The 57,671-nt window shown below is 35.7% G+C and carries 53 protein-coding genes, 1 pseudogene and 1 riboswitch; of the genes and pseudogenes, 6 read left to right on the forward strand and 48 right to left on the reverse strand.

The features are described 5' to 3' along the window. The 24 genes from ACE199_RS14915 to ACE199_RS15030 form a co-directional block, all read right to left on the reverse strand. The coding region (locus tag ACE199_RS14915; protein WP_375350478.1) for an HTH domain-containing protein at positions 1–315 on the reverse strand (315 nt) is incomplete at its 3' end. Between the two features lie 144 nt (positions 316–459). Further along, on the reverse strand, positions 460–1,320 hold the full coding sequence (locus ACE199_RS14920) for a hypothetical protein (protein ID WP_375350479.1): 861 nt from the start codon (positions 1,318–1,320) through the stop codon (positions 460–462). Beyond that, positions 1,317–3,758, reverse strand: coding sequence for a heavy metal translocating P-type ATPase (locus tag ACE199_RS14925; RefSeq protein ID WP_375350480.1), 2,442 nt, complete (start codon positions 3,756–3,758; stop codon positions 1,317–1,319). The genes ACE199_RS14920 and ACE199_RS14925 overlap by 4 nt, the downstream gene beginning before the upstream one ends. A 91-nt stretch (positions 3,759–3,849) precedes the next feature. Then, positions 3,850–4,056 carry a copper chaperone CopZ gene (gene copZ / locus ACE199_RS14930; RefSeq protein WP_375350481.1) on the reverse strand — a complete coding sequence of 69 codons (207 nt, stop codon included), beginning with the start codon at positions 4,054–4,056 and terminating at the stop codon, positions 3,850–3,852. A 14-nt stretch (positions 4,057–4,070) separates the two neighbouring features. Next, positions 4,071–4,412 carry a metal-sensing transcriptional repressor gene (locus ACE199_RS14935; protein ID WP_127760148.1) on the reverse strand — a complete coding sequence of 114 codons (342 nt, stop codon included), beginning with the start codon at positions 4,410–4,412 and terminating at the stop codon, positions 4,071–4,073. A gap of 121 nt (positions 4,413–4,533) precedes the next feature. Continuing rightward, positions 4,534–5,301 (reverse strand): CPBP family glutamic-type intramembrane protease, encoded by a 768-nt coding sequence (locus ACE199_RS14940; RefSeq protein ID WP_375350483.1) that lies wholly within the window; start codon positions 5,299–5,301, stop codon positions 4,534–4,536. 120 nt (positions 5,302–5,421) lie between these two features. After that, positions 5,422–6,207, reverse strand: a complete 786-nt coding sequence (locus ACE199_RS14945; protein ID WP_375350484.1) for a CPBP family glutamic-type intramembrane protease — start codon at positions 6,205–6,207, stop codon at positions 5,422–5,424. 192 nt (positions 6,208–6,399) lie between these two features. Beyond that, positions 6,400–7,338 carry an NAD(P)/FAD-dependent oxidoreductase gene (locus ACE199_RS14950; RefSeq protein WP_375350485.1) on the reverse strand — a complete coding sequence of 313 codons (939 nt, stop codon included), beginning with the start codon at positions 7,336–7,338 and terminating at the stop codon, positions 6,400–6,402. Further along, positions 7,335–7,883: a 5' nucleotidase, NT5C type gene (locus ACE199_RS14955; protein ID WP_375350486.1), complete on the reverse strand. Its 549-nt coding sequence runs from the start codon at positions 7,881–7,883 to the stop codon at positions 7,335–7,337. The genes ACE199_RS14950 and ACE199_RS14955 overlap by 4 nt, the downstream gene beginning before the upstream one ends. Positions 7,884–7,953: 70 nt before the next feature. Next, positions 7,954–8,607 carry a GTP cyclohydrolase I FolE gene (gene folE / locus ACE199_RS14960; protein WP_375350487.1) on the reverse strand — a complete coding sequence of 218 codons (654 nt, stop codon included), beginning with the start codon at positions 8,605–8,607 and terminating at the stop codon, positions 7,954–7,956. 211 nt (positions 8,608–8,818) lie between these two features. Continuing rightward, a complete protein-coding gene (locus ACE199_RS14965; protein WP_375350489.1) occupies positions 8,819–11,350 on the reverse strand; it encodes a bifunctional diguanylate cyclase/phosphodiesterase in 2,532 nt (843 codons plus the stop codon). 251 nt (positions 11,351–11,601) lie between these two features. After that, a complete protein-coding gene (locus ACE199_RS14970) occupies positions 11,602–12,369 on the reverse strand; it encodes an alpha/beta fold hydrolase (RefSeq protein WP_375350490.1) in 768 nt (255 codons plus the stop codon). Positions 12,370–13,443: 1,074 nt separating this feature from the next. Then, on the reverse strand, positions 13,444–14,319 hold the full coding sequence (locus tag ACE199_RS14975) for a R2-like ligand-binding oxidase (RefSeq protein WP_375350491.1): 876 nt from the start codon (positions 14,317–14,319) through the stop codon (positions 13,444–13,446). A gap of 389 nt (positions 14,320–14,708) precedes the next feature. Then, a complete protein-coding gene (locus ACE199_RS14980) occupies positions 14,709–14,990 on the reverse strand; it encodes a hypothetical protein (RefSeq protein ID WP_375350492.1) in 282 nt (93 codons plus the stop codon). Positions 14,991–15,000: 10 nt separating this feature from the next. Further along, positions 15,001–15,390: an SHOCT-like domain-containing protein gene (locus ACE199_RS14985; protein WP_127760132.1), complete on the reverse strand. Its 390-nt coding sequence runs from the start codon at positions 15,388–15,390 to the stop codon at positions 15,001–15,003. A gap of 13 nt (positions 15,391–15,403) precedes the next feature. Beyond that, on the reverse strand, positions 15,404–15,769 hold the full coding sequence (locus tag ACE199_RS14990; RefSeq protein WP_375350493.1) for a DUF2089 domain-containing protein: 366 nt from the start codon (positions 15,767–15,769) through the stop codon (positions 15,404–15,406). Positions 15,770–16,164: 395 nt separating this feature from the next. After that, positions 16,165–17,514 (reverse strand): branched-chain amino acid transport system II carrier protein, encoded by a 1,350-nt coding sequence (gene brnQ, locus ACE199_RS14995; RefSeq protein ID WP_375350495.1) that lies wholly within the window; start codon positions 17,512–17,514, stop codon positions 16,165–16,167. Between the two features lie 518 nt (positions 17,515–18,032). Next, positions 18,033–18,314 (reverse strand): ImmA/IrrE family metallo-endopeptidase, encoded by a 282-nt coding sequence (locus ACE199_RS15000; RefSeq protein WP_252295015.1) that lies wholly within the window; start codon positions 18,312–18,314, stop codon positions 18,033–18,035. Positions 18,315–18,364: 50 nt separating this feature from the next. Then, positions 18,365–18,559 (reverse strand): hypothetical protein, encoded by a 195-nt coding sequence (locus ACE199_RS15005; RefSeq protein ID WP_127760128.1) that lies wholly within the window; start codon positions 18,557–18,559, stop codon positions 18,365–18,367. A gap of 381 nt (positions 18,560–18,940) precedes the next feature. Further along, positions 18,941–19,090 (reverse strand): hypothetical protein, encoded by a 150-nt coding sequence (locus ACE199_RS15010; protein ID WP_164853181.1) that lies wholly within the window; start codon positions 19,088–19,090, stop codon positions 18,941–18,943. A 48-nt stretch (positions 19,091–19,138) separates the two neighbouring features. Continuing rightward, the gene (locus ACE199_RS15015) at positions 19,139–19,567 is read right to left on the reverse strand and encodes a transcriptional regulator (RefSeq protein WP_375350496.1); all 429 of its coding nucleotides are present in this window, start codon (positions 19,565–19,567) and stop codon (positions 19,139–19,141) included. A gap of 127 nt (positions 19,568–19,694) precedes the next feature. Then, positions 19,695–20,162, reverse strand: coding sequence for an SIR2 family protein (locus ACE199_RS15020; RefSeq protein ID WP_375350603.1), 468 nt, complete (start codon positions 20,160–20,162; stop codon positions 19,695–19,697). Then, on the reverse strand, positions 20,143–20,343 hold the full coding sequence (locus tag ACE199_RS15025; protein ID WP_375350497.1) for an XtrA/YqaO family protein: 201 nt from the start codon (positions 20,341–20,343) through the stop codon (positions 20,143–20,145). Before ACE199_RS15025 ends, ACE199_RS15020 begins: the two co-directional genes overlap by 20 nt. 187 nt (positions 20,344–20,530) lie before the next feature. Beyond that, positions 20,531–20,692 (reverse strand): hypothetical protein, encoded by a 162-nt coding sequence (locus ACE199_RS15030; protein WP_375350498.1) that lies wholly within the window; start codon positions 20,690–20,692, stop codon positions 20,531–20,533. A 231-nt stretch (positions 20,693–20,923) separates the two neighbouring features. Here ACE199_RS15030 and ACE199_RS15035 point away from each other — a divergent pair, with 231 nt between their 5' ends. Beyond that, positions 20,924–21,091: a hypothetical protein gene (locus ACE199_RS15035; RefSeq protein WP_252290792.1), complete on the forward strand. Its 168-nt coding sequence runs from the start codon at positions 20,924–20,926 to the stop codon at positions 21,089–21,091. A gap of 339 nt (positions 21,092–21,430) precedes the next feature. Next, entirely contained in the window at positions 21,431–21,625 is a 195-nt protein-coding gene (locus ACE199_RS15040; RefSeq protein WP_375350499.1) for a hypothetical protein, read from the forward strand. A gap of 600 nt (positions 21,626–22,225) precedes the next feature. Here ACE199_RS15040 and ACE199_RS15045 read toward each other — a convergent pair. Beyond that, entirely contained in the window at positions 22,226–23,149 is a 924-nt protein-coding gene (locus ACE199_RS15045) for a hypothetical protein (RefSeq protein WP_375350500.1), read from the reverse strand. A 521-nt stretch (positions 23,150–23,670) separates the two neighbouring features. Between ACE199_RS15045 and ACE199_RS15050 the strand changes: the two genes are divergently transcribed. Further along, positions 23,671–24,843, forward strand: coding sequence for a tyrosine-type recombinase/integrase (locus tag ACE199_RS15050; RefSeq protein WP_375350501.1), 1,173 nt, complete (start codon positions 23,671–23,673; stop codon positions 24,841–24,843). Positions 24,844–25,119: 276 nt separating this feature from the next. Here ACE199_RS15050 and ACE199_RS15055 read toward each other — a convergent pair whose 3' ends face one another. The 4 genes from ACE199_RS15055 to ACE199_RS15070 all read right to left on the reverse strand — a co-directional run bounded on the left by ACE199_RS15055 (position 25,120) and on the right by ACE199_RS15070 (position 31,706). Continuing rightward, positions 25,120–26,388 carry an MFS transporter gene (locus tag ACE199_RS15055; RefSeq protein WP_375350502.1) on the reverse strand — a complete coding sequence of 423 codons (1,269 nt, stop codon included), beginning with the start codon at positions 26,386–26,388 and terminating at the stop codon, positions 25,120–25,122. Positions 26,389–26,457: 69 nt separating this feature from the next. Further along, on the reverse strand, positions 26,458–27,642 hold the full coding sequence (locus ACE199_RS15060) for a CaiB/BaiF CoA transferase family protein (RefSeq protein ID WP_375350503.1): 1,185 nt from the start codon (positions 27,640–27,642) through the stop codon (positions 26,458–26,460). A 161-nt stretch (positions 27,643–27,803) separates the two neighbouring features. Further along, a complete protein-coding gene (locus ACE199_RS15065) occupies positions 27,804–29,165 on the reverse strand; it encodes a CoA-binding protein (protein WP_375350504.1) in 1,362 nt (453 codons plus the stop codon). Positions 29,166–29,627: 462 nt separating this feature from the next. Continuing rightward, a complete protein-coding gene (locus ACE199_RS15070; protein WP_375350505.1) occupies positions 29,628–31,706 on the reverse strand; it encodes a sigma 54-interacting transcriptional regulator in 2,079 nt (692 codons plus the stop codon). Between the two features lie 677 nt (positions 31,707–32,383). On the opposite strand from ACE199_RS15070, the gene ACE199_RS15075 reads away from it, so the two are divergent. Continuing rightward, positions 32,384–33,730, forward strand: a complete 1,347-nt coding sequence (locus tag ACE199_RS15075; RefSeq protein ID WP_375350506.1) for a S1C family serine protease — start codon at positions 32,384–32,386, stop codon at positions 33,728–33,730. Between the two features lie 118 nt (positions 33,731–33,848). On the opposite strand, the gene ACE199_RS15080 is transcribed toward ACE199_RS15075, so the two are convergent. From ACE199_RS15080 to ACE199_RS15120, 9 genes are all read right to left on the reverse strand, one after another. Further along, positions 33,849–35,399, reverse strand: a complete 1,551-nt coding sequence (locus ACE199_RS15080) for a phosphodiester glycosidase family protein (RefSeq protein WP_375350507.1) — start codon at positions 35,397–35,399, stop codon at positions 33,849–33,851. A gap of 166 nt (positions 35,400–35,565) precedes the next feature. Further along, entirely contained in the window at positions 35,566–37,032 is a 1,467-nt protein-coding gene (locus ACE199_RS15085; protein WP_375350508.1) for a glycosyltransferase family protein, read from the reverse strand. A 245-nt stretch (positions 37,033–37,277) separates the two neighbouring features. Next, complete coding sequence (locus ACE199_RS15090; protein ID WP_375350509.1) at positions 37,278–38,180, reverse strand: FTR1 family iron permease; 903 nt, start codon at positions 38,178–38,180, stop codon at positions 37,278–37,280. Positions 38,181–38,225: 45 nt separating this feature from the next. Continuing rightward, positions 38,226–38,981, reverse strand: coding sequence for a hypothetical protein (locus tag ACE199_RS15095; protein WP_375350511.1), 756 nt, complete (start codon positions 38,979–38,981; stop codon positions 38,226–38,228). Positions 38,982–39,020: 39 nt separating this feature from the next. Further along, entirely contained in the window at positions 39,021–39,818 is a 798-nt protein-coding gene (locus ACE199_RS15100) for a glycosyltransferase family 2 protein (RefSeq protein WP_375350512.1), read from the reverse strand. A 5-nt stretch (positions 39,819–39,823) separates the two neighbouring features. Beyond that, entirely contained in the window at positions 39,824–41,284 is a 1,461-nt protein-coding gene (locus ACE199_RS15105) for an alkaline phosphatase family protein (protein ID WP_375350513.1), read from the reverse strand. Then, a complete protein-coding gene (locus ACE199_RS15110) occupies positions 41,281–42,222 on the reverse strand; it encodes a lysylphosphatidylglycerol synthase transmembrane domain-containing protein (protein WP_375350514.1) in 942 nt (313 codons plus the stop codon). Before ACE199_RS15110 ends, ACE199_RS15105 begins: the two co-directional genes overlap by 4 nt. Next, positions 42,206–43,153: an SDR family NAD(P)-dependent oxidoreductase gene (locus tag ACE199_RS15115; protein WP_375350515.1), complete on the reverse strand. Its 948-nt coding sequence runs from the start codon at positions 43,151–43,153 to the stop codon at positions 42,206–42,208. The genes ACE199_RS15110 and ACE199_RS15115 overlap by 17 nt, the downstream gene beginning before the upstream one ends. A gap of 124 nt (positions 43,154–43,277) precedes the next feature. Continuing rightward, positions 43,278–44,471 (reverse strand): hypothetical protein, encoded by a 1,194-nt coding sequence (locus ACE199_RS15120; protein ID WP_375350604.1) that lies wholly within the window; start codon positions 44,469–44,471, stop codon positions 43,278–43,280. Between the two features lie 288 nt (positions 44,472–44,759). Between ACE199_RS15120 and ACE199_RS15125 the strand changes: the two genes are divergently transcribed. Beyond that, a complete protein-coding gene (locus ACE199_RS15125; protein ID WP_375350516.1) occupies positions 44,760–46,082 on the forward strand; it encodes a UDP-glucose dehydrogenase family protein in 1,323 nt (440 codons plus the stop codon). Between the two features lie 82 nt (positions 46,083–46,164). On the opposite strand, the gene ACE199_RS15130 is transcribed toward ACE199_RS15125, so the two are convergent. From ACE199_RS15130 to ACE199_RS15160, 8 genes and pseudogenes are all read right to left on the reverse strand, one after another. Then, on the reverse strand, positions 46,165–47,049 hold the full coding sequence (locus ACE199_RS15130; RefSeq protein ID WP_375350518.1) for a fumarylacetoacetate hydrolase family protein: 885 nt from the start codon (positions 47,047–47,049) through the stop codon (positions 46,165–46,167). Between the two features lie 171 nt (positions 47,050–47,220). Then, positions 47,221–47,817 (reverse strand): DedA family protein, encoded by a 597-nt coding sequence (locus ACE199_RS15135; RefSeq protein ID WP_375350519.1) that lies wholly within the window; start codon positions 47,815–47,817, stop codon positions 47,221–47,223. Between the two features lie 204 nt (positions 47,818–48,021). After that, positions 48,022–48,900 (reverse strand): transposase, encoded by an 879-nt coding sequence (locus tag ACE199_RS15140; RefSeq protein ID WP_375350520.1) that lies wholly within the window; start codon positions 48,898–48,900, stop codon positions 48,022–48,024. After that, a pseudogene (locus ACE199_RS23515) lies at positions 48,877–49,069 on the reverse strand (transposase); the annotation flags it as partial. The pseudogene ACE199_RS23515 and the gene ACE199_RS15140, both read right to left, overlap by 24 nt. Before the next feature lie 321 nt (positions 49,070–49,390). Beyond that, positions 49,391–50,950, reverse strand: coding sequence for a fatty acid--CoA ligase (locus ACE199_RS15145; RefSeq protein ID WP_375350521.1), 1,560 nt, complete (start codon positions 50,948–50,950; stop codon positions 49,391–49,393). Between the two features lie 32 nt (positions 50,951–50,982). After that, positions 50,983–52,134 carry a thiolase family protein gene (locus tag ACE199_RS15150; RefSeq protein WP_375350522.1) on the reverse strand — a complete coding sequence of 384 codons (1,152 nt, stop codon included), beginning with the start codon at positions 52,132–52,134 and terminating at the stop codon, positions 50,983–50,985. A gap of 21 nt (positions 52,135–52,155) precedes the next feature. Continuing rightward, positions 52,156–53,301: an acyl-CoA dehydrogenase family protein gene (locus ACE199_RS15155; RefSeq protein ID WP_375350523.1), complete on the reverse strand. Its 1,146-nt coding sequence runs from the start codon at positions 53,299–53,301 to the stop codon at positions 52,156–52,158. Between the two features lie 37 nt (positions 53,302–53,338). After that, positions 53,339–54,103, reverse strand: coding sequence for a 3-hydroxyacyl-CoA dehydrogenase (locus ACE199_RS15160; protein WP_375350525.1), 765 nt, complete (start codon positions 54,101–54,103; stop codon positions 53,339–53,341). A 180-nt stretch (positions 54,104–54,283) separates the two neighbouring features. Here ACE199_RS15160 and ACE199_RS15165 point away from each other — a divergent pair, with 180 nt between their 5' ends. After that, positions 54,284–54,982 (forward strand): DUF421 domain-containing protein, encoded by a 699-nt coding sequence (locus ACE199_RS15165; protein WP_375350605.1) that lies wholly within the window; start codon positions 54,284–54,286, stop codon positions 54,980–54,982. Between the two features lie 209 nt (positions 54,983–55,191). Here ACE199_RS15165 and bluB read toward each other — a convergent pair whose 3' ends face one another. After that, positions 55,192–55,848, reverse strand: a complete 657-nt coding sequence (gene bluB, locus ACE199_RS15170) for a 5,6-dimethylbenzimidazole synthase (protein WP_375350526.1) — start codon at positions 55,846–55,848, stop codon at positions 55,192–55,194. A gap of 69 nt (positions 55,849–55,917) precedes the next feature. Further along, positions 55,918–56,095: riboswitch (cobalamin riboswitch) on the reverse strand. Positions 56,096–56,157: 62 nt separating this feature from the next. Next, positions 56,158–57,381 carry an MFS transporter gene (locus ACE199_RS15175; protein WP_375350527.1) on the reverse strand — a complete coding sequence of 408 codons (1,224 nt, stop codon included), beginning with the start codon at positions 57,379–57,381 and terminating at the stop codon, positions 56,158–56,160. Positions 57,382–57,671 lie beyond the last annotated feature (290 nt).

Genomic DNA, 57,671 nt, shown 5'->3' on the forward strand with positions numbered 1-57,671 from the left:
CTCTAGGGTAAGTTCCTTTTCTCTGGGGCGTCCTGAGTTTTCTGCCCTAGTGTCACGTAAACCAATTATCCCGTTATTTTTGTATGCTTTTTGCCATCTTTTTCTCGCTGAATAAATTCTCTCCATCCCCAAAACCTCTGCATCAAACCCACATTGTTCAAATATTTCTCTCGCTAACTTTCCTTTCTCTTTTTCAGAAATAAAAATATGTTTAAATTCATCTGTATAAGTGATTCCTTTTGAACTTACTGCTTTAACGTATTTATTAGTTGATAGCTGCTTGATCTCTTTCTCTGTGAAACTCTTTTTACTCATTATTTTCCCCGTCTCCATGTTATCTCTAGTTGTGTTTCTTAATTATACAAAAAGTACCCTATAGGTAGACTTTTTTTGATGTCTACTCTATAGGGTACACTCTATTAAGCATCCTGGGTTTTATAATAGCTCTCTTAAAATCAACTATTTAACTTTCACCACAAACGGATACACAGTTACTTTTCCATCTTGTTGAAATTCTGCCCAGATTTTATAAATACCAGGATGCGGAAATTGAGTTTCAAAGATTGGATCATGTTCATTTAGTGGATGAACATGTAAGTATTCTTCCGCTTGTTCATCTAAAATTACAACGTGACCGATTGCTCCTAAATAAGGCTCAAGTACAGCTTCATAAACATCGAATGTTAATGTCATAGGTTCATTAGCCGTCAAATCCGTTGTCATAAGAGATACTTTGTTTTCATCAACTGTTTTAGTTAATTCTTTATCGACTTGCAATGAACCATGTGCATGTTCACTCGTTGCAGGATTGCCAACTATAAAAGGAATTGGTTGAACTTCGTATTGCAAGCTCGTTGATTTGATGTCTACAAAAGCCTTATAAGTTCCTTCTTCCAATTCGCTCGTCACTTTAAATTGACCTGGTGCTATTTCTTCAGGGTGTAAATGATGATACTGTTCTAAATGTTCATCAACGACAATAAGATGAAGAAGCTTCTCATGATTTATTTCTAAATCTGTTACAGGATTTCCTAAATCATCTTTTAGTGTTAGAAATAGTTGCTTGTTTCCTCCTTCAATTGTTACCTGTATTTCATTCTCTTTACTAATTGTTTCGCCATGTTCGTGATTGTCTTCTTCATGCTGTTGTTCTGTTCCAACATTAGCATGGGAATTATGTTCTTCGATTTTTTGCTCGGCTACATTTTTCGAAGCATCGTGCTCTGCGCCCTTATTTACACCAAACACTGCCTCATAAACAGCATACCCTGCAACAACAACGACTAGATATAAAACAGCTGAAAACATCCACTTTTTCATCGGTTTGTTTCCCCTTTATCTGAAAGTTTCACCCTTTGCAAACGCAATGCATTTAATACTACCGACACAGAACTAAAAGCCATCGCAGCTCCTGCTAACCATGGAGCTAAGAAACCAAATGCGGCAATCGGAATTCCTAATACATTGTAGGCAAACGCCCAAAATAAGTTTTGTTTAATATTTCGCATTGTCTTTTTACTGATGTAAATGGCATCTGCAATACTACCGAGATCTCCTCTAATAAGTGTAATATCAGCTGCTTCCATCGCTACATCTGTGCCTGTTCCGATCGCCATTCCAATATGCGCCGTCGCTAATGCTGGAGCATCATTAATTCCATCTCCAACCATTGCGACTACTTTCCCTTGAGCTTGAAGTTGTTTCACTGCTTCTGCTTTTCCTTCTGGTAAAACTTCCGCCACAATATGATCAATGCCTGCCTCTTTTGCAATTGCCTCGGCTGTGCGTTTGTTATCTCCTGTAATCATGACCACTTCAAGGCCCATATCTTTAAGTCGTTGGACTGCTTCTTTTGAAGTATCTTTTATTGTATCCGCAACAGCTACTAAACCGGCATATTGATTGTTGATGGCAATAAGCATTGCCGTTTTCCCTTTTCCCTCCAACTCCTCCATCGTCTTAAGCATATGTTCAATATGAATGTTGTGCTTGTTCATTAACTTTCTCGTTCCTGCAGCAATAACATAGCCATCTATTTTTGCCTCAATTCCATAGCCCGGTATTGCTTTAAAATCCTCTACATCTACCAATTCAATGTTTTTCTCTTTTACCCCAGCAACAATTGCTTGAGCTAGCGGATGTTCAGATTGCTTTTCGGCAGCAGCGACTAACGTTAAAAACTGCTTCTCTTCAAAGACTTCTTCAATCAAAATATCCGTTAAAACGGGCGTACCATTTGTTACTGTTCCTGTTTTATCTAACAGGATCGTCGTTAACTGATGGGTCCTTTCTAAATGCTCTCCACCTTTAAAAAGAATACCAAACTCAGCCGCTCTTCCTGTACCTGCCATAATCGAAGTAGGAGTTGCTAATCCTAAGGCACATGGACAAGCAATCACCAAAACAGCAATTAATTTCTCTAATGCCTCGGCAAAGTTACCCGGAGCCACCCAGATGAACCACACTAAAAAGGTAAGAAAAGCAACTCCTACTACGATTGGAACAAAGATTCCTGAAATGTGATCCGCTAATCGCTGAATAGGTGCTTTTGAACCTTGAGCCTCTTCTACCACTTTAATAATTTGAGCAAGTGCTGTATCACGACCTACTTTTTTCGCTTTTACTTTTAAGAATCCATTTTTATTGATCGTTGCTCCAATCACAGAGTCGCCTACTGTTTTATCAATAGGAACACTCTCACCTGTTAACATTGATTCATCTAAAGCTGAACTTCCTTCTACGATTTCTCCATCTACCGGTACTTTTTCACCCGGCTTTACATAAACAATGTCACCTACTAATACATCCTCTAGCGGAATCTCTCGTTCAACTCCAGCTCTCAACACGGTCGCTGTTTTTGCTTGGAGACCCATTAGTTTTTTTATGGCCTCTGATGAACGGCCTTTTGCTCTAACTTCAAACAATTTTCCTAAAATGATTAATGTAATTAAAACGGCACTTGTTTCATAATAAAGCTCAATCATATGCTCATTGCTGCCAATAGACGCTATAGACAAATACAAACTATAGAAATAGGCAGCCGATGTGCCTAAAGCAACTAACACATCCATGTTAGCACTTTTATTTCGAAGTGCTTTAAAAGCCCCTATATAAAACTGCTTCCCAACAATAAACTGAACAGGTGTCGCAAGTGCTAATTGCACCCAAGGATTTAAAAACATTTCTGGTACATACATAAATGATGTAAAGCTAAAGTGACTAGCCATCGCCCATAATAATGGTAAAGATAAGAAAGCCGAAAAAATAAACTTCCCTTTTTGAGTTTCTAGCTCTTTTGCTTTAAGATCTTTAATGTTCTCGTTTTGTTCCTCTTTCAAAGTCGCTTGATACCCTAACTTTTCAATCCGCTTTACCATATCCGATGTTCCAATTTGTGATGAGTTATACTCGATAGAGGCGCTTTCTAACGCTAAATTGACCGATGCTTTCGTTACACCTTCTAGTTTAGTTAACCCTTTTTCAATTCTAGTCGCACAAGCTGCGCAAGTCATGCCGATAATATCCAGCTCAGCTTTTTCCTCTATCACTTCATATCCCAAGTCATGGATTTTCTTTTTAAATTCCTCTATATGAGCTACATTAGGATTGTACGTAATAGAAGTTTTCTCCAAAGCAAAATTGACCGTCGCCTCTTCTACACCTTCTATTTTCTTGATTCCCTTTTCAATTCGCACAGCACAAGCGGCACAAGTCATCCCTGTTATCGGAAGTACAGTTTCTTTTAACTCTTGTGTCATTTCCACCCCTCCTAAATACCCCTGTAAGGTATATTTTTTTCGAAAAGAATACGTGCATTTTTTTACTTTATGCACGTATTTACAATTCAAATTATGCTACATCATAGCCTTGATCATCAATTGTTTCTTTTATAGTCTCTAATGAAACCGCTGATGAATCAAACTCTACATCTACTTTCCCTTCACTTAAATGAACGTTTACACTGGATACTCCGTTTAGTTTACCGACAGCACCCTCAACCGCATTAACACAGTGGCCACAAGACATTCCGCTTACAAGCAACGTTACTTTTTCCATATTATGTTCGCTCCTTATTTTTTCATTAATCTTTGAATAGTAACCAACAGTTCATCTACTACTTCTAAATCCCCTTCTTGAATTCGCTCTGTTACACAGCTCTTCAAGTGATTTTCTAATAAAACTTTGGAAAAACTATTTAGTGCAGATTGTATCGCTGAAACTTGAGTAATTACATCATCACAATAAGTATCTTTTTCAATGAGGCCTTTCACCCCGCGAATTTGACCTTCTATTCTATTTAGACGATTAATTAAACTCTTCTTTACCTTTTCAGAATGATGACTCACCCTCTCAGAGTGACTCGAGCAACATGGTTCAATTTCTAATAGGTCCTCTTGGTTTTCACAATCCACCTATAGCACCCCCTCACTTATAATATACTATACCCCCCTAATGTATGATACATATTTTTAAAAAAAGTATCCATTTTTTTCTACTTTTAAAATGGATACACGTATTTTAGATGTCACTAATCTACATCATCAAGGCTAATTGGATGACTAATTGCAGATCCATTAAGTAATGTGCCAACATAATAGGAATTAGTCTCTTTGTTTTCATGTATATAAGTCCTAATGCAAGGGCAAGTGGAATGAACGATAAAAATCTCCATAACATATAAGGTATATCAAATACTAAAGGCAAGGCAACATGTTGAAAGGCAAGTGCCAAACCAGCAAGAATAATGGCTAGCCACTGTTTTCCTGTAATTGCATGGAGACGAGGAAGCGCATATCCAATATAAGTAGGTGTTTCAACAAGACCATTTGTTAAAGGGAATAGAATTAATGCAAGGACTAGTGCCCATACAGGGATTTCTTGAAACATCGTCGTAGGTAGACTAAATATGCCAAATAACAGATAGGCAGCTGCATATAATGATACACCTCCCAAAACAAATCCTACTAACACTAACCATAATGTTTCTACAGCATATTTTCGTTGACTTCCCTTTTTATAGTTGAACATACTCTTATATGGAATTCCTTCTTTTCTTAAAAAAGACCTTAAAATAAAATACGTTGCGACGTTAGCTAATATCGCTTGGAAAGGCCACCACTTCTCCGCAGCTTTTAAAGGTGTTTCACTTCCTAATACGGAGAATAGACCAACAAAAACAGCTCCAACTACAATAAATAATAATGTACGCATCATTAATGAAAAGAAAACTCGATAATTCCCATTGGGATCTGTTGGTCGTGTCAAATGAAGGCCATTTTTCTGTAAATCGATATTGTCCATAACTCCACCTCATTTATATAGGTTTACACATAGTACGTACTTCAAAATGGGTATAAAAGATTAAACAGTTTAGACTAATTCTTCATCATTTATTTAAGATAGAAGAAACTATTTGAATCATCATAATAAAAACCAAATATTCGTTATAATTGTTGTAGTAATGTGTAAGCCAGCATGTGAAACCATTGCAATCTCGAGACCTTTTTTCCAATATAACCAGCCAAATACAATTCCGCCAATTCCATTAAGAAGCAGCATTCGAGTTAAAATAAGCGGTGTTAATGGAGCAGCTAACATCGTAGCTCCTAAGTGACCTAATGCAAACAAAATGGAACTGATGATAATGCTAATCCAGAATATTGCTGGAGAAGGGGCTGATTTTGACCGTTGAAAAACTTTCCACATAATCCAAATAAGCAAGGACATAAGTCCCCATCTGAGTAATAGCTCCTCGACTATCCCACCGTAGAATATTCCATTTAACGTATTTACAAGATTCCTTGATTCTACACTCATTTTTAAAGCTTCCGGTAGATATGGTTGAAATATCAGTTCAAAGATAAAGAAAATAGCAGATACAATAACCCCTAGAATAATTCCAATAGGCAGATTCGATTTAAACGTTTTCCATATACTTTTATTCCCTTGCATGTGGTGGTATAAATATGAGTCCAACTTTAATTTTGGAGCTGTCAGCTGGCCAATTATAATGGCAATAATTAAAAGAATCAGTGGATTGATCAAAGAACTAATCACAAGCACTTCAAAAGGAAGGTCAGGTACATTCGGAAGTGATTGTAACTGTTCCTCCAATAACGGAATCATAGCGGGTACTAAAAACCCGATTCCTACAAGACCTATAAATAAAAAGGCCAAAAACGTTTTCCAAAACGTCCGATTTTTCACATCTCATTCCTCCTCTAACTTTATTACTATGACGTTTAGCACCACCCATTCGTTCACTACAAAGATATTTTTCTAAAAACATCTTTATTTATCTTGTATGAAGAAGCTTTTGAGCAATTAAAATCTGAACAAATAAAATAACCTCAGCTCCATAAAATATAGAGCTAAGGTTTGAATTTAGAAACAAACTTATTAATTCAAATGTTTCTTTGTTAATAATAACGATAAATACTTAGCAACGATTGCTGCCTGTCCACTTGATGAAGCTATACTCGAAAATAAAGGATTTGTACAAATATCTCCAATAGCATAAATAGCACTGTTGCTTGTTTGACCTATACGGTCGGTCACAATCAATCCATCCTCCGCTACTTTAACAAGACCTTTCACAAGCTCACTGTTTGGTTTACTTCCTATCCTTAGGAAAACAGCATCCACCTTCAAAGCAAACGCTTTCTCTTTGTTATTTAGCAAATCGATTGAAGTCACGCACTGTTCTCCGTGGATAGAAGTCACTCGAGTATTTGTGATTATTTTTATATTCTCTTTCTCGGTTACGATATCCATATATTGACTTCTTGCCTTGAAGTTTTCAGATCGGTGAATCAAGTAAACTGCAGCGTCCGCATCCGCTAAAAGAATAGCCCCCTCTAAAGCTCGGTCTCCTCCTCCTACAACGGCTACGACTTTATTTTTAAATCGCCATCTATCTGCTGTCGCAGAGTAAACTTCTCCTCTAGCAATCATCTCCCTTTCTCCCGGAACTTCCAGCAACTTTGGTCCTGACCCCATTGCTAAAACTAAATAATGAAAGTGAAGTTCTTCTATCTTATTCTCCTGTTGAATTTTAAGAGTTTTTGATAAAACATCGATGGATAAAATCTTTGTATGTAATCTATATAGACATCCTGCATTATGAAAATAAGCGGCAAATTCCTGTTGCATTTCCTTTCCGTTTTTAGCATATAGACCTGGATAATCTATAATTTCATTATGAATTTTGGTTAATTGTCCACCTAACTTCTCTTCTTTTTCGAGAAGAAGATGATCAATCCCCAGCCTCTTACACCATATTGCTGCTGACATTCCTGCTGACCCTCCGCCAATAATGATAACATCAATATGTTTCATGAAATCTCCACCCAAGCTTCTGTTTGTAAGAACCTTTCAAACTCTAACCAATTTCCAATTCTCGGAACTTCAACTTCTCTGTTGTAAGGATAATCCATAGCAACAGCAAGCCTTCCAGTAGCAGCAAATTCCTTTAAATTATGGGGGGCATCATCAAATAACAAGTCACCAACAATCATGTTTTTTCGATGAGTAAAAATCATGTTGTGCTTCCCTATAAAAGGAAGATGTTTTTCCACCCATATTTCCTTCTCGGCAAAGGCACTCGAAATACTGCTCGTTACGATTAAAATTTCATAATCCTTGTATAATCTTTTTAAAACTTCTACTGCATGCGGAAGCGGCTTTAAACGACTAAATAAACCTGGTTCTTTCAAATAATCATATATTTTTATTCCACATTCAGGCTTTACATATTTCTCAGAATTCCAGCACTTTAGCCGATCAACCGTTAAATTATCATCATAGTCTTTATTATATCGATGATGCCACTCTGACATTAAATCACATATGACAGAATCCATATCAATTAGTAACGTTCGCATGAAACTACTCCCCTCTTTTACTAATAAAAAGGCGTACCCCAATTTAATTTAGGTTACGCCTTTTCTGTTCCTATAAAACACTAGGTCTTTGAAGAATCGATAAAAACTCTGCACGTGTCTCGGATTTATCAGCAAATATTCCGCGAACAGATGATGTTGCAGTAGAAGCATTCGACTTTTTGATTCCTCTGCCACACATACACATATGCTTGGCTTCAATTACTACCATCGTGCCTTTAGGTTGTAAAATTTCTTCAATGGCCTCTGCAATTTCAGTTGTTAATCGTTCTTGAACCTGAAATCTCTTCGCATATCCTTCCACCATACGAGCAATCTTCGACAACCCAGTAATTTTTTCATTAGGGATATATCCTACATGGGCTACACCAAAAAAAGGAGCAAAGTGATGTTCACACATCGAATAAAATTCAATATCTCTTACTAAAACCAACTCCTGATGATTTACATCAAAAGTCTTTAACAAATGAGCTTTAGGATCTTCTCTATAACCCTCTGTATATTCTAAAAATGCTTTTAATACTCTATATGGAGTTTCTATAAGACCATCACGATTAGGATCATCGCCGCAGAGCTCAATTAAGCCTTTAACAGCTTCCATAAAATGTTGAGATTGATCAATTTTTCTATGTATTTCAGCAGCATCGTCTTGCTCAAATATATCCGGAAATTTTTGAGCAATTAATTTTTGTTCATTGAAAGACATTTTCTTAAGTACCTCTCTTTTATTCTGGCTATGTTATATAACCTCGTTGATCCGAAATCAACAGCGTCATATAACATAGCCTTTATTTGAAATATATACAAGGAATCGATATCCTCGCTATCTACTAACATTAGCTAATCATAAATAATTAAAAGAAGAATGTAAAGGTAGTATGCATTGATTCTTTCTATATTAATTAGTATTAATTAAGTTAATAGTTCTCTTTCAGGAATATTTCCAACTCCTGTTTACTAAGTGGCTTACTAAACAAATAGCCTTGCATATGATAGCATCCATTCTTTAATAAAAATTCTTTTTGATGCTCTTCCTCAACCCCTTCTGCTATTACATGTAACCGTAAGCCACGTGCCATCGTTATAATAGCTTCAGAGATTTCAGAATTGCTATGATCTTCCTGAATATCTTGAATAAATGTTCGATCAATCTTAAGGTTATCAATGGGTAATGTTTTTAAATAACTGAATGAAGAGTACCCGGTTCCAAAATCATCCACTGAAACAGAAACTCCATAGTTTCGTAACTTTTCCAAAGCTTCTATAGTTTCTGTTGAATGATCAAATAAAATATTTTCTGTAATTTCCACTTCGAAATAGGCAGGTGACAATTTTGACTCTGAAAGAATGTCTACAACCTGTTTTATTAGTCGATTAGAATCTTGAAATTGCTTTGGTGAAAAGTTTACGGCAAGATTTAACGGCTCTAAACGACCTTCATTCCACTTACTTACCTGGAAACAAGCTTTCTTCATCACTAATTCCCATAAAGAATGAATCAATCCTGTGCTCTCTGCGACAGAAATAAACTTATCTGGCGACACAAATCCAAGTTCCTCATCTGTCCACCTTACCAATGCTTCTACTCCAGTCACGATATTTTCCTTAGCATTTATTTTCGGCTGATAATAGACTTCAATTTTTTCTTCTTTAATAGCCTTTCTCAATCGGGTTTCTATACGAAGCTTCTCTTTATTTTTTATATTGATTGTATCGTTATATACAACGACTTTACTGCCCCCTTGTTTCTTAGCCTCATACATCGCTATATCAGCATATACCATCAGAGTATCTTGATTCTCCGTATGCATTGGATATAAACTTAAACCACAACTCGCACCTACATGTATTTCATTTCCTTCAATAATAAAAGGTTGTTTAATAACTGTGACAATCGTTTCAGCTGCCGCTTTTACCTTCTCTAATTCAAGGTTTTTAAACAAAATAACAAACTCATCGCCGCCCTGTCTGGTCACAAAACTATTTGTACTAGAGAGACAGCTCTTTAGTCGATTTGATACAAGCTTGATTAATTCATCACCGAGCGCATGTCCTAATGAGTCATTAATATCTTTAAATCGGTCTATGTCAATAAATAACACCGCTACCGAACTATCTGTTTGTTTTGTATTTGCAATCATCTTATTTAGCTCTTCTTGAAGATACCTTCTGTTAGGCAGTCCAGTAAGAGAATCATGATACGCTTGAAACTCAATGACCTCTTGACTCTGCTTTAAATCCGCTACATAGACTTGTAAAAAATCCGATAATGCATTTACATTTTGTGTAAGAAGCCCCAATTCATCTTTTCGTTTTAAAATCAAATTTTTCCCGAATTTCCCTTGGGCAATCTCGTTGACTTGTCCAACTATATAACCAATCGGTTTTGTAATCGAGCGAGAGAACACAAAACTTGTAATTAACACAATAAGTATAAACGGAATCAATAATAAAATATGATTCAACAATTCACGGTTTAGTTCTTTCTCAATTAATCCATAGTCGTATGTTACACCAATAACATATGGTGCCTCTACATCGGTATTAATAGGAACAAATGTCTTCCTAACATTTTTTTCGTTTATCGTTTCAGTGTAGTGCTGTGTCTCTCCTGTCTTTATAGCTTTTTGAATCATCTCTGCATCTAATTTTTGATTGCTATATTTATACGTACCATACCAAATCGGTTTATCAGCAATTCGAATATAATTGTATCCATTTTTATTAATGATTTGGTCTTTTTGACCAAAATTCTCCGGATTAAAAACGGTCAGTTCCACAACACCATCAAGTTCCTTCGTAAAGCGTTCCATAACATTACTTGGACCAAACCGCTTTTCATACTCTAATACTTGATTGTCACGAAAATAGGGATTAATAATAAAATTAGTAGAGCCATCATAAAAGTAGCCCCATTTATCTATATGATCAGGATTGCTAGAAGCAATCTCAATTGGACCTGTCCAGTAGTTCGGCAGGGCTACCCCTTCTTGTACAGTAACCGGTGATAAAGAGAAAAGCTGTTGAAAGGCATCATACCAGTATTCCCATTCTTTTGTTGACATATTGATTTCATGTGGGTCTGATGATTTTACACCGATAATATCGTTTTCTTTTTGAGCTAATAAAGTAATATGTGAAATCATCAACTCATCAGCCAAAGCTTTTAATTGTTCATTAGTTATCTCTTCGTGTTTAGAAGGTAACGAGTTTTGTATAGCAATAGAAGCCGTTCTTAATTCTCTCCCAAGAATATTTTCTACAAATAAAGACCCTTCTTTTGCACTTTCCACCTGATACGATACTTCCTGAGTAATTAACGCTATTTCTTTTTCGTTAAAATTTATTAATTGCTGTTTAGACCGTAAATAATGTAAAGCATTATTCGCTATTAAAATACATAATACCAACAAGGTGAAAATTAATGGAAGTTTCTTCTTGATGGACACTATCGATCTACCTCCTGCTGACATTTAACCGTTGATTATCGTTTAGTTCATGGGTATTGTGAGTAGCATAGTTAAAAATCAACATAATTTTTAGCAAAAACTCTCTTCTGCAAGAAAATCATTACACAACGAGACGAAATTTGACAAAAAGACAGTTTTAATCACAAGATTAAAAGCAGCTCACCAAAATGTATCTTTAACTTAACAAAGCCTAATTTAAAGATAGGTAGATGACACTACCTCGTTGTTATTTATATCTCTATAGGTTCTAAAGCTAAGCTTCTTTGATTGCTCACTTTTTTAAGAAAAGGTTGGAATATAGACATGAATTGGTCAGGCTGGTGAATATGGGCTACATGTCCAGCATTTCGCAGCTCATGATATTCAACATGCGGGACATATTGTTCTAAGTCCGCTAATGTTTCTTTATATAATTCATCATATTCGCCCATTACCCATAAAATTGGACTTTTTGCATTCATTAAATCCATTCTCGAATCATATTCAAATTGTACCCTAACGGCTTTTTCAAAAACATTCGGATGAAGTAAAAGAGCATTCTTTACAAAAATAGCCTCGGAGTTTTCTTGTATTTGCTTTTTGTTTGGATTCATAGCGGCTGCATATCGTTTCAGCCATGCTTTATAATCATATTGTGGTTTTTCATTTAACAATTGAATTTGGATTGTGTTCAATTTTGAGAGAGCATTACAAAAATATCCGCCTACAAAAGTCAAACTCATTACCATTTCAGGATATTTTTTATTAAAAGCCATAGCAACTATACACCCAAAACTTAATGTGCATAAATGAGCCTTTTGAATTCCGTTTCTTTTGTATTGATCATAAAGCTGTTGAAGTAATAGCTCCAAAGAAAAAGGACAATCTGCTCCTAAGCTTTCGGAATTATAATAGTCGTAAGCTATACAATTATATTTATCTTTTAATGTATCTATTTCTGTCTTAAATGCACTTTTATTTCCCACTACCCCATGCAAAAATATTATAGCTTCCTTCAATTTTATAAAACCTCTTTTTAATGAACTCTTTATTTTTATATACTTGCACGCGTACCTTTGAAAGTATTCCTACATAATAATACATTATCGATTACGTTTAGAAAATAGTCATTCATCAATGATTTAGTAAATTTTTAGTATAAACATCATTATTAAGTGATTAATAGTTCTTTAGAACTATTAATATAGACCCTAACAAAATTTCCCAACACAAAATAAAAAGGATATGTCTATTAAACATATATGATTTTGGAAATGAGCAATGTAGCAGAATGCGAGAATCTTATATGATAGGAGTTGCAAGCACTTCTTCATATTGAACTAGCAATAAGAAATATATAAATATGGACAGTTTTTGGTCGAGCATACAAAGGTATCGTTTACGGCAGTATGTTTTTTCACATGGAAAATAAGGCATTATATACAAGTTATGCATAAAATCTTGTATATAATGCCTTATTTAGAGTATATGCTTATTGCATTAACGCGCCCTTTTCTGGAATAACTAAAATAAGATCTCAGTCCTAAAATCAATAAATTCTTCTTAAACTAATGTTCCCAGTTAGCGAAATAAAGGAGCAGCGATTATCATAAAAATTGAAAAACAAATCAAAGATACACTAATTCTCTTTGGGAGTTTTTTATTTCCTTCCTCATTATAAAATTCTGGAAATTGAAGACGATTTCTATACAATACAAAAAGTAATATTAAAATTGTTATACCAACAAACCATCCATCAGTAGTATTATCTACGTTTATTTCTATACTTACATAGACTATGCTTAACTAAGGCTCTCATTAAACTACCAAGAATAAAAATAATAGATGTGATACAGAATAATTCCAAGATTGCCCTAATCATATTACATCTCTTTCCAAAACACTATCAGGAAAATTATACCTTATTAATTTTGATCTCTTGTGTAATTAAACTGCTGCCCCTTTAGCTGATTAAAGAACAAGAAAAATGGACTGCTGAAACAGTCCATCGTTATTCAATTCTTGCGCCAGATTAATAATATTATATATCCAAAGAAACTGTTTTGGAGTGGCTTTTTCACCTTGATTTTTAATTATTCAAAAATAATTTCCGTACGGTAAATCTCGTCTAAGCTTTTACCTCGAGCTCTCTTCAACACCTCTATCCTTGCATTCATTTGTTTGGCCATAAAAGCTTGACTATCTGATTTTTTTACACCAAATGGACTTACTTCTTCAAATCGCATCGTTTCACTCAATTCGATTGCAATTGGCATTAATCCTTGGAGTTTATTTAAAATATGGTCTAATAAATGTGGATTCTCAGAAATAAGACGTTGTAATAGGAAGGTTCCAAATCCAATATGCCTTGACTCGTCTCTTTTAATATAGGTAATCCCTTCTAGGAGGCCAGGCATTTTTTTAATTTTAGCTAAACTCTCATAAAAATCCCAATACCCGGTTTCAGCAAGTACTCCTTCTGCAAACATATTATAAACAACGGAGGCATCCGCAATGGCTTCAGGAGATTGGTCATGTAATAGGCGGCCCATCGTTTCTGGCAATATTTCATCAAATACCTTTCTATAAACAGGTGAAAGAAAAGAATTTAAATCTCGTTTAATACCGATGTTTTGTAACAGAAGACTAAAAAAGTCTGCATGTTTCGCTTCCTCGAATAAAAAGGTTGTTAAATACATTTCTTCCTCATATTGTCCTGTTTTTGAAATTGCATAAATAAGTGGAAGAATGTCATGGGTTACGGCCTCCTCAGCACCGTAAAAAAAGGAAATTAGTTGGAGAAGTGTATCTTGCTGGTCCGCATTTAATGATTCCCAATCAGCTTTATCTTTACTAAAATCAATGTTGTTAGGATCCCAAGTTCCAAATTTTTTAGCCTTCTCATATAGTTTAAATGGCAGTGAGTCCCGATTAATTCCTTTTTGACTAGTAGACACATAATGACGCATCAACATTCCTCCTAAATTGGTTATGATTTTAACGTGAAATGGGACGATACTATGATAAGCTTTTGAAGTTTAAATCTAGAGAGGGAGAAAATTTACAATTAGGATGTGACATAGAAGAAAGTATGAGTGTTCATCCCATCTTATTATATTTTTCCCGTTGTAATTGTCAATTTATTTTTTTGAATAATTTGAATTTTACACTTTTTTTAAAAAAATAAAATTTGATTATTTTAAAGCTCTTAAAGCTTATAAACGAAAAAATAATAGAGGGTAGCGGCGGATTTACAAAGTTAAGGAAATTCCAATATTAAAAGCCCAATTTCTCAGCATGAACTGCACCCCAATTATTAGACACAACATCTAATAATTGGGGTGTATTCTATAATAAATTATAATCTAACCTTAACCTCAGTACCGTCCTTAGCTTTGACATCTACTAACACAATCCCCTTATAATTTTTCAGTTCCTTGACAATAGGCTTTAGCGCTTTTTTGTCTATTAGTGGAAAGGTAAAGTCCAGTTTTTGTCTTTCGAAGTGCTCTTTTGTCCATTTGTTTGCATTTTGCTGAAAAAGTTTTGAAGACAAAATGGAAATAGCAATGTTTAAAATAGCATATGGAATGGGGATGGTGAACCGAACGTCTTTTGCTTTCACTTTTACATGCATCATAAGCAAATCACTAATCAATGATGACCGAAACGGTATCCCCGTTTGCCGATTTAATATCAACAATTTGGCCATCTAATTCATTTTCGATTGCTTCAATAATAAGGTTTATATCTATATCTTTAACGTATTTTTCCGATTGAGGAATACTCGCTGCGATGCTGTGTCCAGCCATTAATACTACCTTGACAAGTTTTATAGGCAAATTGACCGTGACGTTATCATTTTCGGCTGATACAACACGAATTTTTAATGTTTTATCTAAATATTTAGTCGGTTTTTCAAAAAGCTTATTACCTGTTTCTTCTTTCTCTCTTAATACTTGAATCAGTTCTGACCCCTTATCTGCATCAATCTTCCCTTCTTGAACCATTGTTAACACTCTTGTAATTTCCTCTTTCATGATAAATTCCTCCCTATTCGTCTTTTAAGAGCTTAATGGCTTCTTCTGGTGTGATTTCGCCATTTTCCAACATGGTGACAACTTTTTTCTCGTCTACTTCATTTTTCTTCTTCTGCACATATCCAAGGGATGAAATGATGTCTGTTAGCTTGCCTCGAACCGTTGGATACGAAATCCCCAGTTCCTTTTCAACTTCTTTGATATTCCCTCTGCATGTTAAAAATACTTCCACAAAATGAAGCTGATCCTTTGATAATGATGCCAACTTAGATAATTCAAACTCGTTTTCAATCGTAGTGTGACAATGAGAGCACTGCAACTTTGTAATTTTCAATGTTTTACTGCAGACAGGACAATTTGTGATTACTTTATAGGCCATAATGAAATTCCTTCCTTTTAGTTGATTCGATTATACAACAAGGAATCGAAAATATAAATAATAAAATTTAATTTTTACCAATCAAAAAATTAATAACGTTAATTCGTTATTTAATATTATTAATTTTCCATTTTGTTTATTCATTCAATTATTATATTTACCATAATGGTTGAACTTGTAGACATCCCTCTCTTGGTTAAAATACCCCCAGTTGCATAATGAGCACGATTCCTTAGACTTTGAGATGCTGATTAATAATCTATAGTCTAACTGATGATGATTCAGCAATTATTAGCATTGATGTATTATTTAATGATTCAGAACTTAAAAATAAAGGCGCTCATAAAGTATTATACTTTTATGAACGCCTTTTCTTTGAGAATATTCGAATATGGTTATTTCTGTTTAATATCTTCTAATACTGTATACTTTTTATGTTTTAATTTACTAATAAAATATCCTAATAGGCCTCCAATGATAGCTGGAAGTACCCAACCTAGACCGATACTATATAACGGTACATATCGATTAAAGAAATCGTCAACACTATGAAATTGAAAACCAGCTACAGTAAGTCCGTCAAATAGACTAATAATAAATGTGAATAGCAAACTGATTTGATAGACCTCCCGCTGACCATTAAATAATGAATGTAAGAAGGTTAAGGCAATCAGCACGATAGCAAGTGGATAAATCACCGTTAAGACAGGCTCTGAAATAGTGATAAGCTGTGTTAAACCAATATTAGCAACCATCGCACTAAAAATTGATAAAACAATCGTAATGACTTTATAAGAGATTTTAGGAAATAGACTATGAAAGAATGACGAACAAGCTGTCACTAGGCCAACGCTTGTTGTTAAACAAGCCACTGTTATAAGAAGGCCTAAAAGTACATTACCATATGAACCAAAGTAATAGTGGGAAACACCAGCTAGAACTTCTCCCCCATTATCTAAATATCCAAGTTCTCCTACGCTTGATGCTCCCATATAAGCAATAGCTGTATAAAAAAGAACGAGTATGATTGCAGCGATTCCTGTCGCTTTAATACAAACGCTCATAATTTGTTTCTTGGTCGTAGCACCTTTCTCTTTAATCGCATTAATTATAATAATACCAAAAACAAAAGAAGCTAAGGTATCCATTGTCAAATATCCTTGTTGAAATCCTTTAAAAAATGGATAAACTTGATAATCAGGTATAGGTGCTTGAAAATGAGCGATAGGAAAAATAAAAGCAATTATTACTAGGATACCTATAAAAGTTAATTTGATTGGCGTTAAGAATTTTCCAACAATATCAACAATTTTAGATGGGTTTAAAGACAAAATACACGTTATTCCAAAAAAAATAACGGTAAAAATTAACAAAGGCACAGAATCTCCATTTTGTGATAAGAATGGTTTAATGCCAATTTCAAATGATACGGTCCCTGCCCTAGGAATTGCAAAAAAAGGACCAATAGATAAATATAAAATTATTGTAAAAACAATACCATATATCGGATGAACACGACTAGCTAACGACTGTAAATCATCTTTACCCGCAAATCCAAAAGCCAGAATACCAATCAATGGTAAACCGACACCCGTAACTAGAAATCCAGCATTGGCGACCCAGATATTTTCCCCGGCAGATTGACCAAGCATAGCAGGAAAAATGAGATTACCTGCCCCAAAAAATAATGCAAACAGCATTAAACCGATAACAATAATATAAGAAGTTGGAAATTTTCCCGACATAGTTGTCCCCCACACGTTCACTTTAAGTAATTAAATTTTTTCGAATTTTCTATACCGAAATATTATATTATCAAACCTAAAACAAAACAACCTTTAAATACTGATTACGTCTTAGATTAGATAAATATTCCAAAATTTAAAGAGTATGAGATTAGTCTTCTTAATTATTAAAAAATCTACAAATACAATTTTTGACCAATTTAATTCATATTTTGGTCACACTCCTCCACTCTCTCCGATATCACTCTTATGGCCAAAACACCAAAAACCGCTGACGCTTAGAGCGTCAACAGTTTCAAACTATTAATACATTGTCATGTATTGATGGGTGAACTTGTCTATTAAACATATATGATGTTGGAAATGAGCAATGTAGCAGAATGAGAAACTCTTATATGATAGAGGTTTCAAGCACTTCTACATATTGAACTAGCAATAAGAAATGTATAAATATGGAAAAGAAAAAATAATTGAGTTTCATGAGCATCTATCTTTCGGGGAGATAGGTGCTTTTTAAGTTAAAAACTCAATTTATTATCTTTCAACACCTGATACAGAACAATCCCCACTCGATTAATCACATCTTCATCTTGTTCATGAAATCCAGCCTCATTAAAACATGCATGCAGCATTTCATGAACCAATGTTTGTTCTTTCTTATTCTCAGACATGCCGATTTTAATCTTAATAGTTGATTTCTGATATACGCACGCACCCATTACACTAGGATCATCATCTATTTCTTCAACCTCTTGTATTTGATAATCGATACGGGCTACTTTAATTTTATTTGGAAGCATTTCGTCCTCTCTTTTTAGACAAAACAAAAGCACCCTCGAAAGGACGCTTTTTAAATATTACCCGCTTCTTTATTGTTGTCGTATTCAACGAGAAGTCGAGCTGTTACTGCTGCATTAATAATAATAATAGTTTCGGCTAGTTTTTCTATTTTATCATCACCTAAACCTCGTACATATTTTTCTATTTGTTCGTTAGCTATTTCGATAGCCCTGCTCTGGATAAGTTCTAATTTTTCCGTATCCATTTTATATCACCACACTTTCGTCTGCTTAATTCTACAAAGGGAGATGACTTCCTGCGAATAGCTCAAATTATTCACGACACATCACTCTATTCAAAACTATATACACTTGTTACATATTTTGACGAGGTGTATTCTTTAATTCGTTATCCACCTTAACCCCCTGCATCTTTAAGCATCTTGGGAACTTGCACACCCACATCATTTCATTTACTTTGTTCACCCATATGCATGATTCGCATTTATTCATGGCTTTCACCTCAACAAAAAAAAAGCACCCCGGAAGATGCTTCATTTCCATAAATCGCGTAATACAATTACTACGTTTTATAAGGCCTAAAGTGCAATGTTTTTAAAGTGCTTTTCGCTTTTTCACTAACTAGCTCATGATTGCTTATCTTCACTAAGATAGAGATCAACATTTTCAAGTAATTGTTGATACGTTATGCTCCCTTGTTCATGAAGCATTAAGTAATTATGAATAACGGGGTCATACTTCGCTCTTTCGGTAATTTCGTGACTAACTTCTTTCAAAGTCTACACCCTTTCTAAATATATTTATCGCGCATTTTCTGGTACCATTTATCTCCATCCCAACACTTCTGCAACAGCTTGAACAATTTGATCTCGCCAATTAAAGGCTTTCCTTCTGCTGATATGTAACTCTGCAGCAATCCCTTCCCACGTTTTCGTTTGTGGCTTTGTCCAATACTTCAGTCGAATAAGCTTTTTATAATCGTCATTTACAACGTTATATACTTTCTCAATAGCTTCTGCGATTTCTTCCAGGTTATTCAACTTTTTGTGAGTCGCTAGCCGTGCCCCTATCTGTTCTGTAGGAGAAGAAGGGAGAGAACTTCTTCCGCCCCCAACATTCTCATCGTCATTCTCTTTCGTGAACATAATATTATTTCTTAAAAACTGGATTTCTTTTAATGTATCATGATAGCTATATAACTCAGATTCTATATACTGGAAAGTTGCCTTTTTTAATTTTGTTGTAGTTTTCAAATGATATCCTCCTCCGTTGCCACAATAATTGAAATCGGGCAATCTGAAAATTAAAAACAAAAAAAGGACACCAAACGACGGTATAACCGTTCATCCAGTGTCCTTCAGAGGGCTGATAGAACTGAAATTATTTCAAAAAGTTTATAATATCTTCTCCATGTTTCTCAATAGTGTTTTTAAATCCTTCAAAATATACTCGTACACAACCATCATTAGAAACCATAGGATTCGAATATCTAAGCTTCTCAAAAGGTCTATATTCATTAAATGACTTTGCAACAAATGTAAACATCTCATGACTCAACCCCATTATTTGAGTTTCAGGAGTCCAGTTTTTTCTCCAATAATCACTCAAATAAGTAATTATTACAATTTTTCTATTTTTACCATGAATAGCAGACATTCTCTCTATAACTTTATTAATATGTGTATCACTGAATGAATATCCACATATTAAAAGAGAGGAGTTGGAAAATATTGAATTTGTAAAAATATTATTATACACACTTATTGGATAAGTGTATTCTTTTATCCATTTTATTCTCTCCCCTATACCAAGTTCTGTACGATTAAACCTAAAACTCTTCCCCCTCATCAAACTTAACCCTCTTCACCTTACCCTGATGTGTAATAATCTTGGTCCCACCATGTTCCGGTAAACGAGTTAATCGAGCCTTCCCATCACAAACAACAACAGCAAAGCTCCCTTTTTGACTCATTATATCAACTTCTAGTCTCATAGTACTAGGATCTATATCAATATTTTGTAATCTCATGAAAAGGTTCCCCCCTTGTGTGGTAAAATAATAGTATGTGATTAAAAAGAGAAATCTCTAATTGTTCCCCGTTGGCAGACAGGGAATTTTTTATTTATACAAGACCCTTTTTCTTTCTTGCAGCACTTGAAAAAAAAGAAAGCCAAGAGGATGGTAAACTAACCTTGTTTGCCGTCCTCTTTTTTTGTTAGAGCTCCACGATCTCAAACTCTTCAAAAGGCAAAGTATCTTTCGCTACCTTTAACATAGACTCAGCCTTCCTTCTTGTTTCATGCTGCACTTCTTGACCGTATGTACCCGGTTCTGTCGAGAAGAACTTATAGCCTGATTTACCTCTTATAACAAACATAGAATCACCCCTTTCGAATGGATTGTTATCTTTATCTTTTCCTTTCCTAACTTGATTTAACTTATACACTGGCCCGTTTGTTGAACAAAAATTAAACACCCCTCTTCAACTAAACTGCTTTGTTAGTGAAACAAAAAAAGCTGCCTCTATGACAGTATGTAACCATTGCTATAATTCCCCTTTTCATAAAAAAACTCATGATTGGACACAATATAAGGGGAGGTGTTACACATGAACAATGAAGAAAGCAAAGAAGTGTTTTCACAATATCCAACAAATCAAATGGTTGAGATTGAATCTCCTAATGTCGATAAAACGAAAGAAAAACAAGATAATAAGAAGGGTTTCGCCGACAAGGAATCTACCTATTTGGGTCGTGGAGATTTAGAGACACCATAAAAAAGAAGGGATTGATTCTAATAACCTTGATAAATAAAAAGGAAAGAGCATGTTTTTAAGTGGCTCTTTTCTTCATCTCTCTCCTTCCAAACCCATTAATTAATCTAACGTAACTTTTTAATACAATAAAAAAATCTTTACTACTTATTTGAAGCTCAGCACCCGATAGTTGAAGAATGCAAATGGCGAAAATAGATAAGAAAGCTTCTTATTAATCAATTACAGGCCACAGTTCGTGAAAGGAACTGAAATAATAATCAATCTAAACGTAGTATTCAATTTTATTTTGGATTAATTGTTCATACTAATTATAAAATATCTGTTACAGAAGGAGATTATATGCCAAATCAAAAAAATAATCGCCATAATCCAGTCCCACATAAAGATCAAGTTAATCGATTAAATAAAGAAGATGATACATACGGCATACTTAAACAAGCAATAGAAGTGGATACAGATGTCAATGAAGACCCAAATCGGGAAAGATTATTGGATGAATCCGTCGATGCTTTTTTAGAATCGAAAGAAAAATAGTAATATAAGAGCAGGAAGTGTCATTGCTCATATTTCACAATAGATTAAAAATCTCGTTTCTATGTCTACTTAAACTATTCTGCTTCTTAGTGGAAGAAAGAAAATAAAAAAGAGCTAAAAAACAGCTCTTTTCTTTCAGCTCAAAAAATGCCAACACGTCAACGATATGTTTACGTGCTGTGGGAACATATCGAGTTTATAAAAAAGAGGATATGCATACGTTTACATCTCCCTGAAACTTTTTAAAAACTGGCTCTGTAAATTTTAATGTTAATAATTTAACAAGAGAAAAAGGACCTGTTTGAGGTCCTTTATTCTGAACTCTTTCTTGAACTAAAGCCCCCAGTAGAATAAGCCTGATATTTTAGCTAATAATTAAATCACCAGTTAGACAAAACTTAACCCCTATCAAGTTTACAAGCCCTATTACTATCTTGTTACCAGTTGACTTTCATATTCCTTCACTTCTTCTATATAGCCTTTGTATATCTCCAAAAATAAATTAAGTTGTTCCTCATTCATTAATAAGGACAAGTCGAAACTCGGTCGCTTATTGAGTCGTTGCTCTTCTATTAGTAAGCCTGGTATTGTTTCAAATTTCTATTTTAGTTTCTGTTTTGCATCAATCTGATTGAACGGTTCTTTGAAGTGTTGAAATTGCAGTTCAACAAGCGTTGTTTTATCTGTTTGATAAATAGAGCAGAGTTGATGATTGGCTAATCGTCCATCATATACAGGAATGAAACTTCCATGAGTACGCCCTTTCCCCCACCAAATACGACACCCTAACGCTTCAAATCCACGAAGAAGACCTTGGCAAACATTCACAGCTTGTTCACCACTAATATTTAGCACATCATTGAAGAAACTTTGTTCGTCCCATGTACCTTTTTCATGTCGCCTCACTTGAACAGCAGTTGATGTTCTACCGATTATTTTCGGAACCAACGTTTTCATTCCATCTGAGGATACATACTGTTTAATTTCAAGACCTAATACTTCTGTCTCAGTCATTTGCTCATTTAAAAACTCTATAATTCTTTGTAAACTCATAGGAATCTCATCAGCAACAAACATCAGCCGGATCTTGCCAACCTTCAAATTGGTTGCAACATTCTGCCAGAACAACTCTTTTTTCGCAACACTTATCCCTAGTGACTCTAAAGATACTGTTTTTTCTTGTTCTAACTGAGTTTCATAACACTCTCGTAAAGTATCAATCTCCCAATAAGAAGTCGCATTGGCTGCATAATCTAACATCTGTGCTACGACTTCTCTTCGTACTCTAGTATCAGTTGATCGTTTCACTTCTACAAAGGTTGGAATAGCATCTTGATCGATAAACAGGTGATCAAGAAACCACTGATTCCCTCCGCTTGTTTCCGAAGGTATACCAATTTCTCGAGATATGAAAATCCACTGTCTCGGATCATTCGGATTAATTTGTTCACCAGCTAGGATATTTGGATATCGTTCAATAAGTTTTTGAAAGATATCTTCTGTTTCATATTGTTTCTGTTTCATTTCGACAAGGTTATTATTTTTATCTAAAACATAGAATGTTGCTAGACATTAAATCCCCACCTAAAATTAGAGCTCTTTTATAAGCTCTTTTCTCGTTAATAGAACTCTCTTTAAACCTGCTTAAAATAATCAATTCTTCTAATTAAGCTAAAACTTCTTCTTCCACTAACCTACACCGTTAATTGAAGCACTACTTTACAAAAAACGCATAAAAATCACTGTGTATTCAATGGAAACACCTCTTGAATATGTATTAATGATACATAAGATTTTATAAACATACTACCAAAAACTTCACCAGATAAACGCCAGAGACACCTCCCCTATCATGTTCGGTAGGTTGTTCTGGTAAGTATGTCATTGACATCAAACCATTGAATCATATAGGGTATATATTATAAACCTACATTGATTACTGAATAGTGAATCAAGAAGAATACTACTTATCCCCTTTTGGGGTTTTTCTTTCAAACAAAAACAGAACACTAGTTCTGTTACATCTTTAAAAAGGAGTGATAGAAATGGCTTATTTTCAAAAAGTTCTCGCTAAAAACAAACAAGGATATAATTGGAAATGCACAGAAGAAGGTCCTAGAAATCCGACTACTGGAAAACGAACGCAGATCACCAGAAGGGCTACTACCAAAAAAGAAGCTGCTGAAAAAGTAGCTATTGCACTAAGAGAAATAGAGTTAAATAATGGACAGACCTTTGATAAGAAAGCATTATTAATAGATTATTTACCGAAAGGGCTTGAGAATTATAAAAGACATACAGTAAAAGAAAATACTTTTAAATTGCACGAAAGAAATGTTTATAAAAAAATTATTCCTTTAATTGGACATATGAAGATTGCAGAACTATCCCCTGCTAGATATCAAATTTTTATTAATAAAATAGCTGAGCAAAATATTAGTCGTCGTACCATTGAAATCATTCATACAACCATGTCCAACGCTCTTAATAAAGCTGTTTCCTTGCAAATAATATCTAAAAATCCATGTTACGGAGTAACTATTCCAAATAAAAAGATAAATCAAATAAAACAAGAAGAAGATTTAGAATATCTTACAAAAAATGAGGTCATAAGACTTTTAGATGCAGCCTTTCATGATGATTGGAAATATTACATTTTATTTAAAACATTAATCGATACAGGTATGAGGAAAGGCGAGGCACTTGCTTTACAGTGGGAAGATATTGACTTCCCTAATAAGAAAATCAAAATATATAAAACGATTGTTTATGACAAGAAAGATGCAACAGAATTGTTCGGTCCACCTAAAACAGATAGCTCATATCGATCAATTCTTGTGGATGATACTCTCTTAAACATTTTAAAAAAACAAGAAATAAGTCAAAAAGAACGGAAATTAAAGTTAGGTGAAACATTTCATAGAGAAACAAAATTAATATTCGATCGTGGTAATGGCCTCCCCCTTTCTAAATCTGCCTTACAAAAAGCATTCAGACGTATTTGTAAAAAAGCAGGCATTTCTAAATATATAACAATTCATGGATTAAGACATACGCATGCCGTTTTATTGTTAGAATCCGGTTCCAGTTTAAAAGAAGTACAAGAGCGATTCGGACATAAAACAATTCAAACAACAGCTAATATTTATGCGCATGTATCTGAAGTTTTAGAAGTAAGAGGCATTGATAATTATTCAAAATATATGAATTATGATTAATACGAAAGCAACTGAAGAAAAAATGTGGTCAATTCATTATTTTATATGAAATTGAAAATAAAAAGAAAATCCTTGGTGACTGAAAAAACCGGTCGTACCAAGGATTTCAAAAAATTAATATAGGCCATATATCAATCGCGTTTCCATAGGCGAACATGCCTATTAAACACATCCTCTTACATCATTTTTTCACTCTCTTTTTAAATTCTTAAACTAGTATAATTAAATTGGACAAATCTAACACTTACATTCTATTTAACCTACTCAACCTTTACATCACATAACATGATCTTCGGAAACGTTTTCATTTTCATTATCCAAATTGTTTTCTTTATTTTTAAATGGATCATACATTTTTTCTCGAATAAATAAGGCTGGGATAATTCCGGATAATGCATAGGCTATACCTAGGGTAGCCAGACCGAACCCAATGGATTGAGCTTCGGCGATAATACCGATGATAATAGGTGCTATCGCTGCCCCAAATCGCCCGATATTATAGGCACCACCTACAGCCGTACCCCGAATGTGTGTCGGGAAGCTTTCGCTCATATACGTTGAATTAATTCCATATTGTGCACCATATAAAAATCCAAGGATTGTAAGTAAGATAATGATATTGCCTGGTGTGTTATACAAATAAATGACTGGTAAAGAAATAGCTGTCAATAAACCACTTAGAATATATACATTACGACGGCCATATCTATCTGCTAACCAACCTGCAAGAATTTTACCTAAAATCATGGCTGTATAGCTTCCAACAAGATAACTTGTCATCGTCTTAAAATTGAAACCTAAATCCTCGATAATATAAGTGGGCAACCAAGTCCCTACACCATAATAGCCAAACTGTAAAAAGGTTGAAGTAATAATCCAGAACAGAAAAATTGCTCTTGTTTTCGGTTCTTTGAAGATTGTGAGCCATTCATTTTTCTTGAATTGTTTCGGTTGTTGTTTTGCTTCTAACCAACCTTGAGGTTCTGGTATCTTAAATCTGATATAAATGGCTAAAGCTACAGGTAAAATAGAAATAAGGTAAAGAGGCCGCCATCCATAAATCGGTAAGATTGCACCTGCCAATAAGGCCGCTACTAAGTAACCAACTGAATAAGCTGCTTGTAATGAACCTAAAATAGTTGTCCGTTTTTTCGTTGGTACATATTCAGCCATAAGCATCGTGACTATAGAATATTCCGCTCCAATCCCGATAGCAGAAAGAAATCGAACGACGATAAATTGCTCGTATGTTTGTACTAAACCAAGTAAAGCAGTTCCTACAGAGAAAACAATCATCATATAGGTTGCCATCCGTACCCGGCCAAATCGATCAGATAGCCAACCACCTATAATGCCACCGACGGCCATACCAACTAAAGACCATGTGCTAATAATCCCCGCTTGTGTTTTTGTAATTTGAAATTCTTCCATTAAAGAAGGAATCGTTAACGATAGCATTTGCAAATCCATTCCATCTACCATAAGACCTAAAAAACAAGCGACGAATACAACAATCCAATTTCGATTTGATTGGCTTTTTTCCATCGTATGTCCCCCTTTTTTATTACGTAGTATCACATATGCAATCGCTTGCTTTTGATGAATCATTCTAAGTCAAAGTACCTTTGCTCTCTTTAACTCTTTAATTTGTGTATCGGAGTAGCCAAGTTCATTTAACACTTCATCAGTATGTTCTCCAAGCAGCGGCGGATATCGCTGAACGCTAGATGGTGTATCCGATAATTTAACTGGGAATCCTGGTACTTTTAAATCTTTCACATGAGGATGTTCAATATCAATCATCATTTCTCTTGCTTCCACTTGAGGATGATTGAGGATTTGATCAATTGTGTGTATAGGCCCACATGGAACACCTGCTTTGTCCAATCTCTCAAAAATCTCTTGACTTTCCATAGTAATCAGTCTATCGGAAATAATCGCTACAAGTTCTTCGCGATGAGCTACCCGATCTTCATTCATGGTAAAACGAGAATCTTCTAATAAATCATGCCAATCTAAAGCTTGGCAACACTTTGTCCACAAGCCATTATTAGCAACCGCCAATACAATATCCATATCTTTGGCTCTAAATGATTGGTAAGGAACGATTGAAGGATGAGCAGACCCCATTCTTCCAGCAGGTTTACCCGTAGCCATATATCCAGTGGCCATATGATTTAACAAGGTAATTTGACCATCAAGTAAACTTACATCAACAAATTGTCCTTTCCCTGTTCTTTGAGCGGAGAATAATGCACTTAGAATTCCATAAACTGCAAACATACCTGTTGTCAAATCTACAATGGACATGCCTGCTTTAGCTGGACCCCTATCAGGATCACCTGTGATACTCATTAATCCGCCAAACCCTTGTAACAGTAAATCATATCCAGCTCTGTTCCTTTCGGGGCCTGTTCTTCCAAATCCTGATATTGAACAGTACACTAAACGAGGATTTATTTCTTTTAAGGTTTCATACCCCAATCCAAGCTTATCCAGCGTACCAGTTCGATAATTTTCTACTAAAATATCAGCGTCTTTAGCTATTTTATAAATAATTTCTTTCCCCTCTGCACTTTTTAAATCAACCGTAATACTTCGTTTGTTTCGATTTGATGAAAGATAATAGCAGCTTTCACCATTCCATGCAGGAGGAGTAAAGCGCCTTGACTCATCTCCTTTTCCAGGCTGCTCTACCTTTATCACATCCGCTCCCTGATCTCCAAGTAACATAGTGCAAAACGGGCCAGCAAGTGTTCTTGATAAATCAAGTACTTTAATCCCTTTCAAGGCATGCATACTACTCTTCTCCTTACTAGTTTATTTAAAGACTTAAAATAAAAGCGATATCAATTCAACTCCCAGCCTGCTTAAACATCCACAAAATCATTTTTCATAGACTTTTTATTGTTTTAAAGTTCTATGCATTCTGAATTTTAAATTCATCCTTTTTTTCATAATCAACTCATTTTCATATGATAATCTGTAAAATGTTTGATAGCACTGACACCAGCATTAGCGGACGAATAAAATGGAAGACCACTTTCTTTCAGAATTTCATAACTTACCTCTAACTCACCTGATAAAGATAACCATAATGGAATAATGAGTTTATTCACTCTCTGTGCCATTTTTATAGTGTGCCTCACTAACATTTCTGTATAAACTCCTAATTTATACGAATAAAGAACAAATACTATATCTAGATTCGGATCATTCGTAAACTGCTCTAGACATTCACTAACATCACTCATATCTTGATAGACATATATTTTCATATTTATTGGATTAGCAGGAGTCTCTAGATTCGGAAAAAAATCTTGAATTATTGATTTCGTTTCATCTGTAATATCCGGGACAGACAGATTAGCTTGTCTACACTTCTCAGCTAGTAATGCTGATACTCCATTAGAGTAAGAAAATATACCAATCCGATTTCCTTGCGGATGTCCATATTTATAGAATAACCAACCTACATTAAGAAGTTCATCAAGATCAGAAACCTGGATTATATCCAGTTCTTTAAAAAAATCAGAATGAACTTGCTTATTATCGTTTAATTCTTCTTTAGTGAAAATCTCCTCTTCTACCTGTCCTATATTTAGCACAATAAGAGGCTTTCCGAACCTTCTTGCTGTCTCTGCAGCTTTTTGAAATCTCCATTTGTCTTTTAATCTTTCTATTATTACTAAAATAACTTGAGTGGAAACATCATGGGAAAAATACTGGATAAAATCAGCTGTTTCTAAATCAACTTCATTCCCCGTAGAAATCCAATAATTAAACCCAATTCCTAAGTCGTTTGCATCTAAAACGGCTCGCCCTAACCCTTCCCCCTGCGTAATAAGCGAAATCTTGCCGTTTTGTAACCAGTTTGGTTCATAATCCGCAACACCAGAAATACCGATAGATTTAACAATATTAAATACTCCTGAACAATCTGGACCTAGAATCCGAATATCCGTTTCCTCAGTAAAAGTTTTCAATAATTGCTCAAAAGCAAACTTCTCATCTTCACTCTCAATAACATCTGTACTGGGAATCATAATAAACTTCACTTTCTTTTCTACACACTCTTCAAGAATAGGTAAAACAGACTTGGGAGGTAACGTAATAACTACTGTCATTACTTCTTCAGGTATGCTACTCAAGTTTGGAAACGTTTTCATTCCGAAAATTTCTTCAAACTCAGAAGTAACAGGATAAACTCTACCTTGATATTTAGATTTCTGTAAGTTTAATAATACTCTTCCCCCAACCTGATGAGGATTGAAAGTTTCACTTATGACTGCAATCGAACGTGAAGCAAGTAAGTATGACAAGTTAGATACTTTTTGAACAACCAGATGATCACCACCTTTTATTCTTGAGAATTTTTAATGTCTTTATTTAATTATTTGCAAGAATCATGCCATTTCTCAACACTTGATATACTGAGGATTTCAAGTATTTTCCCTAAAAAAACAATGTATACTTTCATCATGTAATGTAATAATACATTAGTCATACATCATTCTTTTTATCCTTTAAAGTAGAGATTATTTCCTCTGCCTGCATGTGGTTTCAACATCAAAAGATACATAAGGAAGAGGGGCTAACAAACGAGGAAATCCTCTGGAAATTAAAAATCAGGAATGCTGTTATCAACATTCCTGTCATTCAAAAGGAGCGTGTTCAAGCCGAAAAATCGACTTATGACACAGCTCTTTTCTTCATATATTAATTGCTCATTTGGACAGCTTCATTCCCTTTTTTATTGTATTCTTTATTCCCTCTGGTTTTGTTTACGATTTCATTTTCTGTAACTTACGAACAATAGTTGATTGATCCACATTTAAAATGTTAGCAGCTTTATATGTACTTCCATACTTCTTCAACGCTCTGTTAATGAGCTTATTCTCAAAATTCATAACTGCTTCCTTTAACGGAAGAATTTCTTCATCATCTATTTCCATATCTTGTTCAATCAGTTCACTTTGTAAAAAACTAAAGTCTTTTACATTAATGTATTCTCCTTCAGACAGCACAAAAGAACGTTCAATAGCATTTCGTAATTCTCGAATATTTCCTGGCCACTTATAGCGAAAAAGTATTTCAAAGGCATCCGATGCTATCTGTTTAGACATCCCATATGTTTGGTTAAACTCATTTAAATACATTTCAATCAAAGGCAGTAAATCTTCTGTTCTTTCTCGAAGCGGAGGTAATGTGATAGGAATGACATTTAAACGAAAAAACAAATCTTCGCGAAATTCCCCTTTTTTAACTTGTTCCTCCAAATTGCGATGCGTAGCTGCCAAGATTCGAACATCTATCTTAATAGATTTAGTACCACCCAAGCGAGTTACTACTTTTTCTTGAATCACCCTCAGTAGCTTTATCTGTATAGAAAGAGGACATTCCCCAATTTCATCCAAAAAAATTATTCCATTATGAGCTAACTCAAACATACCAGGCTTTCCACTCTTTCCCGCACCTGTAAATGCCCCCGCTTCATAACCGAATAATTCAGATTCAAGTAAGGTTTCTGGTATGGCTCCACAATTAATTGTAATAAAAGGACCTTCGCTCCGTACACTGTTTAATTGAATAATCCTTGCAAGCTCTTCCTTTCCCGTTCCTGATTCCCCAAAAATCATGACCGTAGAATCGAAGGCCGATACCTTTTTAGCAATATGTACTACTTTTTTCATGATTGGGGAGTCCGCAATAAAATTAGCACGAGATTTGAGTTCTACTCGATATTGTTCTAATTCTTCTTTATAACGTTCTGTTAATCTCCTATTATTTTCAACTTCTTCTTGCAACTGAATAAACTTCGTAATATTCTGAATATTAATCACAACAAAGTCTATATGTTCATTTTTATTAAGAACAGGATTGACCGTAATAATTAAGGTTACATTGGCTTCAGTTTTTTTCAATAAAGCTATAGATTGTTTCCCTTCTAACATTTGTTTTATATTTTCAATTTTGAAAGACGGAAAAACTTCAAAAATAAACTTCCCATTAAGATTATCATTGGTGTCACCTTGAATGAATGTGAGAAACGCTTGATTGTATCTGATGATTTGTCCTGTTGAATCTGCAATCACAATCCCATCATATGAAGCAGCTATGATAGCTTCTAATTGTTGATTTAATTCACGAACAGATTGCAGCTCTCCTGAAATTTTTTCAATTTCGGAAATATCCTGAAAAACTGCTACAACACCCGTCACTTCATCATTTTCTATAATGGGTGTTCGATTCGAAATATATTTTCGATTCCCAACTTGATATTTCGTTCCATATTGTGGTTCTCCAGTACGAAGAACTTCAAGCATACCACTCGGAATAAAGACATCATTTAAAAACCTACCTAACGCACTTTCCCTATTTACCCCACTTATCTTTTCCGTTGCAGGATTAAATGAAGTAATGATACCATTTTTATCAATAGCTACAATTCCGTTATGGGCATGTTCAAATACAGCTTCTAATTCTTTTAAACGCCGCTCTAGTATACTTATATGCATATAGTTAAGATCATTGTGGCTAATAACCCCAATAATAGATTTATATTTGTTTTGCACTAAATAAAAGGTTTTCTGTTTTTTTATAATATCCTGAATATGCTCATTCTCTGAAACAATCATATAGTCCTGATCTAAGTATAAGTTTGACACTACATTCTCATGATTGTGCATTCCAATCATTACAGTATCTTTAGTTAAAATACCCATTAATTGATTGTGAATATTAAATACCGGTAAACTATCAACGTTAGTTTGTTCAAAATATGTTAATACTTCTTTTAGATATTGGTTTTCCTTGACTCGTATTGACGTTTTCATGACCATATCCTTAATAAGCATGTTCATGAACCATCCCCCTATTAGTCTTTTTTTAAAAATGTGGAACACCTTTTCATCAACTGTATAGTCAGGATGGCCATTTCAATGTTCATTTGCCGCTCTTGATAGATCCACTTCTAATTTCCATCCAATATATTCTTTCCCTCCTACTAGCGTCGATGCGAACATGATAGGAATAAGTTAATCATATCACTTTATATTTTCAAAAAAAAGGAATTACCTTACAACTAGAGAGAAAAAGAGCCAAATACGGGATCCTAATAAAAATAAAATATCATTTTTAATATATTTAGGGATTTAAAGTGTTTTATATATTCTAACGAGATAAACTGTGAAATATATATAATTTTTAATTCTATAAAAATCTCCTTTAATATAGAAAAACATTCCATCAATTAATTTTTCCTTTCTAAAATATTTAGTTAACATAAAATAATTATAATCAATAACTTCTTTTATTCTATTCGGTTACTATTTCTTATCTTACTAGTCCCTGCTTAGTTCGCTTTCTTCCTGTTTATTTTAATGGAATTTAACACCCACTAATTACGGAGTCTTACTGCTTATTTTATTTTTTGGTACAAAATTTATCGAACCCTGTCTATGAATATATTGTATGTGATTTGAAATTCCTATTCTCATACCAAGAGGTGATTGTACTGAAAAAGAGAGCTCTTTTTACTGTGCCCATTAGTATTTTGCTTATTGCCGTGATTGTGACGTCGTTCTTCTTATTAAGCATCAAGCCTGACACGTCAAACATTAAACAAGCTGAAAAATTATCTGAATATTCAAAACCGGCAGTCGTACGTGTTATTGACTATGCGGTTGTTGAATGGCAATTTAATGATTATTTGACCCAAGCTGGACCTCTAGTCGATGCATACTTGCAAGAAATAGAGTATCAGACCCTTATCGGTGGATCTGGTTCAGGTGCCATTATTAGCCCTAATGGCTATGTCGTGACCAATGCTCATGTTGTCGAAAGCTCTGAGATGGAAGATGAGGATCTCGCTAACGCAGCCTTCCAACAATTAGTCGCTGGAATTGCTGACTACTTCCAAGAGGATTATGAATGGACCTATAATTATATGCTTAGCTACACGAAGTACACGAAAATCACTCGAGTATTAAAAGTGATTTTACCTGGTGGAGATATTCTTGACGGTGAAGTAAAAAGCTATGGGGCTCCTGTGAACCAAGGAAAAGACGTAGCCGTTCTTAAAATTGAAGGAAAGAACCTTCCTACTTTACCACTTGGAAATTCAGAAACTATAGAGGATCAAAATAATATTTGGGTCATTGGATACCCTGCAGCAGCAGATTCAGATTTGTTATCCCCTGATTCCTCTTTAGAATCTTCCATGAACGGAGGACAAATTACCGCTACTTCCAAGAAAACAGAACAAGGCAGTCCTGTTATTCAATTAGATGCTGCGGCAACACATGGAAACAGCGGCGGACCGGTAATCAATGAAAAAGGTCAAATTATTGGATTGTTAACATTTAGAGGAGATACCGTGAATGGTCAAGAGGTTCAAGGCTTCAATTTTGCCGTACCTGTCGATACCGTTAAAGAATTTGTTAATCAGGCTGGAGCAAAAAATACAAGAAGCCGTACAGATCAGCTCTATAAAGAAGGCTTGACACTATATTGGGGCGGTTACTACAAAAATGCATTAGAAAAGTTTGAAGCTGTCGAAAGAATCTTCCCAAATCACTCTGAAGTCAAGCAATACATTGCTAATTCCGAGAAAAAAATCGATGACAGTAAAATCCTCTGGTCTGACTATAAAACGATATTCTATATTATCGATGGTGTAGCTGGATTACTGATTATTCTGTTAATGGTGTTTACTTTTGCTATAAAACCAAAACCAACGGTAACGGCAGCCTCGGCTCCAGCAACGACAAGTGAAAATATCATTCCTGATTTAAACGGAGACGGGAAAATCGATGAACAAGATGCCTTGATTGCCCTTCAAAAACAAAAGGAAGAAGAAGAAAAGAAAGAGAAAAACGAGGAATAGAATGGTAGAATTTGAAAATCAGTAAGATTAAGTAAAACATTTAAGAAAGCTTTACTCTTAAATAGGCAGCGCCAGTATTCCTTTACATACAAGGATACTGGCTTTTTTCGCTTACATATTACTCTTTCATAATCAACGAAATTGCATCGCCGACAGCCCTCTCTCCTGCTGCATCGGATGGATGATTTACGACTTTCCCATTAATCGCCATCGTTGTAGAACCTCCGCCATCTAAATTCAAGGCATCCTGTGCGCCTAATGCTTTCATTAGTGTAGCACTTTCTTCAAAACTAAGTCCTACACTAACTTGCTCATTTCTACCGTCTACTACAACAAGCAGAATATTCCCATTCGGTTTAATGCCCACTAACGTACGCGGATTTCGCTTAATGCCAAACTTATAAAAAAACTTATCACTATGCGCAAATCCTTCTTTTTTAGCTGTAATCATATACTGCTGATTTTTCAATAAAAGCGGACCCCCATTTACAATGTGGGTTTCTTTAGTAAGGGAAATCGGAGTTTGATTGCTCATCACTTTTGTTGAAATCATAAGTTTTTCCCCAATTACAGCGTGCTTATTTAACCACTCTTCCGCTTCTCCTATTCCAGCAATAATAGACCCTTTAGCGGGAATAGCCTGTCCACGAGAATTTCCTATTTTAATGACCGTCCCCTTGCTGTCTAATACTACTTCTGTTCCTTTACCAGCAGGGGTTCGCGTTCCATAAATAGGCCGATACTGAACTAATTCATTATGATTGGTACAAGTAATATTATGCCTGAGTTGTTGATAAGAACGCCCTCCGCACCCTCTTATTTTTCCAATCGTACGATTCAGACCGTCTATAGTTCTTACAGCACCCTTTGAGGATTGAATGTATAAAGAAGTAGACACTGGAGCAATAGCTGTATACTTTCCGCCTAGCACAAAGGCAGAACGGTTATTAATGGCTTCACTATTTAGCTCTCCACCAACAACGGAAATACCTATTAAATCTCCAGGCGTTCCAGCGTGTTTGTGCATAATGAAATATCCACCGTTAATGGTTACAAGTGAATTCATCCGCTTAGCGATACTTGAGACTGTTTCTCTACCTTGTACCGTGTTTAATGCTAAAGATGCAGTCATGTGATGGATAAGGTTTCGGTCGATTTCAATAATATGGATAGACCAGGGGCCTGTTATATTTCTTCTTTCCCATCCACTATATGAGACTTTTACGTTTGAAAATCCCTTTTCAACTAATTCTTTTTTAAACTGAATAGCTTCGGATTGTGTCTTAAATTTCCCCGATTTAATGACATAGCCTAGCACATCTTTATATAAATCATTATATCGTTCGTTATAAATCGGCAGTATAAACGAATCGAACCCGTGTTTTTTTAACGTTTGTTTCGTTACTTTTGCTTTTTTTAAATCTGAAAAAAATCCCATATCTACGGAATAGTACTCTTCAAATGACGGTATCCCTCTTTTTATAGAAGTATAAGTGACTCCTGATGTTAGTTGTTGAACAAAGCGAGTTTCAGGAAGTCCAGAAATGCCTAAAGGAAGTTCATTTTGGTTAGTTGATTGAGCAAAAGTACTAGAAGGTACGGATATAAACAGAAAGATAGTGGTACAAATGAGGGAACGTAAAACAATTGAAGTTATGGCCTGATTCATTTATTCATCACCCTTTCTACTTTCTAGTTTCATCCTATCCCGGCAATACTAATCAAAGATGAACCACATGTAAAAAAAGGAAATAAAATTATAAAAAAAGATGACTTCATATAATGCTGAAATCATCTTTTCGTTTACTTTTCTAATATTAGGATTGTAATTCAAATCATTTAATCCATTCATACAGCACAATATCGTGATACACGGGGTCAAAAATAGAATTAGAATGAAACTCTTTTATTTTTTTAATGTTTGCATTCACGTTTATACCTTGTGCTTTAAATCCTTCTACTACCTTATTCGTTATTAAAATTTTTTTATTCGGATAATAAGATATATCGTGTAGAAAAATTTCAAAGGTTTTTACCCTTTTATGAGAAGTGGGAACATTAACATATTCCAAAACTCTTGTTTCTTCCCAAGTATATATAATCGCCGATTGTTCGTGTGACTGTAAGTAGTCAGCAAGTTGATATGCGGCGGGATTGGCCTGCGCTTGTTCAGTGACTAACGTATATGAATGATAAATTTGTGAAATCAGAAGGACAATAAAGAACAGCAATAGCACAGTATTCCTAGAATTTTTCAAAATGTTTATCAACATGATAAAGAGCAAAAATATGACTAAAGGAAGAATATGTCTTGGCTTATCAATATTTTGACCAATTACTACCCATATAAAATAGCTGCTACTCATGATTATTGCTAATTGCATACTCGAATCACGCTTTATATCATTCCATTTGAAAGAATAAATAAACAAGCCTATAACAACAGCATATAATATCGCTAACCAAATAATTTGAGAAGAAATTCCCGTCCATAAAACATTATTAATCACTATCGTTTTAAGCCTTGTTAGAAAAGATACATCACTAGATACCGCTGTGTTGCCCCAACTGTTAAAATGTCCGCTTGTAAATGCCAATGACAGTTTTAAGAACCCTTTTATACTTCCTTCAGACAATACTAGACCTACTACCCAAATGAATTGAAAAGCACCCGCAATAAGCAGGTATGCAATAATATGTCTTAATCTATATTGTTTGTTTCTCCACTTTGTATAAAACAGGAGAAGCAACCCTATTGCAAAAGGTAGATAAGATAAACGAATCCCTAACAATATACTAAAAACAAATAACGGTAAAAGATTAGACAATAGTTTATTTTTTTTAATAGCATGATTAATGCTCCAAAAATACCACCATAAAGCTGCTATTGCAGCTCCTTCCGACATTGGTTGATTGACAATAACCATGATATAAGTTGAAGAATAAAGGATAGCAGCGATCAGTAAGCTATATGATTTCGAAACATACTCCCTTGCCAGTTTATACATTGGAAAAAGAGCACTAAAATAAAATAAAATATTAAAAACCGTTAATGACGCCGCTTTATTTTCTAGAAAAAAGTGAATCAAATAACCACCTAAAATAAAGTAAGGATAGCCTGGAAAATGAGGCTGCATCGCCATTAAATCATATCGTTCCAACGCAAGGACAAAATCCACTTGATCCCATGAAGCTGCATATCTATTTACATAAGTGATTTGCGTCCAAAATATCCACGATATAGATATGATACTAATAAAAGCAATGACAGCTTTCTTTTGAATAGCATTATTTTTGTCCATAAACTCCACCGTTCTTTGATAAATGAACTACTATATACATGGAAAAGCACAAGGCGATGGCCTTGTACTTTTCATTAGAGAGGAATTTTATCCCACACTTAACGGGCAGTAAGACCACCACCTCAAGCTTATAAGGATTAAAAGAAGATAGGTGGGGGTCAACTGCCCGTAAAGGTCCGATTGGTTCAACTAACCATCAGTGATGGATGAAAGCCCCCCACTGATGGAAGTTTCACTTTATGATACTATTTTCCCATTCGCTCTGTCTGCTCTGCATTTTCTGTTTTCTTTACCGATTTATTAGACGTTAATAAATAAATGCCTACAAAGTACCCAATATAAGCAACGACTTCTTCTAAAGATGGCATAGAAGAATAACCAAACAATGCTTTAAGGAAAATACCGATATCTCCTGACAACAATGGTGCTACCCCATGATCGCGCAAATAGTGATCATAATCGATTGGATGCTCAGGTAAAAACCACGTTATATCATATAAATGAGGGATTACACTTCCGATAATCTCCAGATCCTGCATCATTGAAATAGCTTGAACTAGAAGTCCGGCTGCAATCAGGATAATGAAAACACCAGTTACCTTAAAGAAAGTGCTAAGCCGCACCTTCATCGTTCCTTTAAAGAATAAATAAGCTACAACTGCTGCAATAATCACACCCGTAATAGCACCCCAGCCCTGCATAGCAGCGCCGATGTTTCCACCGGTAATGGCAGCAAAGAAAAATACGGTTTCAACTCCCTCACGCAATACGACTAAAAAGGAGTGAATGACCATACCAACAATATTTCCTGTTGAGATAAAGCTGTCCATTTTCCCTTGCATTTCCCCTTTTAAATCCCTGCTATGCTTGGCCATCCAAAAGACCATTTGAGTTAACAACAGGGTAGAAATAACCATGATGCTTATCTTTAAATACATTTCACTTCCCATTGAAGCGAAGCCTGTTAACACGACTTGGAATAACATGGCCACACCTACGCTCGCTAAAACGGCAAGACCTGCACCCAACCAAACATACTTTGTATATTGTCCATTGTCCATTCTCTTTAAGTATGTTGTAATGATTCCAACAATAAGCAATGCTTCAAGCACTTCACGGAAGGTAATTAATAAAGCTTGTATCTCCACAGACGCCTTCCCCCTCTTCCCTAGTTGTTTATCCTACAAACACTGTTATCGTCTAGATCTCTTGCGTATAGTAACAATAACTATAGCAGCAATTACACCGATGATTAATACAAGCGGAATCCAATTTCGCAAATTGGAAATATCCGTCCATTCTTTCTTTTTTTGACTAGCTGGTTCAGTAGCGCTTTCTGAGAAATGCCCCACTTCTAAGCTCTTCAGCTTAAATTCTTTTTGAAGAGCGGATAATATTTTCTCTTTGCTTTCCGTAAAAGCCTTTTGATCAGCTTCTTTTTCCCCTACTCCAAAAAGTCCTGGATTTCCTAAAGAAGCTAGAGCTTTATCGAATTCAGCATCAATTTGTTTATGCAATTCTGGATTTTTCGCTTCTACCTTGGGAGATAAAGCTTCATAAGTAGCAAATCCTTTTGCCAGCAGACGCTTGCTCGTTTCATATTCAGTAAAATTCTTTTCGATATTTTCTAAACGTCTTGCAATATTTAACACAAGGAGCTTCTCCATATTCTTAATTGTTTCTTCTTTATTTTCATCTTCTAAATTTTGTAGAATAATTTTGGCTGGCTCAGGCCCCATATGCATGTCGATTTCTTTTTTAATTGTTTCAAAGTGCTTTTGTGCTGTTGCATAATCTGAAGGATTCTTATCTAATTCAATAAGCATTTCTTTATAAACATTGGCTAGCTCCTCTTCATTCGGATCTCCATAGCTGTAAGCATTGGCAGGTAATGAAATTAAATGACTTAGAGCAAATATCAATAAGAAACAAAATACTAATCTTTTCATCTTACAATCCTCCTACATCAATCATGATTATGTTCATTTCTATTTTGCAATTAATACATCTTTCCCTTGATGTCTCTCTTTTAATTGATAATGATTCATATTTTCTAACTTGTGAGCATCCATCTCTACATGTACCTTTTGTATAGGTCTCTTTACCTCTTTCCATATTGCCGGTAAAACAGATGAAAGATAACCTTTAAACGTAATAAAAGATTCTCCTGTTGAGCGAACTCGATAAGAAATAGGAACTTCCTTTACTCGAAAACCTTTTCTAACAAGGTTTAAAGTTAAAACTTGGGCATAATTATAATCATGCACGATTTCGGCATGCTCGAGAGTTTGCCTTGTAAAGGCCCTCATCCCTGACTGTCCATCAAAAATCCATTTTCGGAGTAAAATACATTGAAGGAAAGTAAAGACATAATTACCCAAACGACGATGAAGCTTCATTCCTTTGATGGTTCCTAAAAAACGGGAGCCCATTGTATAATCAGCTTCACCTCGGAAAATAGGAAGCAATAAATTAGGAATTTCATTCGCAGGGTATTCTCCATCGGCATCAATCATAACGGCAATATCTGCTCCTCTTTCATAGCTTTCTTTTAATCCTGCCCGAACAGCCGCTCCTAATCCACGATTCTTGCCAAAACTAACAATATAATCGGCGCCCGCTTTTTTTGCCACGTTTACTGTCTGATCTTTTGACCCATCATCGATGATTAAAACTTTAACATCTACCTGATTATGAAAATGTCTGGGGATGCCTTTGATGACTTCTCCAATCGACTCTTCCTCATTAAAAGCAGGCAGAAAGACAATGACTTGCTGCTTCTTCATGCTATTTAATCCTCTTTCTTCTTAATGATTGCATCCAACAATACTTTTCCACGGCTATGGCTAGGAAAAGGAGCTCCTAACAAGTAGGATAATGTTGGTGCTAATGAAACGAGACTATGCTTTTCTTCAACCTTTTTGCCTTTTTCAATATTTGGACCATGTACAATAAAAGGTACAAATCTTTCACCTTCATCTAAATGTCCATGTCCTCCAATGCCATCCGCTTGTCCATGATCCGCACAAATAAACAAGGTCGTATTCTCCATCTTGCCTTCTTTCTCAAGCCAAGATACAAAATCCTCTATTAATACATCTGCTTCATGGATTTTTTGTAAATATTCATCATATAAAACGCCTCGGCTATGACCGGTCTGATCTGTAGCAATCATTTGAACAATGAACAAATCCGGGTCCTGCTCCTTCATGATTTTCTTTGCCCTTTGCATGATGTTAGGATCTGCTTTATCGTTATGCATAACTGCCGTTACTGTTTCAACATCACTCCCCATTGAATCAACCAAATGAGCGATTCCAAGAAGTCTGCCCTTTTTCCCAACCTTTCTTAACGAATCAAAAATACTCTCTACTTTAATTCCTAATTTCCATACCATATTGGAAGTCATACCATGTTCAAATGGATAGGTACCTGTGAACATAGAGCTAAAGCATACAACGGTTCTTGCAGGATAGACCGTTTCCATATTCGTATATTCTGTACCGTTTTGTTTTAATGAATCCATAAAAGGAGTTTCTGCTTCATAAAAACGCTCCTTTCTCATTCCATCCACTACAATAACTATTACTTTTTTTGAGAGAGCTTCATTCGGTTGTGGAAAATTATTTTTGGTATAACTGTTATAAATTTTCGGTTTCCAGTCAAATAAATTTCGGTGAAGTATGTACGCAAACACAAATATAAAAACATAAAAGAGAACTAAACTTAGTAATTCAATTTCTTGTCCAGCCTTATTTTTTTCAAAAAGCAGTTCCCAAACCGATAAAACTAATAAAAACTTCGGCAATTGTTCCTGTGCGTTCCCACTTGTAGAGTCACTATTTTTTAATACGAGCTTCCAAAAGCGGGTGAAATTAAGCCAAGACGTGCCTATTCTCAGGTGATAATATAAGGTTCCCCAAAAAAATACCGTAAAAAAGAAATATAGAGCTGCTGAAAATAAAAGCAGTCCAATATCTACTTCTTTAAAAACAATTAAAAAAACAACAAAAGGAATCCATAAATAATTTCTTAACAACAATGGAAAATCATAAATAAAAAAGAGAATTAATAATGGAATCACATACAGAAATGCTCCCAAAAGATCTAAGATTCCTTCTAAAGATCCCAAAACAGCAGCATGAAACAAAACAAAAGTTCCAAAAACAAATATTGGTGTAAAGGGTTTCCCCTCATTTAGCAAATTCCAGCAACGTGCAGCCACTTTTTCAAATTTAGACGCACTTTTCATTTTCCTGTCACCCCTCTTACCTTGATCCACTCTTTAACAGTTTTCAATGAGATAGGATATATGACAAAAACGACTGCACCCGCTAAATAAGAAAAAGAGAATTTTATAGCATGAGTCAAAACTGCAATTGTATATCCATCCTTCATAGTAAACCCTACAACACTTAAAGCAAATACAAGGAAACTTTCATAATTAGCTATTCCACCCGGAGTTATTTGAAAAACCTGTCCTGCAATGGTCACACTATTTGCAAACACAGCTTCCAAAAACGATAGGTCTCCTGAAAGGGCGATTACTGTAAAATAAAGCACTCCAGCTTCTAAAGTCCAACTCATGAAGGTCATTAAAATAATAACAAAACCATTTTTACCTGAAAAGGCATTTTTAAATAGAGAAATATGTCTCTTCAAAAATTCTTCGGCATATTTTTTCATAATCAACAACGTAAAGCTACAAATAACGATACCAAGTATAATCATCCAAAACGGCATGACAAACCTTACTTTTAAACTTAATAAACCAATCAATGTAATTCCTATTAAAGAAATCATATCTAGCATTCGAAGTACGATAACTGAATGAATGGCTTCCTCATTTTTTATATGGCAATCCCTCATACTTAAAATTTTCATTCTCACTAAATCCCCAATTTTAATGGGTATCAAGTGATTAACGAATAAACTATATAAGATTCCCAACAAACAGGTTGAAAAGCGTGCTCTTCCTTGTAAGTACAGCTTCCAAGCAATCGCTTTAAGGCAGAAAGAAAGCAAATATACACTGAAGATTAATACAAGCAAAAAAGGATGGTGAAAAAGTTTGATCAAGCTATTCCAAACATATTTACCATCAAAGTAATGAAGCGTTAACACAATGAATCCTATAAGAATTAACACAGCTAGTATCAGTTTTACTGTACCTCTAAAGGATGCTTTCATTTTCTCTTGCCCACTTTACCGTTGCAGCGATCCCTTGATGAAAGTCAACTTTGGGCTCATATCCTAACAGACGTTGTGCTTTTCCTATATCTGCCCAGGTTTTCACTACATCCCCAATACGCGATATTTCCTTTTTCATTTTCATATTAGGAAAATGAAACTTCAATTCATGTAAAAGGTCTTCCATTAAAATGGGTCTTCCCGAGCCAAGATTCATAACCTCACTGTTCGATAAATGAGTTAACGATAAATAAATACCGTTTATAATGTCATCTACGTAGGTAAAATCTCGTGCCCTTCCCTCACCGAAAACTGTTATTTCCTCGCCACGCAATAATTTTTTGATAAAACTCCCAATGGCCATGTCAGGACGTCCCCAAGGGCCATAAACAGTAAAAAATCTTAAAATATTCACCTGGAATCCATATAAGTACTCATAAACCCGACAAAAAGATTCGGCTGAAAATTTGGATGCTGCATAGGGTGAAATGACGTTTCCATTGGCCATTTCTTCTGTAAAAGGTCCAGATTGGTTTCCATAAACCGAAGAGGAAGAAGCAAATACAACCTTGGAAACTCCTGCTTTACCGGAAGCTTCAAGAACATTAATGGTAGCCTTTATATCATAATCAACATATGTAAGAGGTTGTTCAATAGAATACGCTACACCGGGTAATGCTGCCAAATGAACAACTGCATATGGAGAGATCTGCTTAAATATAGCTTCCATCTCTTCTTTATCTAATAAGTCTTTTTGAATAAAGTGAAACGAACCGAAGCTCTCTATATGTTCTAATTGTTTCTTTTTTCTCTCAATTGAATAATAGGGATGAAGGCAATCTATTACATATACTTCATGGTTTTCCCGTATTAATCTTTTAGCAAGATGACTTCCTATAAAACCTGCACCGCCAGTAACAATAATTTTCATGGTATCACCTCAATCATTATCATAAAGTGAAACTTCACTCAGTGAGGTGAATTTCATCTAAAAGACACTTCACATAGGAAAAAAACCTTGTTTGTACAAGGTTTTCCTCCCAGTGCAGTCACACTTATTTTGCCTGTTCCACTACTGTTTGTAACGTTTCTTGAAGTTCCTTGATTAATGGCTCACCAGCTTTTTTATCTTTTGCTTTTGCTGCCTCAAGATATTGTTGTGCTGTTTGAGTAAGTTTGCTGTAAGCTTCTTCACCTAGCATATCTTTCAATTCTTTATCAATAACATCTATAAATAAAGCACCTTCTAATGCAGTGATAGGAGATTTATCTTCTCCCCAATATTCTTGGCTTTCTTTATATTCATCTAAAGCAATTTTTGCATATCCACGAACGAATGCCTTATTCACTTGCTCAGGGTCCAATTTTGTTACGTCGTTCTGTAAATCAAATTGTTGTAGAATAAAGGCAGCTTCTTCTGGAGCATGTCCATTCAAATACCCATAGATAGACTGATAGAATGCCCAACCTTCCGCTTGTTCCACTTTTGCTTCTTCTTTATCTTTCTTCGCTGCCTCGGCCGCTTTTGCTGCATAACCGTTTGGAATATTACCTGTAGCTAAATAGAAAGTCTTAATCAAAGTTTTATCGATCACTTGCTTACCAAGCTGGAATCCTAATTGATCATTCGCTTCAACAGCTTTGTCAATCTCAGCAAATCCACCAGCAATGACATCAACCATCTTCGTTCCATTAGCAGCATCACGTTTTTCTACTGTAGATTGAAGGATTTCATAATACTCTTTTGCTTCTTCAACTTCTTCTTTTACCGCTTCTTTATTATCCCAGTTTTCTTCTACTTCTATAAATTCGTGTTTCATAGTTGTATAAAATACTTTTTGCATCAATTTATCAAAAATTTGCTTTACAACTACTGGATCCATAGATCCATCTTTCCCTGCTTGTAGGGCAGTTGTAATATGCTGATCAACTTTATCTTCAAACTCAGCATCTCTATCTTGTGCTAGCTTTTGCAGATTATTCGTATAAAGTTCAGTTACTTTATCAAAATCTACTTCTTTGCCTTCTTTTGCTTTCTCCAGCTCAGTAACGGCTTCTTGGAAAACTTGAGCATAATTCACTTCTGCTGCTTCTGAACTTTCCTTTTTCTCCTCTTTATTTTCAGTTTGTTCTTGTTTTTCCTCTTTAGCATTATTACTTGTCTCACTTGTGTTGCAACCTGTCAAAACTGTACCTGCTACTAAAAAACTAGCAAAGATTGCTGATAATTCTTTTTTTCTCACTGTAATATCCCCCGTCGATTGAAATTATATGTAATTGATATTGTAATTGATAATGAAATTCATTAACAATTTTGATTGTACCGATAATGTTGGACATAGTCAATCGAATTTTTCAAGAAAAATGCTCTTTTTTTATAAATTTAGAAAAATGGTTATTCTTGGATATAGGACTTCCATAAATAAGGGGCTACGCCTTCCGCCACTTATTTGTGTTATTCTTAAAGATGTGAAAAAGGGTATTACTTGTGAATCCCTGATCCATTGCAGAATACAAGGTTTTGAGAGGAAATAGCTATGAGAAATATAACAATTGTCGGCACAGGCCATGTAGGACTGGTAACTGGTGTAACCCTAGCAGAAATAGGCCACCAAGTTGTATGTTATGATATCGATCAAAAGAATATTACATTAATGAATAAGAGAATATCTCCTTTTTATGAACCTGATTTGAATGATTTATTGAAAAAGAATCTTGATACAGGCCAATTACGTTTTACATCTAGTCCAAAAGAAGCATTAGTAGATGCAGAGATTATTTATATTACAGTTGGAACACCTACTAATGAAAATGGAGGGATTAATCTTACATATATAGAAGAGGCAGCAAAAACCATTGGTAAGCATGTGACGAAGCAAGAAGTAATCGTCGTCACGAAAAGTACGGTTCCAGTTGGCACTAATAAATTAATTAAGCAATTAATTGAAAAAAATTTAATACATGCAGTTCATGTTGAAATGGTGTCTAATCCCGAGTTTTTGAGAGAAGGTGCTGCTATTTATGATACCTTTTCTGCTGATCGGATTGTTATTGGGGCAGATTGTGAAAAAGCAGCAGCTATTATCGAAGAAATCAATAGACCTTTTGACACTACTATTATGAAAACAGATATCTTAAGTGCGGAAATGATTAAATATAGCTCCAATGCTTTTTTAGCAACTAAAATAAGCTTTATAAACGAAATCGCAAACCTATGTGAAAAGGTTGGTGCTAATATAGAAGAAGTAGCATATGGAATGGGGCTAGATTTACGAATCGGCACTCCATTCTTACAAGCAGGAATTGGATTTGGAGGTTCTTGCTTTCCTAAAGATACTCATGCTTTACTTCAAAAAGCTGCTGAAGTAGAGCAGCCACTTAAAATTTTAGAATCCGTCATAAAAGTAAATAAACAACAAAGATATGTATTAATTCATAAAGCAAAGCAACATTTTGGTCACTTAAAGAATAAAAAAATTGCAATCTTAGGATTAGCCTTTAAACCAAATACAAATGATGTCCGTGAATCAATTGCTATTGATATCGCTTCCGAGCTAGTTACAGAAGAAGCATTCGTTACAGCTTACGACCCATTAGCCCTAGAAGAAACAAAGAAGATATTAGGCGAAAAGGTTTATTATGCTCAATCTATTGAAGAAGCTATCACAAATACAGACATGGTTTTTATTACGACTGATTGGGATGAAATAAAAGAATTCTCACTAGAAAAATATGAAAAATTGATGCATAATCCAGTAATATTCGATGGTCGAAATTGTTATCCTCTAAAGGTCGTTTCTGAATATAACCTTGATTATTATTCAGTGGGCAGACCTGCCATAGTAAAGGCAAAGAAATAATTTATGTTGTATTCTTTTTTATGCATAATAAATTAACCCCACCATCGTTGGTGGGGTTAATTTATTTATGTAAGCAGCACCTTTACAAATTGGCAACGGTGTTCTTTAACACCCCAATTTGATCAATCTTAATTTCAATTTCATCTCCCGCTCGTAAAAATCGAGGTGGATTAAAGCCTTTTCCTACCCCTGATGGTGTGCCCGTTGCGATAATATCCCCCGGTTCAAGGGTCATTCCTTGTGACAACACAGAAATAATCTCAGAAATTGAAAAAATCATCTTTTCTTTTTCAGAAGATTGTCTAATTTCTCCATTTACTTTTGTTTCAATCTGCAAAGCATTCGGATCTGTAATGACTGATTTGTGAACAATGCATGGACCTAAAGGACAAGTAGCATCTAAACTTTTTCCGATAAAAAATTGTTTATGGCGCGACTGCAAATCTCGCGCTGTTACATCATTTAAAATTGTATAACCAAATACATAATCTAACGCTTCTTCTTTCGCAATCGCTTTCCCTTCTTTTCCAATAATAACGGCTAACTCTCCTTCATAATCCAGCTGTTCAGTTACCTCTTGATGAGATAAAATCGGTGCTCCAGAAGCAATTACAGTAGTTGGCGCTTTCGTAAACACCATCACATGTTCAGGAATATCATCCTTACTTCCCATTTCAATTACATGTTCTTGATAATTTTTCCCGACACAAAAGATGTTTTTTCGAGGACGAGGGATGGGAGCCAACAGCTCAACTGCACCAAGCTCAAGAAAATCAGATGGACTCGCTTGTTGTAATACTCTCTCTGCTTGCTTGACAAATTCATCTCCTAATTCAATGCATTCAATCATCGTTTTAGGAAAATCAAATCCATGTTCTTTCTTTGTCAATGGTAACACCAATGCTTCTGAAACATCTAAAACACCTACAAAAGATTGTCCATGTTTTTGAGCTGTTATAAACTTCATTATTTTTCACCTTCTATATTTGTAGAATATATCTATTATAGCATGGTATTATTCACCACTTGCAGACCACTTGTCTTCTCTCACTATTCTTCATTGAAAATATTTAAAAATTATAAATGATAGAATGATTCATAGTCCCCCTAGTAGCTAAATTTTAAAATTATTTTATAGTTATTTTATTAATCCCTTTCTCCAATACAAATACATAACGAATAATAAAATCATGAGCACTAAAGAAATAAAATAAATGCTGTATTGAGACATATAAAATTCGACTTTATGCCAACTATTCCCTAGTTCTCTACCTAAAGTAACAAAAGTAAAGCCCCATAAAATGGCGCCAGAGTAAGCATATAAAGCAAATTCCCTAAATGATAAAGAGTTAATACCAGCAAGATAAGCTGTTATGTGTCGAACACCAGGAATAAAATAACCAATAAACAATAAATAAGGGCCAAACTTATTGAATAGCTTTTCGGTTGTATGAATTCTTTTTTCTGTTAAATGAAACTTAGGACCAAATTTACGTATAAACGGCAAACCTAATTTATTTCCTAGCTGAAAACTAATAGAAATTCCTACGATTGCTCCAATAAACACACAAATTAAGGCTAATATATAGGACATTTCCCCTTTAGATACATTATAGCCAACATATGTAAGAATAACTTCATCAGGAAGCGGTAAGCCAACTATTCCAGCAATTAAAACACCCGTTACGCCTAAATATCCATAATGCTCTATTAAATAATTCAACTGTTCTTGCATAATACACAACCTTTCTGAACCTCTCATGACTAAAGTCACGAGGTTCTAAGGTACTTTCATTCAGCCTTCGTCTGAATGACCGAAAACTCGTTTTCGGATGACATCAGCCACTAAGCTATTTCCCTTAGACTTTCATGGACAAGGCAACCATTGTTACCATTATCACCCTGTGGGCTCGGTTCAAAACCCTTTTGTATCGAAGTTTTACAAACCGATACTACTTAATTGTTTCTTATTCAAATGTTTCATTCGTTCTATTTCCTGTTCGTGTTTATCAAAGAAGTGGTTCCATGTTTCATTTGCTCGTCTAACATCTATCTCGCATAGATTATCTTTTGTATTCATGATTAGAAAGGCACTATACAAATCACGTTGAACATCACCTTGTTCGAAGTGGTTCCAACGTTTTGAGAGTTTTTTCTTCACGTAAGTTTGCGTGAAGTGTTCAAATTGACTGGCTTTTACTTTAGCGGTGTCAATCCGCTTTAGGAATAAGCCGAAATATTTTAGTTTGTTGTCGATAATCGAAAGAAGCATCGATGGCGCACGATTCGCTAATGACTTTCCAAAACGTTTTTTCCGTTTGTACCGTCCAGTCTTTTCACTAACCTCTGTTTTCTTTGCTTTTGCTTGAAGCCCTTTGAAGTTCATTGTTTCAACTCGGACATCCAAACCTAACGACAGAATATGGTTTGCTAGTTGGTTGTGCGCAAGTCTTCTCTTATTAGCTACCTTTCGGCTCGCTTCCGCTAATTCTTTTCGAGTTTTCTTGTAATTTTCACTTTGAATCCATTTCTCTCGATTTGATTTATTGATTGTGCCGTCTTCATTGTATTTGTTAGGGTTGTTCACTCTACGCTGACGATCTAATTTACGTTGTAAGATACGTTTTTTGCGTTCTTCTACGGACAAACCTTCTGCCAGCTCAAGCAGCTTCACTTCATTTTCTGAAACAATGGCGAGCGTGGATGTGCCAATATCTAATCCAACACGAGCGTTTTTATCCTCGGAATAGTTTTGATTACGTTTCTTTGGCGGAAAACCTTCTAATACAAATTGAACGAAGTAACGGGGATTCCACAAATGACCACCCCACAGTTTCTTTTTTAAGCTCGGAAACTCTTTAAATAGTCATCTTGCAGAGACACCTTTTAATCTTTATGGCGATATTTGACGCACCATACAATACAATCTGGTACTGAATGGCGTACACATATCCCCTACCATGTTTTACGTCCGCCCAATCTTTCACCTCATGATACCGATAACATATGTTAAAAGATTTAAGGAAAATAAGGACATTATATTAGTACTTTTTTGTACATGTTTAGCTGAACATATGTCGGATAGTTAACGTGGCATAAGCCACGCCCTATTCGAAGCCGAGAATCTCTTTCAAATCCTTATTTGGTTGCTGTTGATTGTTTTTCTTATTCACCTCTATCACCTCCAATTAATATGGTGCTAAAAATAAGATAAGTATACTTCAGGTTTAACAAGACAAGAGCGACTCAAAAACGTCGTTATGTAACGACCTATTGAGTCTCCCTTGTCTAGTTAACTAATTATGACTTTATTCAGCAAACAGTTCATCTAATTGCTTCCGTAACACAAACTTTTGAATTTTTCCGCTCGCATTACGCGGTAGGGCATCACAGAAAATATATTTGCGTGGTCGCTTATAATTAGCTAAGGTATCACTATTTTTACACCAATTTTCTAATTCGCCATCGGTTAAAGATGGATTTTTAGCAACAACAAAGGCCACAACCGTTTCTCCATAATGCTCATCAGGTAGCCCAATCACCGCACAATCAAGAACATCGCTATGTTCATACAGTGTATCTTCTACTTCACGTGGATAGACATTTTCACCACCTGAAATAATCATATCGTCCACGCGGTCTTTGACATATAAGAAACCTTCTTCATCTAAATAGCCAATATCACCGGAATGATACCACCCTTTATAAAGCGCTTTTTCGGTTGCTTCTTCTCGTTGAAAATATTCCTTCATCATACAAGGACCCTTCACTAGAATTTCGCCGGTTTCTCCTGGAGGGAGTCGGTCATCAGGATCCGAAGGACCATCTTCATTTGGACGCACAATAATCAGTTCATGCTCAGAACAGACTTGACCTGCTGCCCCCGCCTTTCTTACTTGGTCATCTTCGAGCAGCAATGTAATCGCTGGCCCCATTTCGGTCATTCCATACGCTTGAACGAATCGAATCCCCAGCTTTTCCTGACAAGCGAGTACAAGCGTTGGTGCCATTGGTGCAGCACCATATAAACCTATTTTCAAGCTACGTAAATCATACTTCGATAACTCTTCCTGCAGCAGCATATTCCACATCGTCGGCGCAGCAAATAGTTTTGAAATTTTTTCTTTTTCAACCAATTCTAATACCGTGTTTGGCTTAAATTGATGTAAAACGACATTTTTAGCGCCAGCCTGCACTCTAGGTAAAAAAGCGCAATGTAGTTCAGCGCAATGAAACATCGGAGCTGTAATTAAGCCGACATCATCGCTTTCCAATTTTTGCGCCTTTGATAAAATATCACTTTGTACAACCATCTCTTTATGAAGATGAACAACTCCCTTTGGTCTTCCCGTTGTCCCGCTCGTATACATCACTGCATACCAATCGTCTTCTGTTACTTCTTCATCTATAAGTAAAGGTGGAGCTGATGATACTTTTTTATGATAACTTGCTGCATAAGACGGAATATCTTCATCAATATACCAAAAAGCCGTTTGTGAAAAGCGCTTTTCTATTGCTGAAACAACGGACTCTAATGCTTGTTCAAATAAGACTACTTTTGGCTCGGCATCTTGTAGAATATAAGCAACTTCCTCAGCCATTAGACGAAAATTAATTGGATTAAATACCGCTCCAATTTTAGCACAAGCAAAGAAAGCGGTTGCTAACTCTTCATTATTATAGAGATACGTTGACACCCGATCTCCCTTTTTAACTCCTTCATTCTTTAAAGCTCTGGCCAAGGCATCTACTTGATTGTTCCATTCTTTGAAGGTGAAGCGTCTATTTCTTCTGACATCGTATAGTGCTTCTTTGTTAGGGAATGTGTTTACTGTCTTTTCGAAAATCTCGCTAATCGTTTTGGACATATCTTTTTCCCTCCTTCAATATAAATAAATGATCAATCTAGTCTTTCAATAATCGTTGCATTCGCCATACCGTGGCCTTCACACATTGTTTGCAGCCCATATCTTCCACCTGTACGTTCTAGTTCATGCATAAGCGTCACCATTAAACGAGCACCGCTGCCTCCAAGCGGATGACCAAGTGCAATCGCTCCACCATTTGGATTTACCTTCTTCGAATCTGCTCCTGTTTCTTTCAACCAAGCTAACACGACGGGCGCAAATGCTTCATTCACTTCAAACACATCGATATCGTCTATGGAAAGTCCTGATTTCTCTAATACTTTCTGAGTTGCTGGAATCGGACCCGTTAACATCAGAGTTGGGTCTGAACCAACAACAACGCGAGTGTTTACTTTAAAACGAGGCTTTAATCCAAGCTCCTCTGCTTTCTTTCGTTCCATTAAAAGTAACACAGCTGCACCATCACTAATTTGGCTTGAATTTCCGGCATGGATAACACCATCTTCTTTAAACACCGTTTTTAACCCCGCTAACACCTCAAGCGTCGTTCCTGGTCGTGGACCGGAATCTTCCCTCACTTCGGTCGGATTTCCTTCTTTATCACTTCCAACAATCGGGATGATTTCTCGTTCAAAATATCCTTCACGTTGTGCACGAAGAGCGCGCTCATGACTTTCTACAGATAATTGGTCACATTCTTCGCGGGTGATTCCCCATCTCTCAGCAATTCGCTCCGCAGAAAGCCCTTGATGAATCACTTCATACTTGTCTACATATTTTTGACTTGGTTTAGTACCTTGGTAGTTCGAACCGATTGGTACGCGCGACATATTTTCTACTCCGCCTGCAACTATTACATCCATATCGCCAGCAAGAATCGCTTGAGCGGCAAAGTGAACAGCTTGTTGACTAGATCCGCATTGGCGGTCCAGCGTTACACCTGGAACTTCAATCGGATATCCCGCAATTAACGAAGCAACGCGCGCAATATCACCCGCTTGCTCTCCTGCTTGTGAGACACAACCGAGAATGACATCATCGATTATCGCTGCATCAATGCCTGTCTTCTCCACTAACTTCTTCAACACTTCTGCGGCTAAATCATCTGGACGAATATCTCTAAAAACCCCATTTCTTCTTCCAACTGGTGTACGTATTCCTTCAACAATGACCACTTCGCGCATCCTACTTCCCCCTCTAAACGGTTACAACCCTAGATTTTTGGCAATGATTGTTTTCATTATTTCATTTGTACCGGCATAGATACTGGCTACAGGAATATCTCGATAGCGTCTAGCAATCTTGTATTCTTCCATATATCCATATCCACCATGAAGCTGCATGCAGGCAGTTGAAATGTTTCGAGCCATCTCTGTTAATTTCCATTTAGCCATAGATACCTCGGTTACTACATGTTCACCAGCGATATGCTTTGCGATTAATTGGTCGAGAAAGGCTCTTCCCATTTTAATTTCTGTTGCCATTTCAGCGATTTTAAATTGGGTATTTTGAAACTTGCTAATGGATTTTCCAAACGCTTCGCGACTTTTCACATATTCAATCGTCTCTTGGAGCATATCCTCTGATGCTGCTTGCGCACAAATTGCAACAACAAGCCGCTCTTGTTGCAATTTCTCCATTAAATAAGTAAAACCTTTGCCCTCTACACCAATTAAATTTTCTTTTGGCACACGACAATCTTCGAAGATCAACTCTGCTGTATCTTGACTATGTAGACCGACTTTGTTTAATTTTCTGCCTCTTGAAAAACCTGGCGTATCCCTTTCAATCGCTAATAAGCTAACCCCTTTATGCTTAGGAACTGCGTTTGGATCCGTTTTACAAGCGACAATCACTAAATCCGCATGAATCCCATTTGTAATAAATGTTTTTTGTCCGTTCACAATATAATGATCGCCATCTAAGACAGCTGTTGTTTTAATACTGGCAAGATCCGATCCTGCTCCTGGTTCCGTCATCGCAATTGCAGTAATACACTCCCCCGTCGTACATTTTGGTAACCAACGCGATTTTTGTGCTCTAGTTCCATAAGCAGAAATATACGGAACAACGATATCGTTATGAAGTCCCACGCCAATTAAACTCGAACCAACTCGTTCAAGCTCTTCATTGACCACAACAGAAAAACCCCAATCCACATCTGAACCACCATACTCTTCTGGTAAATCTGGAGCTAAAAATCCTTGTTCCCCAAGCTTTTTCCAAAATGAACGTGGAATGATTCGATCTTCTTCCCATTGTTCATAAAAAGGCACAGCCTCTTTTTCTAAAAACTTACGCAGTGATTGACGAAAAATAGCATGATCATCTGTTAAATATGGATGCTTCAACAGTAAGTCCCCCTTTGGGCAACATAGTCTATTTTGTTTACGGCTGCATACGAATCGCGCCATCTAAACGAATCGTTTCCCCGTTCAGCATTGGATTCGTTATAATGCTTTCTGCTAATTTCGCATATTCTTCTGGATAACCAAGACGAGATGGGAATGGTACCATTTTTCCTAAAGCAATCATCGCTTCTTCCGGCAGTGCATCAACCATCGGTGTGTGGAATAAGCCTGGAGCAATCGATACGACACGAATGCCATTTGAAGCAAATTCACGGGCAAGGGGCAGCGTCATCCCAGCGACTCCACCTTTTGAAGCACTGTATGCAACTTGTCCAATTTGACCTTCAAAAGCGGCAACTGAAGCGGTGTTAATAATAACCCCTCTTTCTCCTGATTCATTTGCTTCATTTTGAGCCATTTTCTCTGCAGCTAAACGAATCACATTAAACGTGCCAATTAAATTAACAGAAATCACTTTTGAGAACGCTTCCAATTCATGAATCCCTCGACGGCTTAAAACCTTTTTTGCAATAGCAATTCCCGCACAATTGACAACAGTATTAATCTGACCAAATCGCTGAACGGCTTGATCGACAGCTCTTTGAACGTCCTCTTCCTTCGTTACATCGGTTTTCACAAACAAAACGGACTCACCATACTGCTTAGCAAGTTGCGCACCATTCTCTTCAAAAAGATCAAGAATGACGGCCTTTCCGCCATTTTCCACAATATGTTGTACCGTCGCCTTCCCAAGACCAGAAGCTCCACCCGTTACAATGGCAATTGAATCTTGAATGTTCATACGAGCACCCCTCCCCCAAATATTTGAAATATACTTTTATATTAGCATGACTATTTCGAAAATTCATATATTAATACCCTTTTTATGGTTTTTTTTACAAAAAGTTCGTATTATAACAGCTACGATTTGGAGATAAATAGGAATGTTATCATCATGTTTAAAGATCGGAGTATGTATAGCATGAAAATCATGCATTTAACAATAGAACTGATTGCGGGATTTTTTCTGCTTTTTATAATCATCAAATTCGTTGGCAAGAAAATTATTAATCAAATTACACCTTTCACTTTTATTTCCGCTATAGTATTAGGAGAATTACTAGGCAACGCCTTATACGATCATCAAATTGGGATTCTTTATGTTATATACTCCATGGTATTATGGGGAATTTTGCTCTTTATAGTCGAATATCTTGGACAAAAATCTTTATGGTTTCGTGGCCTTTTTGAAGGAAAACCATCTGCTCTTATTAAAAATGGAGTCGTTGATCGAGAAGAGCTAAGGAAAAATCGGATGAATATTAATCAGTTACAAAGCTTACTTCGGCAAAGTGAAACCTTTTCGATTCGAGAAGTGGCCTTTTGTTATTTAGAGGCGAACGGTTCTATTAGCATTTTAAAAAAACCACAGTATCAGAAAACAACATTGCAGGATTTCAATCTTTCAGGGACACCTGTTTACGTTCCTGTTACGCTCATTCGTGATGGAGAAGTACTGTGGGATGAACTAAAAGATTTAGGATTTGATGAACATTGGTTAAAGGTGCAACTCTCATCACAAGATATTTCAGATTATAAAGATGTTTTTATCGCTGAATGGTTGGAGGGAGACGGGATTTTTGTACAGACTTATCAGTTTCAATCCTCACCCTCTAACTAAGGAGGATGCTATGCCGTAGTGTGGCTAACTGGTGTTGTTGGTTCAAAAGAAAGACATTCGCGAACCTCCCTGTATACGCTACATTGATGGAGGTTCGCAATCTTTTTAAAAGCAATAGTTATTCAAAGTCAACAGGATTCCCCTCTTAAACTTTCAACTAATATCATTATAAATATACTTATCTATTTACAAAGTACATAGTTATTGACTTATTTAGAGCGACCTCCCCACTCCCCCTCAAAAATCATTCCATCCAATTGTTGTCGTTTCTCCCAATTATAAATCTCTAGCAAAGGTCGATCCGGATAATTTTCCGTATAACCAACGGAAAGTAAAGCGACTGGATCCACATGATAGGGGATACCTAAAATCGTTCGGACATCGGCTTTTTTATAAAAGCTTACCCAGCCCATCGCTAGTCCTTCTGCATAAGCAGCAAGCCACATGTTTTGGATGGCACAGCTTGTGGACATTAAATCCGTTTCAGGGATTGAGTTTCTTCCTAATACATGGTCACCAGCACTGAATGGGTTGCATGTCACACAAATTGTGACAGGTGCTTCAAGAATTCCAGCAATTTTCAAATCTAAAAAGGTTAACTCGCGATCCGTTCCTTCATAATGAATCGCAAGCGCGCGTCGTTCTTTTTCAACGATGGCAGCTAGTTTTTTCTTTGTTTCGTCATCTTTGATAATGATAAAATTCCATGGCTGCATAAATCCAACTGATGGGCCACTGTGAGCCGCTTCTAATAGTTTATATAATGTTTCATCCGGAATCGGTGTTTGTAAAAAGGTCCGAATATCTCTTCGATTAAAAATCGCTTTATAGACTCCACTTTTTTCTGCTTCACTTAACTTGTTCATACTAATCCCTCCAATTTTTTAGACAATAAAAAAATTCCCAGCCTAAATAGGCTGAGAATTTGCCAAATCTCAGAACATCCAATACTGGCAGGTCTCCTGGCTATGATTCAACGTCAGTCTGTCCCTTCCCGGAAATAAATCCGGTGGCTATGACAGCGACTCCTCAACTACAGTGGCGGGCTCCGCATCGTTTTACCGATTTCCCTATTCTCTTCCACATGGAAGCACCAATATGGCGTTTAGATGATATGTCCAATACTATTGTTATCCGAAACTAAATTACCATGACTCATATAATAAGTCAAGATTTTACTCTTTTGATAGCATTCCTTCAACACTCTCTGATGCTTGCATGTTATAGATTGGCAGAATAAACAAAAGTCCGATAATAAATAGAATCGCAGCTGCTTCAAAAATCATAATAATTGAAAACATTTCTTTTAAAATACCAGCAATACTCATTGTTAATACCATCGCTCCAGAGAAAAGCGGACTTAACGTACCGTTCACTCTTCCAATAAATTCCGATTTTGTGTTTTGTAAAATCATCGTATTAATGCCGACTTGAATACATGGGAGGAAAAATCCGTTCACAAATTCAGCGACAAGAGTTAATGTAAGGTCTGTTGAAAAACCAATCACACTCATCCCAATTGCATTGGCTAACATCCCAATTACTAAAAGCTTTTGCGGAAGAAGAGATTTAGAGAATATAACAGAAGCCGCTCCTCCCAAAATCATTCCGACTCCATTCACCATTAACAGCCATTGTAAATTTTCTTTTGCTAACTCTAATCGTTCTGTTACAAGAAAAACCGCTAAAGGTTGAATAAGTCCGATTGCAAGTCCTGCAGCCATAAAACAAATTCCAAGTAGCTTCAATTCCTTTTTAGCGAGAACATAACGAATGCCGCTTTTCATATCTTCAAGTAAGGTTGTAGCTGTCTGTTCATCCTCTGTTTTATGGTCAGCTGGAATGAATAGAAGCATCACTGCAGAAAGAAGAAAGGCTATTCCTGTAGCAATCATCGACACAACAATTCCAAATTGTTGGAAAATCATCGTACCAAGAACAGGCCCAAGCACCATAAAGACAGCAAAAATCGTTTGGTAAATCGACATCGCTGACTGCAGCAATTCCGGGCTTAAATGCATCTTAAAGAGTTTCATCCCCGACGGCTGAGAAAACTGCGATAAAATCGACGAAATCAATGTAGCAAAAAAGACAATATGCCAAGAACCAAACACTAGTGTGAGCACTACCGCAAAAACCGAAATAGCACTTAATATATCACACCATACCATCGTTCTTTTTGGCCGCCAACGATCAGCAAATGTCCCGCCAATAAAAGAAAAAATAAAAATCGGAGCAAATTCAGCAACAGAGATCATGGAAACAGCAAAAGCATTTCCATTGGTTTTTTCCATAATAAATAACAAAATCGCAAAATTCCTCACCCAAATGCCTATTTGAAGAAACAATGCGGATAGGAAAATCGCTTGAACAAATCGATTTTTCAATAATTGTGACATAACATTCCCCTTTTCTATTAATGATTATGGGAGACAACAAAAAACCTCCCATCCGTTATTTTTGGATAGGAGGTCGTCAAAAACCATAGAAAAAGACATAGTACACCATGTACTACAACTTCGATGATTTTTTTAAAGTACAGACTAATCCCATTCAAAAATAACTTCGTATTATATAACGAATCTATTCTTTAAAACAGGATTAGTTAATCATCGTCCTATGGTCACCCTTTCGATTTAAGATGTACCTATGTTACATTGTTTTTTCTTCTTTTTCAATACATTTTTTC

The sequence above is a fragment of the Peribacillus sp. Hz7 genome, from assembly GCF_042136355.1.
Taxonomy (GTDB): Bacteria; Bacillota; Bacilli; order Bacillales; family DSM-1321; genus Peribacillus; species Peribacillus asahii_A.

Bases quoted from the DNA above. Each gene is read 5' to 3' on its own strand.
- ACE199_RS14920 (WP_375350479.1), bottom strand. From the start codon at position 1,320: ATGAAAAAGTGGATGTTTTCAGCTGTTTTATATCTAGTCGTTGTTGTT.
- ACE199_RS14925 (WP_375350480.1), bottom strand. From the start codon at position 3,758: ATGACACAAGAGTTAAAAGAAACTGTACTTCCGATAACAGGGATGACT.
- copZ (WP_375350481.1), bottom strand. From the start codon at position 4,056: ATGGAAAAAGTAACGTTGCTTGTAAGCGGAATGTCTTGTGGCCACTGT.
- ACE199_RS14940 (WP_375350483.1), bottom strand. From the start codon at position 5,301: ATGGACAATATCGATTTACAGAAAAATGGCCTTCATTTGACACGACCA.
- ACE199_RS14950 (WP_375350485.1), bottom strand. From the start codon at position 7,338: ATGAAACATATTGATGTTATCATTATTGGCGGAGGGTCAGCAGGAATG.
- ACE199_RS14955 (WP_375350486.1), bottom strand. From the start codon at position 7,883: ATGCGAACGTTACTAATTGATATGGATTCTGTCATATGTGATTTAATG.
- folE (WP_375350487.1), bottom strand. From the start codon at position 8,607: ATGTCTTTCAATGAACAAAAATTAATTGCTCAAAAATTTCCGGATATA.
- ACE199_RS14975 (WP_375350491.1), bottom strand. From the start codon at position 14,319: ATGCGTCATTATGTGTCTACTAGTCAAAAAGGAATTAATCGGGACTCA.
- ACE199_RS14980 (WP_375350492.1), bottom strand. From the start codon at position 14,990: ATGATGCATGTAAAAGTGAAAGCAAAAGACGTTCGGTTCACCATCCCC.
- ACE199_RS14985 (WP_127760132.1), bottom strand. From the start codon at position 15,390: ATGAAAGAGGAAATTACAAGAGTGTTAACAATGGTTCAAGAAGGGAAG.
- ACE199_RS14990 (WP_375350493.1), bottom strand. From the start codon at position 15,769: ATGGCCTATAAAGTAATCACAAATTGTCCTGTCTGCAGTAAAACATTG.
- brnQ (WP_375350495.1), bottom strand. From the start codon at position 17,514: ATGTCGGGAAAATTTCCAACTTCTTATATTATTGTTATCGGTTTAATG.
- ACE199_RS15000 (WP_252295015.1), bottom strand. From the start codon at position 18,314: ATGCTTCCAAATAAAATTAAAGTAGCCCGTATCGATTATCAAATACAA.
- ACE199_RS15005 (WP_127760128.1), bottom strand. From the start codon at position 18,559: ATGGATACGGAAAAATTAGAACTTATCCAGAGCAGGGCTATCGAAATA.
- ACE199_RS15020 (WP_375350603.1), bottom strand. From the start codon at position 20,162: ATGAGGGGGAAGAGTTTTAGGTTTAATCGTACAGAACTTGGTATAGGG.
- ACE199_RS15025 (WP_375350497.1), bottom strand. From the start codon at position 20,343: ATGAGATTACAAAATATTGATATAGATCCTAGTACTATGAGACTAGAA.
- ACE199_RS15030 (WP_375350498.1), bottom strand. From the start codon at position 20,692: ATGTTTGTTATAAGAGGTAAATCAGGCTATAAGTTCTTCTCGACAGAA.
- ACE199_RS15035 (WP_252290792.1), top strand. From the start codon at position 20,924: ATGAACAATGAAGAAAGCAAAGAAGTGTTTTCACAATATCCAACAAAT.
- ACE199_RS15040 (WP_375350499.1), top strand. From the start codon at position 21,431: ATGCCAAATCAAAAAAATAATCGCCATAATCCAGTCCCACATAAAGAT.
- ACE199_RS15045 (WP_375350500.1), bottom strand. From the start codon at position 23,149: ATGAAACAGAAACAATATGAAACAGAAGATATCTTTCAAAAACTTATT.
- ACE199_RS15050 (WP_375350501.1), top strand. From the start codon at position 23,671: ATGGCTTATTTTCAAAAAGTTCTCGCTAAAAACAAACAAGGATATAAT.
- ACE199_RS15055 (WP_375350502.1), bottom strand. From the start codon at position 26,388: ATGGAAAAAAGCCAATCAAATCGAAATTGGATTGTTGTATTCGTCGCT.
- ACE199_RS15060 (WP_375350503.1), bottom strand. From the start codon at position 27,642: ATGCATGCCTTGAAAGGGATTAAAGTACTTGATTTATCAAGAACACTT.
- ACE199_RS15070 (WP_375350505.1), bottom strand. From the start codon at position 31,706: ATGAACATGCTTATTAAGGATATGGTCATGAAAACGTCAATACGAGTC.
- ACE199_RS15080 (WP_375350507.1), bottom strand. From the start codon at position 35,399: ATGAATCAGGCCATAACTTCAATTGTTTTACGTTCCCTCATTTGTACC.
- ACE199_RS15085 (WP_375350508.1), bottom strand. From the start codon at position 37,032: ATGGACAAAAATAATGCTATTCAAAAGAAAGCTGTCATTGCTTTTATT.
- ACE199_RS15095 (WP_375350511.1), bottom strand. From the start codon at position 38,981: ATGAAAAGATTAGTATTTTGTTTCTTATTGATATTTGCTCTAAGTCAT.
- ACE199_RS15100 (WP_375350512.1), bottom strand. From the start codon at position 39,818: ATGAAGAAGCAGCAAGTCATTGTCTTTCTGCCTGCTTTTAATGAGGAA.
- ACE199_RS15105 (WP_375350513.1), bottom strand. From the start codon at position 41,284: ATGAAAAGTGCGTCTAAATTTGAAAAAGTGGCTGCACGTTGCTGGAAT.
- ACE199_RS15110 (WP_375350514.1), bottom strand. From the start codon at position 42,222: ATGAAAGCATCCTTTAGAGGTACAGTAAAACTGATACTAGCTGTGTTA.
- ACE199_RS15115 (WP_375350515.1), bottom strand. From the start codon at position 43,153: ATGAAAATTATTGTTACTGGCGGTGCAGGTTTTATAGGAAGTCATCTT.
- ACE199_RS15125 (WP_375350516.1), top strand. From the start codon at position 44,760: ATGAGAAATATAACAATTGTCGGCACAGGCCATGTAGGACTGGTAACT.
- ACE199_RS15130 (WP_375350518.1), bottom strand. From the start codon at position 47,049: ATGAAGTTTATAACAGCTCAAAAACATGGACAATCTTTTGTAGGTGTT.
- ACE199_RS15135 (WP_375350519.1), bottom strand. From the start codon at position 47,817: ATGCAAGAACAGTTGAATTATTTAATAGAGCATTATGGATATTTAGGC.
- ACE199_RS15145 (WP_375350521.1), bottom strand. From the start codon at position 50,950: ATGTCCAAAACGATTAGCGAGATTTTCGAAAAGACAGTAAACACATTC.
- ACE199_RS15150 (WP_375350522.1), bottom strand. From the start codon at position 52,134: ATGCGCGAAGTGGTCATTGTTGAAGGAATACGTACACCAGTTGGAAGA.
- ACE199_RS15160 (WP_375350525.1), bottom strand. From the start codon at position 54,103: ATGAACATTCAAGATTCAATTGCCATTGTAACGGGTGGAGCTTCTGGT.
- ACE199_RS15165 (WP_375350605.1), top strand. From the start codon at position 54,284: ATGAAAATCATGCATTTAACAATAGAACTGATTGCGGGATTTTTTCTG.
- bluB (WP_375350526.1), bottom strand. From the start codon at position 55,848: ATGAACAAGTTAAGTGAAGCAGAAAAAAGTGGAGTCTATAAAGCGATT.
- ACE199_RS15175 (WP_375350527.1), bottom strand. From the start codon at position 57,381: ATGTCACAATTATTGAAAAATCGATTTGTTCAAGCGATTTTCCTATCC.